This is a genomic window from Micromonospora sp. WMMD1274, assembly GCF_049179035.1.
Lineage (GTDB): Bacteria > Actinomycetota > Actinomycetes > Mycobacteriales > Micromonosporaceae > Micromonospora > Micromonospora tulbaghiae.
In genome coordinates, this window is the sequence record NZ_JBMHMG010000001.1 from 346,029 (window position 1) to 403,699 (window position 57,671).

General features: G+C 64.6%; 39 protein-coding genes and 7 pseudogenes (1 of these 46 only partly in view). 22 read left to right on the plus strand and 24 right to left on the minus strand.

Going from position 1 to position 57,671, the window contains the following annotated elements:
* Positions 1-175: 175 nt before the first annotated feature.
* Together ACN27D_RS01250 and ACN27D_RS01255 are read right to left on the minus strand one after the other, a co-directional pair.
* The gene (locus ACN27D_RS01250) at positions 176-631 is read right to left on the minus strand and encodes a hypothetical protein (RefSeq protein ID WP_421498296.1); all 456 of its coding nucleotides are present in this window, start codon (positions 629-631) and stop codon (positions 176-178) included.
* A 794-nt stretch (positions 632-1,425) separates the two neighbouring features.
* Positions 1,426-1,779: an STAS domain-containing protein gene (locus ACN27D_RS01255; RefSeq protein WP_421498297.1), complete on the minus strand. Its 354-nt coding sequence runs from the start codon at positions 1,777-1,779 to the stop codon at positions 1,426-1,428.
* A 658-nt stretch (positions 1,780-2,437) separates the two neighbouring features.
* Here ACN27D_RS01255 and ACN27D_RS01260 point away from each other — a divergent pair.
* The 4 genes and pseudogenes from ACN27D_RS01260 (at position 2,438) to istB (ending at position 7,576) form a co-directional block, all read left to right on the plus strand.
* Positions 2,438-2,680 (plus strand): hypothetical protein, encoded by a 243-nt coding sequence (locus ACN27D_RS01260; RefSeq protein WP_358178141.1) that lies wholly within the window; start codon positions 2,438-2,440, stop codon positions 2,678-2,680.
* Positions 2,681-4,480: 1,800 nt separating this feature from the next.
* Positions 4,481-5,504, plus strand: a pseudogene (locus ACN27D_RS01265) (IS110 family transposase).
* A gap of 54 nt (positions 5,505-5,558) precedes the next feature.
* Entirely contained in the window at positions 5,559-6,788 is a 1,230-nt protein-coding gene (gene istA / locus ACN27D_RS01270) for an IS21 family transposase (protein WP_252454809.1), read from the plus strand.
* Positions 6,788-7,576 (plus strand): IS21-like element helper ATPase IstB, encoded by a 789-nt coding sequence (gene istB, locus ACN27D_RS01275; protein ID WP_364816650.1) that lies wholly within the window; start codon positions 6,788-6,790, stop codon positions 7,574-7,576. The genes istA and istB overlap by 1 nt, the downstream gene beginning before the upstream one ends.
* An 877-nt stretch (positions 7,577-8,453) precedes the next feature.
* Here the strand turns inward: istB and ACN27D_RS01280 are convergent.
* Positions 8,454-8,600, minus strand: a pseudogene (locus ACN27D_RS01280) (IS256 family transposase); the annotation flags it as partial.
* A 1,012-nt stretch (positions 8,601-9,612) separates the two neighbouring features.
* Positions 9,613-10,368 carry a DUF2637 domain-containing protein gene (locus ACN27D_RS01285; RefSeq protein WP_421498298.1) on the minus strand — a complete coding sequence of 252 codons (756 nt, stop codon included), beginning with the start codon at positions 10,366-10,368 and terminating at the stop codon, positions 9,613-9,615.
* Positions 10,369-11,029: 661 nt separating this feature from the next.
* Here ACN27D_RS01285 and ACN27D_RS01290 point away from each other — a divergent pair.
* Positions 11,030-11,986: a LysR family transcriptional regulator gene (locus ACN27D_RS01290; protein ID WP_421498299.1), complete on the plus strand. Its 957-nt coding sequence runs from the start codon at positions 11,030-11,032 to the stop codon at positions 11,984-11,986.
* Here ACN27D_RS01290 and ACN27D_RS01295 read toward each other — a convergent pair.
* The 5 genes from ACN27D_RS01295 to ACN27D_RS01315 are packed head-to-tail and all read right to left on the minus strand — an operon-like array spanning position 11,981 to position 17,328.
* On the minus strand, positions 11,981-12,943 hold the full coding sequence (locus tag ACN27D_RS01295; protein WP_421498300.1) for an ABC transporter ATP-binding protein: 963 nt from the start codon (positions 12,941-12,943) through the stop codon (positions 11,981-11,983). The genes ACN27D_RS01290 and ACN27D_RS01295 overlap by 6 nt on opposite strands.
* Positions 12,940-13,911, minus strand: coding sequence for an ABC transporter ATP-binding protein (locus ACN27D_RS01300; protein ID WP_421498301.1), 972 nt, complete (start codon positions 13,909-13,911; stop codon positions 12,940-12,942). Before ACN27D_RS01300 ends, ACN27D_RS01295 begins: the two co-directional genes overlap by 4 nt.
* Entirely contained in the window at positions 13,908-14,897 is a 990-nt protein-coding gene (locus tag ACN27D_RS01305) for an ABC transporter permease (protein ID WP_421498302.1), read from the minus strand. Before ACN27D_RS01305 ends, ACN27D_RS01300 begins: the two co-directional genes overlap by 4 nt.
* Positions 14,897-15,829 (minus strand): ABC transporter permease, encoded by a 933-nt coding sequence (locus ACN27D_RS01310; protein WP_421498303.1) that lies wholly within the window; start codon positions 15,827-15,829, stop codon positions 14,897-14,899. The genes ACN27D_RS01305 and ACN27D_RS01310 overlap by 1 nt, the downstream gene beginning before the upstream one ends.
* A complete protein-coding gene (locus ACN27D_RS01315) occupies positions 15,826-17,328 on the minus strand; it encodes an ABC transporter substrate-binding protein (RefSeq protein WP_421498304.1) in 1,503 nt (500 codons plus the stop codon). The genes ACN27D_RS01310 and ACN27D_RS01315 overlap by 4 nt, the downstream gene beginning before the upstream one ends.
* Before the next feature lie 395 nt (positions 17,329-17,723).
* Here ACN27D_RS01315 and ACN27D_RS01320 point away from each other — a divergent pair.
* The 3 genes and pseudogenes from ACN27D_RS01320 to ACN27D_RS01330 all read left to right on the plus strand — a co-directional run.
* Positions 17,724-18,656: pseudogene (locus tag ACN27D_RS01320) on the plus strand (sensor histidine kinase); the annotation flags it as partial.
* A gap of 238 nt (positions 18,657-18,894) precedes the next feature.
* On the plus strand, positions 18,895-19,191 hold the full coding sequence (locus ACN27D_RS01325) for a hypothetical protein (protein ID WP_421498305.1): 297 nt from the start codon (positions 18,895-18,897) through the stop codon (positions 19,189-19,191).
* A 242-nt stretch (positions 19,192-19,433) separates the two neighbouring features.
* Positions 19,434-20,126, plus strand: a complete 693-nt coding sequence (locus tag ACN27D_RS01330; RefSeq protein WP_421501085.1) for a transposase — start codon at positions 19,434-19,436, stop codon at positions 20,124-20,126.
* Between the two features lie 1,973 nt (positions 20,127-22,099).
* Here ACN27D_RS01330 and ACN27D_RS01335 read toward each other — a convergent pair.
* Positions 22,100-22,312 carry a winged helix-turn-helix domain-containing protein gene (locus tag ACN27D_RS01335; RefSeq protein ID WP_244933293.1) on the minus strand — a complete coding sequence of 71 codons (213 nt, stop codon included), beginning with the start codon at positions 22,310-22,312 and terminating at the stop codon, positions 22,100-22,102.
* A gap of 545 nt (positions 22,313-22,857) precedes the next feature.
* On the opposite strand from ACN27D_RS01335, the gene ACN27D_RS01340 reads away from it, so the two are divergent.
* The 3 genes and pseudogenes from ACN27D_RS01340 to ACN27D_RS01350 all read left to right on the plus strand — a co-directional run bounded on the left by ACN27D_RS01340 (position 22,858) and on the right by ACN27D_RS01350 (position 25,406).
* Positions 22,858-23,148 carry a hypothetical protein gene (locus ACN27D_RS01340; RefSeq protein WP_358178010.1) on the plus strand — a complete coding sequence of 97 codons (291 nt, stop codon included), beginning with the start codon at positions 22,858-22,860 and terminating at the stop codon, positions 23,146-23,148.
* A 93-nt stretch (positions 23,149-23,241) separates the two neighbouring features.
* Positions 23,242-25,075: pseudogene (locus ACN27D_RS01345) on the plus strand (IS481 family transposase).
* A gap of 31 nt (positions 25,076-25,106) precedes the next feature.
* The gene (locus ACN27D_RS01350) at positions 25,107-25,406 is read left to right on the plus strand and encodes a DUF3027 domain-containing protein (RefSeq protein WP_421498306.1); all 300 of its coding nucleotides are present in this window, start codon (positions 25,107-25,109) and stop codon (positions 25,404-25,406) included.
* A 90-nt stretch (positions 25,407-25,496) separates the two neighbouring features.
* Here the strand turns inward: ACN27D_RS01350 and aac(3) are convergent, their stop codons facing one another.
* Together aac(3) and ACN27D_RS01360 are read right to left on the minus strand one after the other, a co-directional pair.
* Positions 25,497-26,345, minus strand: a complete 849-nt coding sequence (gene aac(3) / locus ACN27D_RS01355) for an aminoglycoside 3-N-acetyltransferase (RefSeq protein ID WP_358178004.1) — start codon at positions 26,343-26,345, stop codon at positions 25,497-25,499.
* A gap of 438 nt (positions 26,346-26,783) precedes the next feature.
* Positions 26,784-28,379: a serine/threonine-protein kinase gene (locus ACN27D_RS01360; RefSeq protein ID WP_421498307.1), complete on the minus strand. Its 1,596-nt coding sequence runs from the start codon at positions 28,377-28,379 to the stop codon at positions 26,784-26,786.
* Between the two features lie 523 nt (positions 28,380-28,902).
* On the opposite strand from ACN27D_RS01360, the gene ACN27D_RS01365 reads away from it, so the two are divergent.
* From ACN27D_RS01365 to ACN27D_RS01380, 4 genes and pseudogenes are all read left to right on the plus strand, one after another.
* Positions 28,903-29,286 carry a sterol-binding protein gene (locus ACN27D_RS01365; protein ID WP_421498308.1) on the plus strand — a complete coding sequence of 128 codons (384 nt, stop codon included), beginning with the start codon at positions 28,903-28,905 and terminating at the stop codon, positions 29,284-29,286.
* On the plus strand, positions 29,279-31,363 hold the full coding sequence (locus tag ACN27D_RS01370) for a glycogen debranching N-terminal domain-containing protein (protein WP_421498309.1): 2,085 nt from the start codon (positions 29,279-29,281) through the stop codon (positions 31,361-31,363). Before ACN27D_RS01365 ends, ACN27D_RS01370 begins: the two co-directional genes overlap by 8 nt.
* Before the next feature lie 12 nt (positions 31,364-31,375).
* On the plus strand, positions 31,376-31,993 hold the full coding sequence (locus tag ACN27D_RS01375; protein ID WP_358177964.1) for a cysteine hydrolase: 618 nt from the start codon (positions 31,376-31,378) through the stop codon (positions 31,991-31,993).
* A gap of 549 nt (positions 31,994-32,542) precedes the next feature.
* Positions 32,543-33,322 (plus strand): annotated as a pseudogene (locus tag ACN27D_RS01380) (transposase family protein).
* Between the two features lie 85 nt (positions 33,323-33,407).
* On the opposite strand, the gene ACN27D_RS01385 reads toward ACN27D_RS01380, so the two are convergent.
* Both ACN27D_RS01385 and ACN27D_RS01390 read right to left on the minus strand, forming a co-directional pair.
* Positions 33,408-33,971, minus strand: coding sequence for a hypothetical protein (locus ACN27D_RS01385; protein WP_421498310.1), 564 nt, complete (start codon positions 33,969-33,971; stop codon positions 33,408-33,410).
* 743 nt (positions 33,972-34,714) lie between these two features.
* Positions 34,715-35,179, minus strand: a complete 465-nt coding sequence (locus ACN27D_RS01390; protein WP_421498311.1) for a MarR family winged helix-turn-helix transcriptional regulator — start codon at positions 35,177-35,179, stop codon at positions 34,715-34,717.
* 83 nt (positions 35,180-35,262) lie between these two features.
* On the opposite strand from ACN27D_RS01390, the gene ACN27D_RS01395 reads away from it, so the two are divergent.
* A complete protein-coding gene (locus ACN27D_RS01395; RefSeq protein WP_421498312.1) occupies positions 35,263-35,649 on the plus strand; it encodes a hypothetical protein in 387 nt (128 codons plus the stop codon).
* 381 nt (positions 35,650-36,030) lie between these two features.
* On the opposite strand, the gene ACN27D_RS01400 is transcribed toward ACN27D_RS01395, so the two are convergent.
* Positions 36,031-37,671, minus strand: coding sequence for a RecQ family ATP-dependent DNA helicase (locus ACN27D_RS01400; RefSeq protein ID WP_421498313.1), 1,641 nt, complete (start codon positions 37,669-37,671; stop codon positions 36,031-36,033).
* Positions 37,672-38,149: 478 nt separating this feature from the next.
* Here ACN27D_RS01400 and ACN27D_RS01405 point away from each other — a divergent pair, with 478 nt between their 5' ends.
* Positions 38,150-38,968, plus strand: a complete 819-nt coding sequence (locus ACN27D_RS01405; protein ID WP_421501086.1) for a GOLPH3/VPS74 family protein — start codon at positions 38,150-38,152, stop codon at positions 38,966-38,968.
* Here ACN27D_RS01405 and ACN27D_RS01410 read toward each other — a convergent pair.
* On the minus strand, positions 38,938-39,153 hold the full coding sequence (locus ACN27D_RS01410; protein WP_421498314.1) for a hypothetical protein: 216 nt from the start codon (positions 39,151-39,153) through the stop codon (positions 38,938-38,940). The genes ACN27D_RS01405 and ACN27D_RS01410 overlap by 31 nt on opposite strands.
* Positions 39,154-39,532: 379 nt before the next feature.
* Positions 39,533-40,331 (minus strand): annotated as a pseudogene (locus ACN27D_RS01415) (IS5 family transposase).
* Positions 40,332-41,628: 1,297 nt separating this feature from the next.
* Between ACN27D_RS01415 and ACN27D_RS01420 the strand changes: the two are divergent.
* Both ACN27D_RS01420 and ACN27D_RS01425 read left to right on the plus strand, forming a co-directional pair.
* Entirely contained in the window at positions 41,629-42,417 is a 789-nt protein-coding gene (locus tag ACN27D_RS01420; RefSeq protein ID WP_421498315.1) for an IS5 family transposase, read from the plus strand.
* 1,782 nt (positions 42,418-44,199) lie between these two features.
* Positions 44,200-44,592: a hypothetical protein gene (locus ACN27D_RS01425; protein ID WP_358177983.1), complete on the plus strand. Its 393-nt coding sequence runs from the start codon at positions 44,200-44,202 to the stop codon at positions 44,590-44,592.
* Positions 44,593-45,819: 1,227 nt separating this feature from the next.
* Here ACN27D_RS01425 and ACN27D_RS01430 read toward each other — a convergent pair.
* Both ACN27D_RS01430 and ACN27D_RS01435 read right to left on the minus strand, forming a co-directional pair.
* Entirely contained in the window at positions 45,820-46,458 is a 639-nt protein-coding gene (locus tag ACN27D_RS01430; protein ID WP_358177998.1) for a response regulator, read from the minus strand.
* A 19-nt stretch (positions 46,459-46,477) separates the two neighbouring features.
* Positions 46,478-47,782 carry a sensor histidine kinase gene (locus ACN27D_RS01435; protein WP_421498316.1) on the minus strand — a complete coding sequence of 435 codons (1,305 nt, stop codon included), beginning with the start codon at positions 47,780-47,782 and terminating at the stop codon, positions 46,478-46,480.
* A gap of 137 nt (positions 47,783-47,919) precedes the next feature.
* Here ACN27D_RS01435 and ACN27D_RS01440 point away from each other — a divergent pair, with 137 nt between their 5' ends.
* From ACN27D_RS01440 to ACN27D_RS01450, 3 genes and pseudogenes are all read left to right on the plus strand, one after another.
* Entirely contained in the window at positions 47,920-48,750 is an 831-nt protein-coding gene (locus tag ACN27D_RS01440) for a hypothetical protein (protein WP_421498317.1), read from the plus strand.
* 463 nt (positions 48,751-49,213) lie between these two features.
* Positions 49,214-49,992, plus strand: a pseudogene (locus ACN27D_RS01445) (transposase family protein).
* Positions 49,993-51,165: 1,173 nt separating this feature from the next.
* Positions 51,166-52,002 carry a peptidoglycan-binding domain-containing protein gene (locus ACN27D_RS01450; protein WP_421498318.1) on the plus strand — a complete coding sequence of 279 codons (837 nt, stop codon included), beginning with the start codon at positions 51,166-51,168 and terminating at the stop codon, positions 52,000-52,002.
* 479 nt (positions 52,003-52,481) lie between these two features.
* On the opposite strand, the gene pruA is transcribed toward ACN27D_RS01450, so the two are convergent.
* The 5 genes in view from pruA to ACN27D_RS01475 are tightly spaced (at most 38 nt apart) and all read right to left on the minus strand, a layout consistent with a single transcriptional unit that may run on beyond the window.
* Positions 52,482-54,107 (minus strand): L-glutamate gamma-semialdehyde dehydrogenase, encoded by a 1,626-nt coding sequence (gene pruA, locus ACN27D_RS01455; RefSeq protein ID WP_120569272.1) that lies wholly within the window; start codon positions 54,105-54,107, stop codon positions 52,482-52,484.
* An 18-nt stretch (positions 54,108-54,125) separates the two neighbouring features.
* Complete coding sequence (locus ACN27D_RS01460; RefSeq protein WP_120569271.1) at positions 54,126-55,055, minus strand: proline dehydrogenase family protein; 930 nt, start codon at positions 55,053-55,055, stop codon at positions 54,126-54,128.
* A gap of 25 nt (positions 55,056-55,080) precedes the next feature.
* Positions 55,081-56,016, minus strand: coding sequence for a carbon-nitrogen hydrolase family protein (locus ACN27D_RS01465; RefSeq protein WP_421498319.1), 936 nt, complete (start codon positions 56,014-56,016; stop codon positions 55,081-55,083).
* Positions 56,017-56,054: 38 nt separating this feature from the next.
* Positions 56,055-57,293 (minus strand): metal-dependent hydrolase family protein, encoded by a 1,239-nt coding sequence (locus ACN27D_RS01470; protein WP_162959063.1) that lies wholly within the window; start codon positions 57,291-57,293, stop codon positions 56,055-56,057.
* 16 nt (positions 57,294-57,309) lie between these two features.
* Positions 57,310-57,671: the 3' portion of an ABC transporter ATP-binding protein gene (locus ACN27D_RS01475; protein ID WP_244933291.1), read on the minus strand. The gene runs 316 nt beyond the window's last position; 362 of the gene's 678 nt are visible here — the last part of the coding sequence; the start codon falls outside the window, past its right edge; it ends in the stop codon at positions 57,310-57,312.

Sequence of the window (57,671 nt, forward strand, 5' to 3'; positions counted from 1 at the left end):
CGCGGCGTGTCGGGGGTCAGACGCGGTGGGCGCCGACGAGGGTGGCCGTCCGGTCGGCAGAAATCCGGACACTCTCCCCTGCACGGTAGCCGACACGTGACCGCTGCGAAGCTCCTGACCCGCGTCGGCTCCGTGTGGCTTCGGGAGGCCGACCACAATGCTCCTGGTGGACGGTCTACCGTTCCGCGATGAGTTCCAGTCGCTGCAGTGCCCTACGACCGACCCACCCATCCCTGACAGGGAACGCCTCGGAGTTCACGACGGCGTCTCGCAGGGGTATAGCCCAGCGATGTTCGAGAAGAAGTGCGACCACGCCCGTTCCTGCTCGCATCGAGTCACGTAGCTGGGGAATGTCGTCTCCCTCGAAAAGGTAGCCTTTCCCACCGGAGGTGCTCTCTCCCATCACTGCCGATGCGCTAGATTCACGTAATAGCCTGTCCAGCAGTTCTCCGGAGTGAGCGGCTGGCAGAAGGTCCGCGCCGGACTGCCGTTCGATGGTACGGTTCCGTCGCATCAGGACGGTAAGCACGTCGAGCACCCGTATCTGATCATTGGCCCGCAGTTCCTTTAATTTCTTTCCAATTCCAAGGGGAACCTCGTCGCCCTCGAAACCAATCAGCAAAACCTGCACGGGCCCAATCATAACTACCCCCTAATTCTCCTGGACGAGCTCTCGCTGCCCCAGCACACGACCAAACAGTCGCTTCGGCCGCAAAGTATCACGGCCTCATCCGGCGGTAATCCGAACTTACTATCATCACGTACCTGGGCGCGGGCAGCAGCAAAAAGTTAGCCTTTCGTCGGACCACGGAAGATGCTAGATGCTCGCCGGGTGGCTCCGAACAACCTGCTGTCGGCCACCGAGACAGCTAGCGCTACGCGCACCATGATCAGCTGCCGTGCGACGGATCACCCACTCAGCCGGTAGGGGCCGCCAGTGGTTGGCGGGCGTACCCGAGGCCTACGGTCTACGGTAGTCATTCGTCTCGCGCAGGAGGCCTGCAACGCCGTCCCTCCAACAGAACGTCGCCGGTGGCGGCCTGTTACGAGCGCGACGCCGTGTCGCGCGGCGAGGGCTTACGGACAGGACCAATCCCCTGTCCTAGCGGCGAGCAGCACGCGTTCGGCGCCAAATCACCGATGGCGCACGGCTTCAGCCAGGGCGCGCTACCGCGTCTATCACTCGTGCTGGCGCCGGCGGCCGTGGCGCCTCGACCGGATCCACGACATGCCGCCCGGTCGTGATCACAATCGCTGGCGGCGGCAGGACGCCCATCAAGTCCGCCAGCAAGCGCGACGACGCCGCAGTGCGGCAACGCCCCCCCTCGATCCCCCAGGGTCAAGCGGGCGGGAGATGGGCAGCGGCATTCACCACCGCGTCGAGCCACCGCAGCTCCTGAGTCGCTGACGTTGGACAACGAGTGGCTACACGCGCTTCCAGTCACTGCCGGGGCCAGTACATCCGTTCCTTGACTCAGCAGTCAGGATATCGAGCACTCCGGTGACCTGGAGTACCCGGCGCGTCATGCCACAGGCATTTGTCGCCCGGAAAGTGGCCCCTCTGTAGTTTGCGGCGCGGCACGCATCCAGGAGCGCACGGATGCCGCTGGAGTCGCAGAAAACCAACCCGGCGAGATCAATGATCAACAGGTGAGGACGGTACTCGGTGAGGCCATCATCGACGGCAGCCTCCAGCATTTCGACGGTGGCCATGTCAAGCTCCCCCACGAGTGTGAGCCGCACGATGTTGCCCTCGACCCGTCGCGCGATCTTCAACACGCCTCCTAGGATCCCTCCCGGCCGATAGACCGAGCCTAACGAATAGGCCAGCGCCAACCGCCATCTTCCTACCAGCATGAGCAGCGCCATGGGCAGCACTGATCGCGTGGAGTGATCATCTCAGCTACAGAGGGCAGCTCATACCATCTGGGGATAGCGCCTTTCCGCGGCCCGTTTGTCCCGGCTAACCTCAATGAGGCCCCAGCCAGGGGCCGCTGCAGCGGCCTGGTCGTCGCACCGGCACAGGCCGCTATCCCCCCCAACGGGCTTAGGCCCAATCATCGATAGTCTCTATCGGTAGATGCAGGAACGCCCCCTCCTGACCGAGGGGGCGTTCCTGTTGAATATGGCCCTCCCGGAGGCGTCCACGGCTACGGTTGGCTCTTACAGCGGCAGCGCTTAGCGCCCAGAAACGTTCTACTCGAGCACCACCCTCAACCGCACTCACGGGGGCCCGTTGACCACTCCTGATCCGCCGGACGAACGCGACGCGCCGTCTTCGCACGAGCAGCACGCAGTAGTTCCGAAGCCGCCTGACGCCCTCGCCATCGGGCGTCCACAAAGCCGTCGAAGGTGGAAGTGGAATGTGATGGCGACTGCCGTAGTCCTGACGGGCGCAGGCGGAACGGCCTTCACGTTGATGTCTCATGACCGGGACATGGCAGTGGAACGCTGCCAAGCGGCGATTGAAGACAAGCTGCGCTCACCCTCAACAGCCAGGTATGGCGACGCCACTGTCAAAAGCACAGGCGGCGAATTCGGCACCCGCTACAACATCGCCGGCAAGCTGGATGCCCAGAATGGTTTCGGTATCGTGACACGGGGAGAATACCGGTGCGACCTGACCAAGGAACGGAATGGGAACTGGGTCGTCACGGAAGCAGCGGTGGACCTCGACTAGACCCTGCAGCGGTTATCCCACCGCCCGCAGGGGATCCATGAGGTACATAGGCGATGCAAAAATTTCATCGGGGCGGAAGCCCACAGTCATAGGCCACTAATTGATACCGCCGGCTTCCAGGTACGAGAATGCGGTGAGATCTGAACCAACTCTGCTGCTCCCGCCCAAATTCCTACGCGGCCTTGGTTACGACGGCACCGAGAGCGGCTCGAGGACCGAGCGCAGCGCATGGGTGAGAGCTCACGCCTCCGGCCGGATCAGGTAGCTGAAGGCGGAACGCGCGGCTGAGGCCCACGTGGACACGGCAGCCGACGACGGGCTGAGGGAGATCTGGTGCAGCGAAATGAGGAGGTCTCCCCAAGCGCATTGCGAGCGGCGGCGCAAGGCCTATTCATCCACGTTTCTAGCACCTCCATTCGCGCGATGAGATGATTATTCCAGACCGAGCCCCCGTCCAGTTGACGAAAGCTCAGCGGCAGTCACTGCACTTGTGCGGACGTGCCGGCTACATGGACTTGTCGAACAGCCAGCTACACATTTTGATAGCTACCCTACGTATCTGTATATCGGATCGCCATAGGAGCATGCGGTCAGGCAGAGGAAACGTTATCCTGATATGGCCCCCAGGCCCGTAGGGTGGCCTGGGTCAGCTCAGACCCAGGCCACCCATCCGGAAGAACTTCATCCGACGGCGTCGGGAGTGGGCGACGTTCTTATCGGCGCGCCCACCATCACGGTTAACGGCCGGTCAATGAATACGCCGAAACAACTCTTTGCATCGATGAGAACCGGCGAAATGCCCTACCGCCGGCGCCAGAGCTACCACCAAATCCGCATTATTACTCAGATAGTGCTTGCCAGCGCACCGAAGCTGCCGGCTACGGAAGGCAGAAATCGAGTGTTTCTTAGTGTGGCTCTGCAGCACAGATCCGACGCGCTTTCCCAACGTTGTTCGCATGTTCTGGGCGCACGGCTCTAGCAGCCCCCGCGCAGATTGCTCGGCATCTACGATCACATAGATGGCAGACACGCGGACCAAAACCGAGCCTATAGTCGAATGGTATGGAGCTCCTGTTGGTGAAGCCGCGATGGGGGTGCAAGATGGGTAGGCCTCGTCCGTCAATGGAGGAGGGCCCCGGGGGCGGGGTAGCTGTCGCCGGTGAGATGCGCCCCCGAGGTCGGCGGATGCCCGGCCTACAGGCCGGGCATCCGCCGCTCTTCGCACAGTGGCCTCGTCGCATCAACCTAACTGAGGACCGATGCGGCGAGGCCCGTGATTTACAAGAGGGAGACTTCAGACAAGGTCTGCCGTCTTTCACCTGAGCCCACGGTCCGCGTGACTGCCAGCCACTCGGCATCATCTTGCCGAAGCCGTAGACCTTGGCACAAGCTGGAGATGGAGACGTTTTTACATCGCAGGCTTCTGCGCTTCTGCCTCTCCCACCCCTTAGCCGTATCGCCCCGACACGCCGATAGACCACGGGGCTGACACCGACATATTCGTCCGATCGTGGTCGTGTGAAGAGCCGTGTCAGGGCTGACACTAACTCCGCTGCCCTAGTTGCCTTTTGATTGTTCCCGGCCGGGACCTCGGTCGGTCCGGTATGACTTCCTTTCCCTGTCGTTGCGATGATCCGGGGGCGTTGTCGCCGGTCGGGGTGGCGTCGGTGGACCTTTGATAGGGGCACGGCCGCCCGTGGGGTAGATCTCTTCGTACCATGGCTGCCGGCAGTGCGACGCTCAGACCAGCGGCCGACACCACGGGACGATGCGTGAAGGCGAGTCTGGTACGCCACGAATATTGGCCTCTACCTCGGCTTGGACGTCGGCACAGAGGGCCACCACACGATCGAGCTGGCTCCGGAAGGTAGACGGCTACACGACGCGGCCTTGCCGAATACTGAGGGCGACTGCGGCAGTTGTTCGACAAGCTGGCCTGCCAGGGACGGGTGCTGGTGGTGGTCGACCAACCGACCTCGATCGGCGCCCCGCCGGTCGCGGTGGCGCGGGCGGCGGGGGCATCAGGCGGCCTACCTGCCCGGCCTGGCGATGCGGCGCATCACGGACCTGCACCCCGCATCATCGCCGACACCGCCGCACCCTGCCCCACACGCTGCGCCGGGCCGACCCTGCCCGAACTGGAGTCCTCGTCGGGTTCGACGACGACCTCGCCGACGTGTCCAACCGCATCCGTGGCCTGCTCACCCAGATCCATCCCGCCCCGGAACGAGTCCTCGGCCCGGAAGTGCACCAGAAAGCCGTGTTGGAGCTGCGGTCCCGCTGCGGCGGACCGGCCGGCCTCTGAAGGCCGGCCACCGCAGACTGCTGTCCGCCGCCGTCCACGCACGGCGCATGGGTGGACGGCTCGCCGCCCAGATCATGACCGCCCCGACGAGCAGACCGCCACCGCCCCCCGGCACCACCGCGGCGGAGACACGATGTTGCCCCGCCCTCGCCGAACGCCTCCACGACGTCCTGCGACAACGCGTCCAGGTCGCCGGCGAGGTCGAGCAGATCCTTGATGCTCACACCCTCTCGCCCGGCCCTGACCTCGATGCCCGGCTCGGCGCCGTGACCGCCGCCCGGTTCCTGCTCGAATCCGCGACGGCACCGCATTCCCCACCCGGCCACCTCGCCGCCTACGCCAGACTGGCCCCGTCACCCGCACTCCGGCAGCAGCATCCGCGGCGGACACCCACGCACCCGACGCTGCTGCGAGGCCCTACACGCCATGCTCCGCGACAAAATCCCCTACCAACAACGCCCCCAAGCCCCATCCCCGCCAGACCAAACCCATAGGGACACCCCTGTCGGCTCCGCCTGAAAACTGACCCCGTGGTTCCGGCTGAATTTTGACCCCTTCCGGAAGCATCGGGAGGTGCTGAGCGTGGAGGACTGGGCGGAGATCCGTCGGTTGCACCGAGCGGAGCGGATGGCGATCAAGGCCATCTGCCGTCGGCTGGGGGTCTCGCGGAACACGGTGCGTAAGGCCTTGGCCAGTCATGAGCCGCCTCGCTATCAGCGGGCGGCGAAGGGCTCGATCGTGGACGCGGTCGAGCCGCAGATCAGGGCGTTGTTGGCGGAGTTCCCGGATATGCCAACGACGGTGATCATGGAGCGGGTCGGGTGGACCCGCGGCAAGACGGTGTTCGCCGATCGGGTGCAGCAGCTGCGGCCGTTGTTCCGCCGCCCGGATCCGGCGCAGCGGACGGAGTATCTGCCGGGAGAGCTTGCGCAGTGTGATCTGTGGTTCCCGCCGGCGGACGTGCCGTTGGGCTTCGGGCAGGTCGGCCGGCCACCGGTGCTGGTGATGGTGTCCGGGTATTCGCGGTGGCTGTCAGCGGTGATGATCCCGACCAGGCAGTCGCCGGACCTGCTGGCCGGGCACTGGACGCTGATCTCCGGCTGGGGACGGGTGCCCAAGGCGTTGGTGTGGGACAACGAGTCCGCCGTCGGTCAGTGGCGGGCCGGCAGGCCGCAGTTGACCGAGGCGATGAACGCCTTCCGCGGCACCCTCGGCATCAAGGTGATCCAGTGCCGGCCGGCGGACCCGGAAGCCAAGGGCCTGGTCGAGCGGGCCAACGGCTATCTGGAGACCTCGTTCCTGCCCGGACGCCGCTTCGCCTCACCGGGTGACTTCAACGCCCAGCTCACCGACTGGCTGGTGCGGGCGAACAACCGCCAACACCGGATGCTGGGCTGCCGCCCGCTGGACCGGTGGGACGCCGACCGGGCCGCCATGCTGCCACTGCCACCGGTTGCGCCGGTGGTCGGCTGGCGGCAGACCACCCGCCTTCCCCGCGATCACTACGTCCGCTTGGACGGCAACGACTACTCGGTGCACCCATCAGTGGTCGGCCGGCGGGTCGAGGTTACCGCCGACTGCGACCAGGTGACGGTGTCCTGCAACGGCCGGACAGTGGCCCGGCACGACCGCTGCTGGGCCAAGCACCAGAGCATCACCGACCCCGCCCACCGGCAAGCCGCCGCCGACCTGCGCGTCGCTGCCCAACGCACCCCGACGACCGCCGTTGACGCTCAGGTCGAACGCCGGCCGTTGAGCGACTACGACCGCCTGTTCGGCCTCGACGTTGAGGTGGCTGCGTGATGGCCGCCAAGACCAGCCGCAACGTCGCATCCGAGATCGCGTTCCTCACCCGCGCCCTGAAGGCGCCGTCCCTCGCTGCCTCCGTCGAACGCCTGGCGGAGCGGGCCCGGGCCGAGTCGTGGACGCATGAGGAGTTTCTCGCCGCCTGCCTGCAACGTGAAGTCGCCGCCCGCGAAGCCCACGGCGGTGAAGGACGCATCCGGGCCGCGAGGTTCCCGGCCCGCAAGAGCCTGGAGGAGTTCGACTTCGAGCACCAACGGTCCTTGAAGCGGGAAGCGATCGCTCACCTGGGAACCCTCGACTTCGTGGCGTCGAAGGAGAACGTCGTCTTCTTGGGTCCGCCCGGCACCGGCAAGACGCACCTGTCCATCGGCCTGGGGATCCGGGCCTGCCAGGCCGGATACCGGGTCGCGTTCGCCACCGCCGCCCAGTGGGTGTCCCGCCTCGCTGACGCCCACCACGCCGGCCGCCTGCAGGACGAACTGGTCAAGCTCGGCCGGATCCCGCTGCTGATCGTCGACGAGGTCGGCTACATCCCCTTCGAAGCCGAAGCCGCGAACCTGTTCTTCCAGCTGGTGTCTAACCGCTACGAACGAGCCTCGCTGATCGTCACCAGCAACAAGCCCTTCGGCCGCTGGGGCGAGGTCTTCGGCGACGACGTGGTGGCCGCCGCCATGATCGACCGCCTCGTCCACCACGCCGAGGTCATCTCGATGAAGGGCGACAGCTACCGCCTCAAAGACCGCGACCTCGGCCGCGTCCCCGCAGCAACCAAGACCAACGACTGAACATCAACAAACCAGCGAAGGGGTCAAAATTCGGCCGGAACAGAGGGGTCAAAGTTCAGCCGGCGTTGACAACCCCGACCGGGTGAGCGCGGAAGGTTAGGCCTCCTGGATGCAGTGACCGACGGCCCGGACATGCCAGACAGATTGGCCGTCCTGCAGCGGATACGGCTCGGGTGAGGGGTACGCCTTAGGCACACGCCGCCGTCGTCTGGCGTCTGTGGGGCGCCACCTTGGAGCTCAGCCCCAGACGCACAACAGCCCGGGAGCAGGGATCGCTCGCCGGGCTGATGGCACACCCCACCTGTTGGTGGATAGCCAAATGATGAGGCCGTCTCCGGGCCTCGGTCAAGTCGACTCGTACCCCAACGTCGCTTGGCTTCGGCGTTAATCGTGGCGTGGTGTAGCGACGGCCAGCGCGGTCGATCACCGGTGGTTTGCGAAGACATCCGAGGACTCTTCGGCGGCGCGCGCCACACCCTAGGCCTCGCCCATAACGGGCCGTCCTGGGTGGCGTGTCTGTGGCCAATCCGTGCGGGCCGAGCCACGCGGAGGCTGGGCATCTGGTAGCGGGGCTGTTGTCCGACGCGGAATGGAAAACCCGCCAGGCGCTGCGGAGCGGGCAGGTCTCGGTAATCCGCGGCGATGCAGCGGGTGCTGCGCACGGCGGTGTGGGACGCTACGCCGTCCGCGATGACCTGTGTGAGCGATTAATCGAGCAGTTCGGATCCAGACTCGATGCGGGCCCGTGACGAGGACCGGGGTTTTGAAGAACGTGTGCTCGCGACCACAAGAGGAGCGCCAGCCAGCCGGCGCCGTTCTCCACCCGCGCGATGGCCGCCTCTCGCCCACCAGCGCGGACGCTATCGTGTTGGTCCGGCTCGACGGGGATGAGTCGCGCTTTTGCCAGTAGTTCCAGGCCCATGTAGCGGCGTCCTTCGGTCCATTCGTCGGTTTGTTCGGCCAGGACGGCGCCGACGAGGCGGATGATGGCGCGGCCGGTTGGGAAAATCACGAGGTCCTCGCGTGGCGCTCCCCGAGCACGCCCGGCATTGGTTCGATCTGGTGACGACGCCAAGCCCGAGTCCGGTCCTGCTACTAGCGCAGACAAGGCAAGGTGAGGATGGAGTAGCAGGCGCTGTACTTGATGCCGGGTCAAGCCATGGAGCTTGGCTCCGGCACCTCCTCGGGCTTTACCGAGCGCACCCGCTGTGCAGTAGCGCTGCAGACGTGATCAGTTTGCCCTGGCCAAGAACTTCCGTCACCGACGCCGCCACATGGCTTCGCCTTTCTTGGGTGAGGAGGTGACCGGCGTCCGCGAAGGCCCGAAGTTCGAGTCCCAGATTGCGCTTCACCGCCGGGCCGAGTACACGGAACGGAAGAGAAACGTCGTGACGTCCACGATTACGCGTGCTGGAACCGCGATGTGACCCGTTGACGCGCGGGCCGGGGTCCCGATTGAGCGGACATGCCGTGCTACTGACGTCATGCCACCGACAAGGACGCCACCCGGCTCGTGGCCAGGGGAGAGCATGAGGCGACGCAGACTTGCGCTGGCGGAAGGACCGGTGTCGCCGTCCACCTTGGTGCTGCAAAAGCAGGGCGGAGGTTAGCCGAGCAGTCCGCCCGGGGCGCTTGCTCCTGAGGCCCGGTCTTCGCGGCAGGTCGGAAAACCGATCCGATGCCTCTCAGTTAGCCAGCAGCGAACGGCAACGACATCCCCGCATTGAAATTCGTTCCCGGGATAAGAAGCACTGATGGACCGCCGGAGCCGACAACAAACACATGCTTTAACGCTTAGCACAGGTAGCATAGATCCGTTATGCCTGATGGGCCAAACGTCTAGCTGCCCAGCGCACCGCCGCCGGATAGTCCTTGCGCCGGAATCGCTTAGATAGATTGATCTTATAACCGCTTACATCTTTACGTGCAGAAAAGAAAGCAACTGAGCAGGGCCCGTCGTTGCGCCGATCCACCGCCAACGTTCGCCCACCAAACGCGCCTCGCCAGAACTGACCAGGGGACAGTTTCGGCAGCATTCATCGTTCCTTCGTGACAGCAGCGATGCGCTCACCTAGTTCCACCAGGGAGATCGAAGCAACGATGACTAGACCGTCTACCGACAGTGGGAGCAGGTACTGGGACCCATTCGTTTCTCCAAAGCGCGAGGCCACGGCGGCCATATGCCAATATGACACCCAGGCGGCGATCGCCGCGATAAGCGCCGTAGCCGCCCAGCGGGCAAGCCCCAGGCTGCGCCGATGCACAGGTACCCGGGAGATAAGCTCCAGCGTCAGCAGGAGGGCAAGTGGGGACCAGGCAGAAATAAGCTGTGAGATGAGATCGTCGCGAGCGTGCAGGACGTTGCCGGCCACGCTGGCCGCGACGCCGAACGCGAGAACGCTTCGGACACTCCAACGGATCTTCTTGAGTGACGCTAGGTCAACGTCGGCAAGAGCACGACGTTCAGCAGCCTCTTGCAGAGGCCTTGCAGGAACGGGCGCGTGCGCGGCTTCCGAGGTCACCTCGGCAACCTGCTGGGTCGAGGTTCCTCCTGGCGATTCCTGATAGTTGGGCTTTGGTGGCCCATCCTCATCGACCGCCGACGCCCGCCTCCACTCCTCGGCCAACTGGTTGAGCAACTCGTCAGCCTTAGGCGCCCCGATGCGAAACGTCCGCATTAACCGATGTCGGCTCGGGAGACCACCCAACTCCTGGGTGATCTCGCGAGCAGCTGGTAGCAACTCCCGTACATTGCGAGGATTGCGTGCGACGTTCACGGTCGAGGCGGTCATGTGGTAACTCCTAAACGATGAACAAGGACATTACTTCGGCAGAGAGGGTGGATACCTCGCGGGATCGACGGCCTCAAGCCATCGCCGAGTCTGGTCCGAACCTGCGAGGCGCACAAGCGTTCTACCGAATGCGGGCGCCTGACGCGACTCACTTTGGCCATATGCACGCGACTAGTCGCGGTGCGGTCACCGCAAGTCACTCGGAGCGCGTGCACTCAGCCGACGACAGACACCCTGACCTCTCATCGCTACGTGCTTCGCCCACCTCGGCAGGTGATATCTCCATGGTCGCATGTCCCCGCTCGACCGCGCCCTCCCAGCACATCACTGCGGGAACCGAGAAGCTTCTCTCTGGTCCGTGATGAAAAACGGCGCCCATCGACTGAGGCTATCGGAAGGTCCTATCGGAGGATCTCAGCTGGTCATGCGAGGGTGCTGCCATGTTCACCTCCCGGCTGCGAGTCACAGGGCGCGCCAGGCATCAACCCGGGCCCGCGAGGTTCTCGATCCAGACCTTGCCGCCTCCAGGCCGTCAAAGGCGTGTGCCTGCCGAGCCGCCAATCCGGTTAAGACAACGGATCGACGAGCAGCCAACCAAGCAGGCCCATGCCGCAGTGTCAGCCGAGGTTTGCGCTGCGCCGACAGCGACGGCACTGCATCGATGAGGCTTGAACTGCGCCATCTACGCGTCCTTTGCGCCATCGCCGACTTGGGCAGCCTAGGTAAGGCCGCATCAGCTCTCAGGCTCTCTCAGCCGGCTTTGAGCGCACAGTTGCGCCGCATTGAGCGCTTCATGGGCGGCGAGCTGTTCCTGCGTACAAATTCGGGCGTCCGACCAACCTCGTTTGGCATCGAAATCGTGGAGGGGGCGCGCCAAATCCTCACCAGCGTCGACTCCCTGGGCCGCCGCACCGGCCGGCATTCTTGCAGCAAGGCGCTTCGCCTCGGGTCCACAACTACACCGGTTCTAGCCGGGTTGATCGCCAGGATTTCGAGGCAGCAGCCGGGCGTTAGCGTGACCATTCGATCCGAGTACGGAATCGCGGCTCTTCTTGCGATGCTGGAATCAGACAAGTTGGACGTCGCCCTTGTACTGGACTATCCGGGCTTCGAACTGCGCGACTCTGAGATGTTGGATACTCGGCCGTTCGCCGTCGAGCCAGCTTTCGTGGCCTTGCCAGCTGGGCACCGGCTCGCCCACCGAACGGAGGTGCCGTTGCGGGAACTGGCGGGCGAAGCATGGTTCGTTAGTCCCGACGACGGCGCCGGGTGGCCCGGCGTCTTCTATCGCTCGTGCGAACAGGCGGGTTTCCGGCCCGCAGTTACACACGAGTTTCTCGGGGAGAAGAACCTTCAGGACATGATTGCAGCCGGGGTCGGCGTAACGATTTGTCAGCCAACGATGAAGCCCATGTATGGGATGGTCGTCCGCCCTTTGGAAGGGTCGCCAATCCGGGTCCGACAGTTAGTTGTATGGCGGCGCGAAGGTCCGGCGGCCCCGCTGGCCGCACAGTTGCACCGTTATGCACGCGAGGCCTATCAGGACCTGGTCGCGCAAACCCCGCACTACCAAGCGTGGACCGTCCGACAACGAATCTCTCCTGGCTTCACACTATGATCCCGCACCAGTGGATGGGTAGTGGCACGCTACGAGCCTACCGCCGACCGGCTCGAGGCGGGGGCGATCAGTGAAGCACCGGCCTTGCGCTTTGAAACAGCGCGGGCTGAATGCACATCCGGGGGGCGGCGCGGCGGGGCTTGGCGGATCTCCTTGCAGCACGACCCGCTGTCGCGCCCTCTCGGTGGCTGGGTGCGGAAGAGGCGCTGCCGAAAGCAGGGCGCTGGTATAGGGATGCGCAGGGGCTTGGTACACCGATTCCCTTGCACCGATCTCGATGATCCGGCCGAGATACATTACCGCGATGCGCGTGCAGAGCTGACGGACGACGGCAAGGTCATGGGCAATGAAGACGTAGGATAAGCCGAATTCCCGCTGAAGCTCGCTCATCATATTGATAATCTGAGCTTGAACGGAGACATCCAAGGCAGAAACTGGCTCATCGGCAATTAGGAGACGCGGGCGTGTGACCAAAGCCCGAGCAATGCCGATGCGCTGCGCTTGCCCCCCTGAGAACTGGTGTGGGTAGCGGTCAACGTGCTCGGGCGCCAACCCAACACGCTCGAGAATCTGGGCCACCGCACTGCGCTCATCGAGTTCGGGACGCAAGATCCTTAACGGCGTTCTAATGATCTCGCCGACTGTGCGCCGCGGGTTGAGGGAAGAATAGGGGTCCTGGAAGATCATTTGAACGTCGCGCCGCAGCGGGCGCATGGCCCTCCTGCCGATCTTACTAATGTCGCGCCCCTCAAATTTTATGCTGCCTGAAGTGGCGCTCAACAGCCGTGCGAGCAATCTCGCGGTCGTCGACTTTCCGCATCCCGACTCACCGACAAGGCCTAGCGCCTCCCCGGCATCGACACTGAGGTCGAGATCAGCCACAGCGTGTAGGTCGGCTCCCCTGCGCCCCTGAAAGATCTTCGACAGGCTGGCGACCTCCATTAGCGCGTCGCTCATCCCTTCACCTCGAGCAAGTGACATCCGGCCCTGTGCCCGTCTCCGACATTAGCCAGCCGCGGGGACCGTGTGTCACAGGGTAAGCCGGTCGTTCGCTCACCGCATCGGGGGTGGAATCGACAACCAGGTGGCGGGCTCATCAGCGAGGGCGGGCTTCCCGCGACTGGCCTTAGCGCCTCGGCAAGGGGGCGGTCGAGGTGGGGGATGGAGTTGAGCAGAGCGCGGGTGTACGGATGCTTCGGGGTCTCGAATACAGTCGGCGCCGGTCCCTCTTCCACAGCGCGGCCAGCGTACATAATCATAACTTTATCGGCCATTCGGGCTACTACGCCCAAGTCGTGAGTGATCATTAGGACAGCCAAACCGAATTCTTGCTGAATTCCGACGATGAGGTCGAGGATCTGTGCCTGCACAGTGACATCCAGTGCCGTTGTCGGCTCATCTGCGATCAGCACCTCCGGCTCGCACGACAGAGCCATTGCGATCATGACTCGCTGCCGCATACCGCCGGAGAACTGATGCGGGTAATCTGCCTGCCGCCGATGCGGATCGGGAATTCCTACGTGGTCGAGTAACTCCGCAGCCCGTTCTCGTGCGGCGCGTCGGCCGGCGCCGAAGTGTAGCCGATAGGCTTCTGCTATCTGCTCTCCGACCGTGTACGCCGGATGCAACGATGAGAGCGGATCTTGAAATATCATCGCCACCTTCCGCCCGCGCAACTGCCTTATGGTTCTTTGAGATGCGCCGATGATCTCGGTACCTTCTAGGAGGACCGAACCGGCGACAGTCGCGTCGCGGTGCAAGCCCATTATCGCTAGACTCGCAACTGACTTCCCAGAGCCGGATTCACCGACAATTCCAAGCGTTTGGCCGCGGTCGAGCGAGAAAGACAGGCCGTCAACCGCGCAGACGACGCCGTTAATGGTCTGAAACGTCACTCGCAAATCGGTTACTTCCAGCATGCTCATGATTGCCGCACCTTCGGGTCCGCGACGGCATAGAGAACGTCGACAACCACATTGAAACCGGTGATAAGGAACGCAGAAAGCAAGGCCACTCCCATGACCACCGGCTGATCCGCTGTATTGATTGCGTTGATCGTAAGCTGTCCTACGCCGGGCAAGCCGAAGACGCTTTCCGTAATGACCGCGCCTCCCAGAAGCGTCGCCAGGTCCATCCCGAAGATGGTGATCACGGGAGTCAGCGCCGAGCGCATGGCGTGTTTAACGACGACAGTTCGTTCAGGGAGGCCCTTGGCGCGGGCGGTTCGGATGTATGGCTCCGCAAGGGTTTCGAGCATTGATGAGCGCGATAGCCGTGCGTACATCGCTGCGTACAGTAGGGCGAGCACGGCCCATGGCAGTAGTAGATTCTGCGCCCACGCAATCGGGCTTTCCGTCAACTCCACGTAGCTTGGAAATGGTAGCCATCCAGCCAACTGTACTACTAGGTATAGGGCAACTAGGCCGGTAAAGTAGACTGGCAATGACGCTGCTGTCAGCGTGCCAGCCATGAGTGACCGGTCTAAAGCGGTGCCTTTCCGTAGCGCGGAGATCACACCTGCAGTCAAGCCGAGCAGGAGCCACAGTACTGCCGCCCCAGCGGCTATCGATGCAGTTGTGGGCAGCCGGTCCAGAAGGAGCTCCCAAACAGGGCGGTTCATCTGATAGGAAAACCCAAGGCAGGGAAATTCGCATTTCACCGCGAGTTCACCTGTCCCTAATGTTCGTCCGCCTACGATGCCGCCGAGGTAATCCACAAACTGCTGCCAGAGAGGTTTGTCCAGGCCCATCTGATGATGCAGTTGCTCGATGCGTTCCGTGGTACAGCTCTTGCCGCAGGCTTGTAGGGCCGGATCACTGGGCAAGATATAGAAGATGCCAAAGGTGACAACGCAGATGGCCAGCAGCACGAAGAGCAGGCCAGCCAGGCGGCGAAGCGTATAGGAAAGCACTACACTCCTGATTTCGGGTCCGTGGCGTCGCGGAGCGCATCACCGAAGAGGGTGAACCCAAGAACGGTTAGGAACAGGCATATCCCAGGGACGAGGAAGAACATAGGGTCTACCTGATACCAAGACATCGCTTTCTGCATCATTTGGCCCCAGGATGGCGTCGGCGGCTGCACCCCGATGCCTAAGAACGATAGAGCTGCCTCGGTGCCGATGTTGGCAGGAATTGAGAGCGTAGCATATACAAGGATTGGCGATGTGAGGTTGGGGAGAATTTCACGCAACAAGATTGTTCCCCGCAATTGACCGCCCGCCCACGCGGCTTCGACAAACTCTCGATGCCGTAGCGACAGTGTTTGACCCCGGACGATACGGCCGATGTAGGGCCAGCCGAAGAAGCCGATCACGAGGATCAGTGACATCGTTCTGCCCTGGTCCGGAAGCACCGCTACGAGCGCGATCATGAAGATGAGCTGGGGGAAGGAGAGCACGAGGTCCATCAGCCGGCTGATCGCCGTGTCGATCCAGCCGCCGAAGAAGCCGGCAACCATTCCGAGCACGGTCCCGACTATCACGGAGACGGCCGTCGCGAGGACCGCGATCAAGAGGGATATCCGTGCCCCGTAGACGATGCGAGCTAACACATCTCGACCGTTAACCGGTTCGACGCCCAACCAATGATCCTCACTTACTCCGCCTAGCCGGCCTTTGGGAAGGCCGCCTAGCGTCTTGTCAATTTGGCCCTCGTGGAAGTCGTTGGGGCCGCTGCCGATAACGGCGGTGATTAGTGGGGCGAAGACGGCCAGGGCGATGAATAGAGCTATAATCACGACCCCTACCCTGGCGGCGGACTGAGCCCATACACGGACTACGAGTCTTCGCCACGGTCCGACGGGGGAGCCCGCCTCGGTCCGTCCCGGAAGTGGGTCTGTCATGCCACCGAGACCGCCGCGTAGTCGATCTCACCTTGCCAGATTGGATGGCCGAAGACGCCAGTGACCTTGGACCCGTGCAACAGAGGCATCTTGTCCCATACCAGGGGAACAGCAGGCATCAGCTGGATGATTTGCGTGTCGAGTTCACCCCACGCTTTTTGCGCGCTATTCGCGTCGGTCAAGGCCAAGATTTCGTCGACACGCTTGTTTACCGACGGATCGTTCAGTTGGCTGATTACCCTGTTGCCCTTCGGCTGAATGTTGCGGCCGTCGAACTTTTGCGGGATGAATGAAGCGCCGTTCGGCCAGTCCGCGCACCAGCCATCGAAGACCAATTCGTCTGCTGTGGCGGGGGTTCCGGTCGTGGAGTAGAACACCGATGCATCGACAGAATTGATCTTGACTCGAACGCCGATGCGAGCCAGGGAAGATTGGACGGCCTCGGCTTCGGCCCTGCCCGTGTCTGTCGAAGTGGTGGTTAATGTGATTTCGAACCCTTCGGGCTTCCCTGCATCAGCCAGGAGCCGGCGAGCCTTTGTCACATCACCTTCTGGTGGCGCCTGGAAGGCTTCATTCTTCTGACCGGCCGTGAGAGATGGCGGCATGAAGGAAGTTGCGAAGTCGCCGACTCCTTCTCCACCGTGCGCGGTCCTATACGCCTCACGGCTGATCCCATAGGCCACAGCCTGACGTGCCATCAAGTTGTCAAAGGGGGGTTTCGCAGTATTGAACGTGAGCATGCGGGTGCAGATGCTCGGCTCTGCAACGTAGCGATCCTTTACCTTCGGATCGCTGAGGATGCGAGGCATGCTGGCAGCGCTGATTCCGGCCCACGCCACGGCCCGCTGGTCCCGCCCCTGATCCGCTATGAGCCGTTGCTCGATGGTCGCACTCGAAAGCCCCTGCTTCACCTCAATTCGGTCAGGAAGGGCTTTTCGGATCGAGTCTGTGCTCGGGTCCCAATGGGAGTTCCGGACCAGGACGAGTTCCTTACCTCGGTCATACCTTTCAATCTTATATGGCCCAGTAGAGAAAATGGCTGAGTCATACTTCACCCCAGTGTCCTTCTCCTTGCGCACGGGAGCCGACGTGGGCAACGCCAAGATGTAGTCTAGGTCAGCCGTGGGTTTCATCAACTCGAAGACGATGGTTCGATCGTCGGGGGTGAGAATCGATTGCAGCCCTCTCGGATCCTTATATGGTCCGGCGTATTTTTTGCCTCCAACGAGCAGGTCGCGGAGATATCCTGGGCCCTCTTGGAGTTCCGCCGCGAAAATCCGCTCAATACCGTACTTTACGTCTTTGCTAGTGACTACGCTTCCGTCCTCAAATTTGACCCCGGATCGGAGCTTATATGTCCAGGTCCTGTTTCCGTCTGACGGCACCCCTAGCTCTTCGGCTAGGTCGGGCCTAACCTTTGTGCCCTCGGACCCAGACGCGGCCGCATAGGCCGTTAGTGTGCGATATAGCGTTCGCCCGCCGAACAGAACATCCCGCATAGTCCAGTTCTGGGCCGGGTCGAGATTAGCGAAGTCCGCAGAGGCTAGAACGATGAGCGTCCCTCCTCGGCCACCGGTTCGCCCATTTTCCTGGTCGGTGGGGCTGGCTCCGCATCCCCCTAAGATCATGGCCAATGCCGCGCCCGCAGCAGTTATAGATCTTTTCATGTACTATTCTCCGTTCACTTGCAGGAGATTCAAGTTTGTCGTTGATGGGCACAGTTGCGCCGGCGGAGTGGCTGACGCATGAACCGCTGACCCTCATCTTCACCTCTCCCGATATCGGATTGGTTGCGAAGCCTGGATGCTATGACTGCACATAACATCCACCGCTCCTACTTGTGCGCGGCCGACGAGTCCGTCATAATCGCTTGCCCGCGAATTACGTGGATTCCGTACAACGCGATCTGACAGGTTCCCGGGATTTAGAGAGGGTCGCGCTTGCTGTCCGTGCCAAGGGTGTTCGGCGGTGGCGGATGCTCTACCAGGAACTGCCGGATGGCCGAGTGCTGGCGGTGGGGCAGCACATCACCGACGTGGATCGCCCATGAGGCAGCTGATCTGGATCGACCTGCTGGCGGGTGGGGCGGTGCTGCTCAGCCTGGCCTCGGTGGGCGCCGGGATGGTGCGTAGCAGTCTCAAGCCGCTGGTCGAGATCGAGCGGACCGCAGCGGCCATCGCCGGCGGTGATCTGACCGAGTGGTGCCCGACGCGGAGGAGGGACGGCCGGCGCCGACCTCAGAGGGGGCCGGCTGTCCCGAGCGCTGAACGCGATGCTCGCCCAGATCGAGGCGAGGCCGCCTTCACCGCTGGGGCTGCGTCCAAGGAGCGGGTCCGCTCCTCGAAGGAGTGGACGCGGCAGTTCATCGCGGACGCCTCGCACGAGCTGCGGACGCCGCTGACCACGATCCGGGGCTTAGCCGAGCTGTACCGGCAGGGCGCCGGCCGAGAGCCGCAGCAGACCGCCGGCCTGCTGCGCCGTACCGAGGACGAGGCGTCCCCGATGGGATTGCTGGTGGAGGATCTGTTGCTGGCCCGCATGGACCGGGAAAGCCGGATCGCGCTGGTGCCGGTGGAGTTGCCGGCCCTCGCTCCGACGCGGTCCAGGCGGCGGGGGCGATCGACGCCGAGCGCCGCATCGAGCTTCACATCGAGCCTGGCAGCGGGCCGCTGGTCGTACTCGGCGACGACGCCGCCTGCGACAGGTGGTCGGAAACCTGATGCCCAACGCGCTTGCCCACACCCCACCGGACGCCGCGGTAGAGCTACGGCTGCGGGCCGAGCCAGAAAACCAGGCCGTGATTGACGCGGCTGAGAGACACCCGGGCCGTGGGGTCACCTTCCGGGTGAAGTTGGCGCTGCCGCGGAAGTCACCCCAGTCCAGCGAGTGACCTTCCGCTACGTGCCTTCTCGGCCGCCCACCCACCGATTATCAACCATCAGCCGACGACCGGGGAAAGCTGATTGGGACTTGTGGATCGGTTGGGAAGCGGCGTACCTCCCCGATGAGCGGTCGATGATCTCGAGTCAGGCCGACGTTGGCGCCTCGGTCGGGAAGGCAGGCCAATGCTGACCGTAGTCGCCGAGGACGGGACGACGCGCAAGGGCGTCCCGCTGCTGGATGACATCGTGCGAGAGGGCGCCCGGCGAATCTCGCCGCCGCGCTGGAGGCGAAGGTCGACGCGCAACTGGCCGAACTGGCGGTCGAACCTGACCAGCAGGGCTGGCGGCTGGCGGCTGGCGGCTGGCGGCTGGCGGCTGGCGGCTGGCGGCTGGCGGCTGGCGGCTGGCGGCTGGCGGCTGGCGGCTGGCGGCTGGCGGCTGGCGGCTGGCGGCTGGCGGCTGGCGGCTGGCGGTGCGTAACGGCCGCGCCCAGCCGAGGGAAGTGATGACCTCGGCTGGGCGCGGTGCGGGTGCGGTCGCCGCGGGGTCCAGGACAGACGGGTCGACCCGGACCTGGCAGCGGAAGCGGTTCCGGTCGGTGGTCCTGCCGCCGTGGGTGCCGGCAAGAGCCGCGAAGGTAGCGGAAGCTACCTCTGCTCTACCTGGATGATCTGGCGCCCGATGATTTCGTCCCGGCCCTGGACTTGTCCACCTTCGACTACATGTATGGGTGGGCCGGCGGTATCGCCACCAACGTGCGCCTAGAGGAGGACAAGCTGCTCGTGGTCGTCGAGGTCCGCGCCGACGGCTGGAAGGAGATGGTCGCACTGGCTGACGGCTACCGAGAGTCAACCTGCCCGTGGGCTGAGCTGCTGCGCGACTGCGCTCGTCGAGGTGCGCAGGTGCCGGTTCTCGCGGTCAGTGACGGTGCGCCTGGCTTCTGTGCTGCGCTGCAAGAGGTCTTTCCGACACCCGCGGGCAGCGCGACTGGGTGCGCAAGACGGCTAACGTCCTGGCCGCGCTACCCAAGTCCGCTCATCCGGGCGCCAAGGGCCGCCCTGGCTGGGTCTACAACGCCGAGGGCAATCGGCACACCCACGCCGCGGCGAATTCGTTCGCTGACGCCTACTGCCTCAAGTTGCCCAAGCCTGTCGCTAAGCTCATCGAACACCTCGACGAGTTGCGAGTTCTATTCTCTCCCCACCGAGCAGTGGATCCATCTGTGCGCCTCGGACCCGATCGAACCGACCTTCGTCACGGTGCGCCACCGCAACCGGGTCACTCAAGGGCATCGGCAGCCGAGCCGCCGGCCTGGCCATGGCGTTCAGGCTCATCGAGTCCGTGCAGGATCGGCGGCGGGCGGTGAACGCACCACACCTGCTCGCCCTGGCCCCGCCGGCGCCTACCGTCATTAACGGCGAACTCGTCGAGCGTCCGGACAGCGACGTCGCATAGCCCACCCGGGACAAGCCACAGGGAGCGTCAAGCATGACCATCATCGACAAGATCGCGTGGATGCGCCTAGAGAACGGCGCGATCCTCAGCTCTGGTGCCCGCCGGCCCGCGGCCGACCCAGCAGCACTTCGCGCCGTCGCTTCGACGGGCGAGCGCCGTTCCTGTCCCGCAAGCCGGCCGCCCCCGACTTAAGCGCGACTCTTGAGGCAGTCGCCGCCGCGAATCCTCGATATGGAGCAGCACAAATTCCGCAATGGATCGAGCAATCATCAAGTCGCTAGCGGCTTCGCAAACGATGTTCGCCTGGCGGCGACCCCAGTACGATCGATAGATCACCCGCGGCCGCTCCTTCAGCACTCCCTAGGGAGATGCGCTTCGACAAGGGAATTCTCTCCCTTCGAACGAAGCAACCCGCCAGCGGGGGTTTGATACTGCAACCTCCGGAATTCAGCAATGGCGGAGTGTCGTGACGTACGGCTTGCTCCTGATGGCCTCAGTCAGCGTCAAACTGAGAGTGCGCAGGCCGCGAGCAGAGCGCTCCCGGCAAGCATCACAATCTGGGTGCGCTGACTAGCTACCGGCCACCATGCCACGCCTTCAGGAACTGCGATGACCGCTAAACCCCTCCAGCCGCAGGTGAGTCGAGCCGATTGCGCATCTCGATAGGTGATTCGCCACCCGGCGGACGTCAGCTCTATAAGCGCATCGTAAAGGTCAATCGGAAAGAACTGACCGGCGACGGCTTCACCCTGGTTGCGATCGTCACGGGTGTCGGCAGATTGTGGGGCGTTACACCTCGAAGCCAATCGGCCGCGAGGGTTAATCCTGAGCCAGGATGAGCGCGATGAGCCGGGACGGCGGAACACAGCACCCCTCACCTCTCTAACGTTGACTGTGGCGCACTCACACATGATCGGTCTGGTTCTTGCTGGGCCGCCTCGCCGCGCGCATACTGGCCATGCGACGACTTATCTTCGCGACGAAGCGGCGTTGGAGCATCTCTCGAACCTTCTCGTCTGAGCGGTCGAACTACTGCGCCGATCGGCGGGAAGAGTCTCTAGAGTGGATAACCCGGTCGCCTTCAGGCCAGGGACCTCCACCCTTCGCCCCGCGCAGGAGACAAGATGTCAGGGCGTCGAGAGATTATGTGAGCCTAGTTCACTTAGTCAATAGATACTGCGGCAAGTCGGCACATCCTCCCCCTCGCACGTCGGGCGATGGAAAACCGGAGGCTTTGAGGGGCCGAGGCGACAGGTTGGGATGCGCTCAGAGCCCACCCCTGGGCCCCAGCCGGGCGCAAGAGGCTCCAAGCGCGATGCGGGCCTCCTGCTGCACCTTGACGGCCTGTGGCATTCCCAGCTGGGCCACCCGCCCTGGTGGTGCTTCGATTCCTCCCACCCTCTCGGAACCCCGGTGAAGACGGCGTAGCCATGCCGACCGACACGAGCACCGCGGCCGGCGGCCACTCCTCGCGCTCGGCAAGTGCGGCTGCTCCCGGGTGTCTGCCATGCCAGCGAGCCGAACGAACCGCCGCGCACGCCACGCCGACCCGTGGGCCTCGGGCGGGAGAGGGCGTCTCCCAGTCCCTATCCGCAGCCATCTCGCAACCCGAGCGCTACCGGTCGGCGCTCGTTCCACCCAGTACCACACGACTCCAGGTAGGCGCCTAGCGGCCAGGCGAAGATCCCGCCGAGAGCAGTGCAACGGCGCCGAGACAGCGCCGGGCGGCGGCAATGACTTAGGCACGCCTTAAGTGGGAGGGGACACCGTTGACGCTTTGTGCAAATGGCGCAACATGGGCCAGTCCCGACGATGGCGGCTGACCTGGGCTTAGCCACTGCCTGAGATGCAGAACCGGTTGCGCGGGTGCGCTCCCACAACTGGACACATGTTGCGTGTCCGGCAATCTAGCGTAATGTCCGCTCTCTCAAAGTTAGGAGTCCTCGCCTCTGACGTACACCCCCCTTCCAGGCGCGCCATAGACGATTCCCTTGGCATGGAGCACCAAGATGGCTCGTTGCACGGTGGCAATCGAGACGCTGTAGAGCGCTGACAACTGACTGTAGGAGGGGATCTTCGTCTCTGGCGGGTACTCACCGGTGGCGACGCGGGCGGCGATGTCGTCTGCGATCTGGCGGTAGGTCATTCGTTGGGGCATGTCACTCCTGGGTTGGCGCCCCGATGAGATCACGCGCACTAGGTTCACTCAACTCTCCCGTTGACCGCGTGAACTAGGTGCACATACTGTAGCTGTGAGTGGTCGTCAGGTGTACCTGGGTTGGCGCCAAGGGCACAGGCTGCTCAGCCGGGAGTCGAGTCGGCGGCTCGACTCCCGGTCCATGGCTGACACTTGGGGGAATCGTTGGCGCGCGTTTCTAGCGGCTCGTCATCCCTGCGCATCGCGCCTTCATGCCGGGCCCCGCATCCCGGTATTGGCCATGCGCTGGTTCGGGTGGAGGTTCAACTTCGGTGTTCGAGAGCAATCAGCCACGGTCACCCATCCCCTCAGGCAGGTTCCGCGATGTCAAGCGGCATGGCGCGTTGCGCGCGAACAGGCCGCACTGGCTTGCCTTGCGCAGCCAGACAGGCACGGGCGCTGTCCGTTCGTCAGTCAGTGTCCAGCTGGCGAACCAGGGATGCATGGCCCTGCCCAGTCGAACGGGAGCGCTCGTGAGCGCGTATCATGTTGCCTTGACCGTGGAAGCGGAGCAAACGGAAAGATCAGCACCTTTCCCTTGCTTTGTCGTACAATTTCGCGCGGAGCTGACGACATGGTCCAATCGCAGCCACGCAATGAACGTCGTGGTACATCCAGCTGTGACGCAGAACCGGTGTTTGGTGGAGCTGGACGCGGAAACCGCAACCGTTGCCACCGCCCTGTATCTCGCAGAGCGGGCGGTCATTAGCACTGCCGAAGCGAATCTGGGCTGGACCTTAGTGATTGTGCGCGCTGTCGTCCATCCACTGCTTCAACGCGCATAAGCAACGCCGACACGGGAAAATTGTCCGGTCTCGGGACCTGCGTGACACATCGCTGGCACGACCTGGGTAACACTCCGCTGAGTGTTGGTGGAGATGAGCGTGATGGAGCTGCGGTACCGAACGTCCAGGACGTGCTTGCCGGATCCACGGTCACGGACGTCGCCGAACGATTCAGAGTCCCTCGCCAAGCGCGGTGCATCGCTGGCTGGCCTGGTATCAGGACGAGGGCCTGGAAGTGCTTGCCGACCCGGTCCAGCCGTCCGCGTTCCTTGCCTGGCCAGGCTGCTCCTGAGGTGGAGGCGCTGATCTGTGAGCTGCGCCGGAACCATCCCTGTTGGAGTGCCCATCGCCTCGTCTATGAGCTCGGGCGCCGCGACTGTCCCGGATCGATCTCTTCGCGGATTAAGGTGCATCGAGTGTTGATCCGGCACGGCGTGGTAGATCCGATGCCTCGCCGGCGTCGGCGGGAGGACTACCGGCGATGGGACCCTGGCCGGTCGATGGAACTGTGGCAGCTGGACATCGTTGGCGGTATCCGGCTGGCTGACGGTCGTGAGGCGAAGGTCGTCACCGGCGTTGACGATCACTCCCGGTTCCGCGTCATCGCCGCCGTGGTTCGGCGGGCCACCGGCCGGGCCGTCTGTCTCCCTTCGTTGAGGCCCTGTAACGATTCAGGGTTCCCGAGGAGGTGCTCACGGACAACGGCGAGCAGTTCACTGCCCGGTTCGGCCGCGGCGGTGGGGAGGTGATGTTCGACCGGATTCTGCCGGGAGAACGGCATCACCCACAGGCTGACCAAGCCCCGTTCACCCACCACCACTGGCAAGACCGAACGGTTCCACCAAGCCCTGCAACGCGAACTCCTCGACGACATCGACGTCTGGGCCACCCCGGAGGAAGTCCAAGAAGCGATCGACGTATTCCGCACGAACAAAACACCGAACGGCCGCACCAGTCCCTCGGCATGGCGTTCCCGTCCAACCAGTTCACCGCCTCTGCTGCAGACGAGCATCTGCCGATGCAGCTTCCACCGGCGCTGACCACCACGAACCCCGCCCCCCGGGAAGCCACTGCCTGCGCCACCGCCGGCCCATGGGTCAGCCTCCGTCGCAGCCGCGCCAGTGCCAAGCGGCGACGATGTCGGCCTGGCCGTGGAGGTCACCCGGATCGTTCCCGCCTCGGGCAACCTCACCGTCTGCGGGCAACAGTTCTGGCTCAGCCCCACCCGGGCCGGTCTGCCGGTCACGCTCTGGGCCGACACGACCGTCTCCACCTGCTCATCGACGCCGTCCGACTCAAGACCGTCCCGTCCCGGCTCACCCCCGACCACCTGCGTCAGCTCCTCGACGACGACGGCCAACCCGCCGGGCTGCCACCGATCACCACCGGCAGCGTCCAAGCTGGCGCCGCGATTAAGGTGGAACGACTTGTCAACGCGACAGGCCTGATCGGCCTCGCCGGACGGCAACACCCCGTCGGCTACCACTTCGCCGGCCGGCGCATCACGGTCCGCCTCGATCGCGGCCTCATGCAGATCACCGCGGACGGCGCCCTGCTGCGCAGCCTGCCCAACCCGCTGACATCCGCCGAAGCCGCCCGCATCCGCGACGCCCGCCCCGCCGGACCCCCACCACCCCGGCACCATCACCGGTCCGGGTCGAACGCCGTGTCAGCTGCCGAGGATCTCCGGTCATCGCCGGCCAACGCATCCACATCGGCATCGCCCACGCCGGCCGCGCCCTCACCGTCGAAGCCGCCCGACACCACCTTCCGCGTCCACGGCGGCAACCAGCTCCTCACCGAAGTCTCCCGAACCACACCAAGCCCATCGCACGATTCAAGGCCCGTAAACCGGAGCCGCCGGCAACGGCGCGCCACCTCGACGTCCTACCCGTCGGAAAGCCCCTCCTCCGATCGGCTCTCGTAACGCACCCTTATCCCATGGCACCGGGCAAGCCGTGGGCCGGCCACGACGCGGGCCACAACAACCACTGCCACCAGCGTCTAGATCAAACAGCGCGACCGCGACACCGTCGACCCGGCCTACCCAGAGGCCCTGGTACGACGAGCAATGCGGCGGATGCCGATTATGGATCCCCGTCGACGGCGAACTCGGCCACGACTACAGTGCCTGCACGAACCCCGCCTCGAACTTCGACGGACGGGTCCGCTTCGAACACGACGGATTCACCGCCTTCGCCAACCGCGACGACGGCTCCTTCGGAGAACCCAACGCAAGCAAGTTGAAGATCGTCTAGCCGGACGTGTCACCCCACGTCCCGGCTGACCTGTCACGCAACTCCTGAGACCCGACACCGGCACGGAAAGTGTCGGCCTGACACCCGGTGCTATCTCTTCAGCTTGGCCTCGATCCAGTTGATCGCAAAATTGAAGACAGGCCCGGCGTCAAACAGGTAGCTATCCGCGGCGCCGACCCTGCCCTGACGACCGATTCCTGCCGAGAGCATGTCCCGTGCAATGGCCTCGAACGGCTCCACCCCTCGGCGCACCACCGTCGAGTAGTCAAACGCTCCTTCCTCAGAGTCGATATCGCGGAATTGTCGCCACACCCGCTGGCCGTTAACGAGGATCGGTTGTTCGTAGGTCACGAACCGTTTGCTGCGGACGTCGGCCAACGCCTCAGCGTGATGCAACAGCGTCATGGTGTCCAATGGAGCGCCAAGTAACAAGACTCGGCCGCTATGGGCGATCAGCCGTGCTAGCGGGGTGTCGGGTCCGTGAGGATGGTCCCACGGATGCTCTGCCATCAGTTCGGCTGCAGCCGGCCCCAGGGCTGCGAAACTGGCGTCGGGGTGCCGACTTCGGATCGCGCCAGGCCAGCGGCGCAGCGCTTCTGGGAGACGACCATTATTGTAGTCCGCCTCACTGAGGTCCGGGTCGTACGCGGGATGCTCTGCTCGCAGGGCGTCCTGCCAGTCCCGTGGCCAATCGAGGAAGTCATATGGAGGCGCGTTGTTCCAGCCACAGGGCACCATAAGGGTTCCACGGGCTCCCACAACGTCGAGGAGTGCGCCGATGATTGTCTGCGTTCCGCCAGCCACGTACCCGATGGCAGACATGCGGGTGTGGAAAATCACCACGTCTCCGTCTTTGAGACCGAGATCAGCAAGGTCATGCTTGATCCGGCTTCGGGTAACGGGACCGCCGGAGTGATTGAGTAAGCTCATCTCTTCCATAGCTAGCAGGCTCTCCTGAGCCGGGGCGTCAGGCAACCGAGTAATTTTTCTGCCTCGGAGGGTGTCCGACTTGGCGCAGGATTGAGCGAGGCTCTCGAGACTCCCCCGGGGTAAACGGTCGCTCGTCAGGTCCTATACCTAGGGGGTACAAGACAGCGGATGCCGCGTCGGGCAGGGTCGAGGGTCAGGAAAGAAAGACGCCGGCGCGTCGCAACGCCCTCAGGAGATCCTGCCAAGCGTCACCGGTGGTTTGTATTAGGACAGGCACGGGAGACGACCGCGGAACGGCTTCTACATCGGGATGCTTCACCGGAGCTCAACGCTCGGTCGGACCGGATCGACGCCGCAGCTAGGCTTGAAACCAACTCATCATCGGGCACACGCGCCTTCTTCGCAGGGTCCGACCGGCGCCCGACCCGGCGCAAACCGCGCCAAGCCTTAATCGTCATCTTGCTCATCCTCATGCTGACCTTCGCGATGACGCGGTCGCCACTCGGTGCGCTCGCCGTCGCCATCGACGCTGCCCCGGGTCTTGGTGGTCGTCTTGGCCGGCGTCTTCACCGGCGGCGCGGTGGTCGGCGCCGAACCGGCGATGCCGGAGACCTGCACGCCGCAGGTGCTGCCGCCGAGCGTGAACTCCACCGGCAGCGTGTTGCTCCCGGTGTAGCGGCCGGCCAGCGTCAGCTTCGTCGACGCGCCGGGCGCCAGCGCCGGGTCCGTCGCCGGTGCGGCGATCGAGACGGTACGCCCCACCTGACGTGCCGTGGGCTGGGCCGTGGTGACCGTCTGCTTGCCGGGGAACGTGAAGTTCATGGTCCAGTCGCGCAGTTCCCGGTCGCCGGTGTTGGTGAGCGTCAGCTCGGCGGAGAACTCCTTGCCGGTGTCGCGGCGCAGCGAGTAGTCGACAGCGCAGGGGATCGGCTCGGGCAGGCTCATCCGCGCCTCGGTCGGCTCCACCCCACCGCTGGCCGGGCTGCGCGACGTCAGCCCCCACAGCGTGGCGGTCACCGCGACCAGTCCGACGGCGGCCACCCCGGCCTCCACCTTGCGCCGCCGCGCCACCGCCCGCCTCGTGCGGGTACGCACCACCGAGAACGGCAGCGCGTCCGTCTCCGCCGACCACGGCAGGATCGTGGTACCCGCGTTCTCGGCGAGCGCCGGGTCCATCCGGCCGAACGCCGGTGACACCGGCACGATCGCCGCGATACCGGCCGCCTCGGCGAGCGTACGGGCCACCTCGGCGGTCGCCGGGCGGTCCTCGGGACGCTTGGCCAGGCACCGCTGCACCAGCGCGGCCACCGGCCCGGGCAGCCCCGGCACCGCGGGCATCGGGTCCGGGTCGCGGTACATGTGCGCGCGCAGCATCTCGGTGGTGGTGCTGGCCTGCCACGGCAGGCGACCGGTCAGCATCCGGTAGAGCAGCAGCCCCACCGCGTACACGTCGGTGGCCGGCGAGACGTGGCCGTTGTCCAGCCGCTCCGGCGCCAGGTACGCGGGCGTGCCGAGCAGTGCGCCGTCCGGCCCCTTGTCGCTCTCCCCCACCAGCGCCGAGATGCCGAAGTCGACGACCTTCACCCCGGTCGGGGTCAGCATGACGTTGCCCGGTGTGACGTCCCGGTGCACCACGCCGCGGGCGTGCGCGGCGGCGAGCGCCGAGGCGACCTCCGCGCCGATGGTCATGGCCTCCCGCCAGGGAAGCTGCCCGTCGCGGCCGAGCCGCCCGCTGAGCGGACCGCCGTCGACCAGCTCCATGACCACATACGGCACGGTCAGGCCGACCTGCACGGACTCGCCGTAGTCGTACACGTTGGTGATGTTGGGGTGGCACAGCCGCGCCGCGGCCTGCGCCTCCACCCGGATCCGGTGCCGGAACGCCTTGTCACTGGCCAGCCGCGACGCCAGCACCTTGACCGCGACCTGCCGGCCCAGCACCTCGTCGTAGCCGCGCCAGACGACCGACATGCCGCCCGCACCCAGCTGCTCGACCAACCGGTATCGCTCGCCGAGCAACTCCATGTTGTTCAGTCGCCTCATGGCCGGATTCATTGCCCCTGAAGCTGCGAAAGACACCTAGCGGCTTGTATAGCAAGTCGGGATAGCTTCAGCACCTAAGCTGGCCGTTTCGCCGCCGAGCTTGACTCGGCCCAGCGTTCATATGCACGGATTTCAGATGGAATATCCCTTTTTGCCATTTTCGAACAGGCCGCGTCCTGGGCGCGAGCCCGCGATGCGAGCTAGGCCGAACGGAGGCACCTCATAGCGACTGAGCGGCTGGCCGGATGACCCTTAACGCCGGAAGCTTCCAGATTCGGGCGAAAAAGCGCGAGCACAGATGATAGTCGTGGTGTCAGTAGCCAATCGCGTCCAAGAACCTCCTCGCCTTGAAGATCCAACGAGCATCTTTTGGGTACACCGCGTCGGCGGCCTGCCGCCGCCCACAAGAGTCGTGTCAGCGTTACACCTGCGGGAACTTCACGTGCAGCAGGGTTCGGGCAGCACGTGTCCGCTTCGCCGATACGGCCTACGAAGTCCAGGCCGGATCTGACAAGGAGGCCCGATGACGGACGCCACCGGGGATTTCTTCCAGAAACTGGCACACCGGCACCATGACCGCCGACTCCAGGCGATCGACCACGGCAGCGTGCGTTTCGATATCAGCGACAGAGGGCGCGCTCGGCATTGGCTGGTCCGCATCGCAAGAGGACGGATATGGGTGGCGCAGGTAGATTCACCAAGAGGCGGGGACGCAGTTGTCGAAGCAGATAGCAGCGTGTTCGACCGGATCGCACGAGGCGAAGCATATTTTCTAACGACAGTTCTGCGCGGCGAAGCAACAGTCATCGGAAGCCCTCATCTCTTCGCCACGGTCCGCAAGCTCTTTCCACCCCCGCCCTATCGCCATGCCGACGAGATGGAACGCTCAGGAGGCAGCCATGAATGAGGAACGAGTGGGCATCCTGGACGGTAGAGTTTTTATGGTCTGTGACCGCTCGGGTGACATCCTCGAATCAGCCGACGGTTCTCTCGGGCTGTTTGCTCACGACACACGTCTGCTATCTAAGTGGGTGCTGACCGTGGATGGCGAACGCTTAAGCACCCTCGCCATCGACGATGTCCACTACTTCGAGAACCGGTTCTATCTTGTCCCTGGGCGGCAAGACGTCTACGTCAACAGCACGCTCTCGGTGCGGCGCGTACACACTTTGAGCTCCGGCCTCCACGAGGATCTTGAGATCATCAATCACGACGGAGAGCCGGTCGACATAGTCGTAAGAATCGAAGTTGACGCCGACTTCGCTGACCTTTTTGAAGCCAAGGACGGCCTTGTTTCAAAAAGAGGCAGGCACTATCGCCGGATCGAGGACAGCCAGCTGATTCTCGGCTACGAGCGAGATCGTTTCAGGAGGGAGACCGTCATTTCTTCCTCGACACCTGCGGAAATAGGCAGTGCAGGATTGACTCTCCGAGTGCACCTGGAGCCCTACGGCGACTGGAAGACAAGGCTCAGCGCGACGCCTTCGCTTCCTGTACCACAAGGACTAGAGCGGCTTGCGCTCCCGAGAGGCACGGCTTCCGCCGAAGAAAAGGCGCGACAGCTAACAGAGTGGCTCGACATGGCCCCCCGGCTAGAGTCGAGCTGGGAGCCGCTGCGCGCCACATACCGACGCAGCCTGATCGACTTGGCAGCCCTACGTTTCAGTCCATTCCTCGCAGAAGACCGCAGCATGCCGGCTGCTGGGCTGCCTTGGTTCATGGCTCTGTTTGGCCGCGACAGCATTTTCGCTAGCTTGCAGGCGCTGCCATTTGTGTCGGAACTGGCGGCCACCACTCTGCGGGTACTAGCGTTTCGGCAAGGCAGCCGGGTAGACGACTTCCGGGAGGAAGAGCCGGGTCGCATTCTTCATGAAATGCGATATGGCGAGAAGAGCGTATTCGAAGAGAGCCCACATACGCCATACTTCGGCAGCGCCGACGCGACGCCTCTATTTCTCGTGCTACTCGACGAGTACGAGAGATGGACTGGCGACGAGGACCTGGTCCGCTCACTAGAACAGGAAGCGCGGGAAGCAGTAGATTGGATAAACAAGTACGCCGACCGCAGCGGAACCGGGTATGTCTCATTTCAGAGACGCAACACCCTAAACGGTCTAGAGAATCAATGCTGGAAGGACTCCTGGGATGGAGTATCCTTCCGCGACGGACGGCTTCCCGGCTTTCCTCGGGCCACCTGCGAACTCCAGGGCTACGCCTACGATGCCAAGATTCGAACAGCTAGGCTAGCCCGGAACATCTGGGGCGACGCCGCGTTCGCCGCACGCCTGGAGCAAGAAGCTGCCGAATTGAAAGAACGCTTCAACCGTGACTTCTGGGTCGATGAAGGCGAATATATGGCCCTCGCCCTGGATCGCGACGGCCGTCAAGTCGATGCTCTATCGTCGAATATCGGACACCTGCTTTGGAGTGGCATCGTTGACGAATCTAAAGCGGAATGCCTTGTGCGCCACCTTATGTCTCCACGGCTTTTTAGCGGCTGGGGAGTACGCACGCTTGCGGAGGGTGAGGCGCGCTACAATCCCATCGGCTATCATGTAGGGACAATCTGGCCTTTCGATAACTCCATTATCGCCTGGGGCCTTCGACGATACGGTTACCCTGAAGCCGCAGCGAGGATTGCCGCCGGCATCCTCGACGCAGCAGTATTTTACGATGGCCGGCTCCCCGAGGCTTTCGCGGGATATGCCCGATCTGAAACCATGTTTCCGGTCAACTACCCTACAGCCTGCAGCCCTCAAGCTTGGTCTGCCGGAGCTCCCCTCTTGCTGCTGAGGACTATGCTAGGACTTGAGCCACGTGGGGAGGATTTGATCATCCGGCCGGCCCTCCCTTCCAACCTGGGCCACGTGGCTTTGCTTGACATCCCCGGTCGTTGGGGCCACCTCGACGCCTACGGACGAAGCCCCGATGCCACCAAGAGCCACGACCAGCAGACGTCACCGCAGCAACTTTCCTCACCTTGACTGGAGGCATCGATGCGCGACACGGGATTCGGACGAGCCGCCGTTCTTTCCATTCACTGGCAGTATGAGGTGGTGGACCCCGACGGTATTTTCGGGCCCTTCTATGCCGAGCAGGTGGCACGGCATCACGTTCTGCCCAATGCGCGCCTCGTAAACGAAGCTGTCCGCGTCGCCGGAGGGCTAGTCATTTATACGCGTGTCGCGTACCGGCACGATTACCTGGATCTCATTCCAAATACCCCTGCTTTTGAGATGATCAGAGATCAGGAAGCCTTCCTGGAAGGTGCTCCGAATAGTCGGATTGTTGACGAGATCGCTCCACAAGTCAGCGACCTTGTCATCACCCACACGCGACTTACAGGCTTCTTTGGTACCGACCTGGACACGATCTTGCGTGGGGCACATATTGATACCGTGCTGCTTACGGGGGTCGCGACCAACCTGTCCGTCTTGGGAACTGCGTTCGAAGCGATTAACTACGGCTATCGCACCATCACTATTTCTGACGGCTGCGCGGCAGAATCCGATCAAACACATCTCGTGTCGCTGGAGACCTTGGGCCGGCTGGGGCGACTTGCTACCACGCGCGAGATCGTCGATCGCCTTCGACCTAGCAACGCGGACGCCTAGCCCGGCATCTATCACCTTAGCCTGGAGCCGGCGCCGCTTCGCGCGTCGAGGTGGAATGTTGCTGCGAAACTCGCCCATTAACTCCGGGCGCGTCCTCCCCGCACGGCGCTGATGCGCTGGGAGCAAGGCGGTCCGGTGGCGGATCCTCCTGCACCGCATCAGCTGGTCGGCCTACGGTCGGCACACCGGCCCGTCGAACGCGACAAACCCGCGGTTCTCGACGTGGCAGCAGCGGGTGTGGCCGGCCGGAAAACAAGTGGCCGCAGCGCGACGCGGCGCCGCCCACCTCCCAGCGATCACCCGCTACCAAGATAAGCGTGCTCAGTACCGGCCTTACCTTTAACGACTCGGCTGACCGTTACGGACCCACGAACAGGCGTCTCGCAGGGGAACGCGGCACCTTCACAGGCGAGCCCTGGCGAAGCCCGTCCGTGAGGCGCTCGCCCGTGAGGCACGAGCTGCGCCGCGAGAACGGATCGATGTTCGCCCTAAGGGACGTCTCGTGACCTTGACGTCTGTCTGTTGAGGACGGTCGGGCAGGATGCCCGGGTGCAGGTGATCACGGCGGCCCGCCCGGAGTGGATCTTTCCGCTCACCGGGTTGCAGCCCGACCAGTTCCGCAAGCTGGTCCGGCTGGTCGCCGAGCGTGGCGGTGACGGCATCGCTGATGGCCGGCCGGGCCGACAGTGGGCCCCTGGACCTGCCGGATCGGGTGTTGCTGGTGGCGGCCTACTGGCGGACGAACCTGACGATGCGCCAGCTCGGCCCGCTGTTCGGGGTGTCGCACTCCGCCGCCCACCGGGTGATCGACACCCTCGCGCCGCTGCTGGCCCTGGCCCCGGTCCGCAAACGGCCGGTCGCGCAGATCGCGATCGTCGACGGCCCTCTGATCCCCACCCGGGATCACCGCCTGGCCGCCCGGAGCAAGAACTACCGGTACTCGACGAACCTGCAGGTCGCCATCGACGCCAGCACCCGCCTGGTTACCGCCGTCGGCGACCCGCAGCCCGGCAACCGCAACCACACCATCGTCTACCGCACCTCCGGCATCGACCAGAAGCTGCACGGGCGGCCAGTGATGGCCGACGGCGGCTACCGCGGCAACTCCGAGATGATCATGCCGTACCGCAAGCCTCCGACGGCAGCTCACTACCCGCCTGGAAGGAAGCCCTCAACGTCGAACACCGCACCGTCCGAGCAGGCGTAGAACACGCCCTGGCCAGGATGAAGTGCTTCAAGATCCTGCGCGACTACCGCCGCGCCACCCACACATTGACCGACACCGCTTCCGGCATCACCAACCTCCACAACATCATCCTCACCGGCTGACCACCGGTTCGGTACCAGGCAACGCCTTCACCCAGTTACGAGACGTCCCTTAGCCGCGGAATACCACTGCCTCGTTCTGTCTCGGTCAGAGACACATCGCCGCCCGCCATGCCTGATACTTTTCCACCACCGTGGCGACACGTTGCTCAATCTTGGTCGCCTGGCTTCTGCTCACCCTCAGGCTCCGGGCCATCTGTGAAGCCGCCAGAGCCAGCTCTGCATTATAATCAGTGATCGCGGTCGCGAGCTCGTTTGCTTGCTGGTCACTATGCCCCTTTACGGCATTTAGATACTTCTCGCCGTTTCGCGCAGCAAGTTTGATCGAACGGTCGTCGAACTTGCCGATGGATGGTGAAGCGGCAGGCAACTCTGACCCAGCCCAAGCACTATGGGCCATGCCGATGGTCTGACATTCGATCTCGATAGCCGCCGGTCGCGCAATAGGAGACGGGGGCGTTGGACCGGCGACCGCATCGCCTTTGGGGATGTTTTCCCCAGGCGCAATGAAGTGAAGGACTGTCGCAACAAGCATGAGAACGGCGGCAAGGGTGCAGAGGAATGGAAGTGATGCGCTGCGGATAGGAGTCGATCCAGGATCCGGGACAAGCTCAAGGAATTGATCCCGATCGAGTTTCCCGAGATCAGCCATGGGCCACTCCTAATTCTGCTGTACTGTTATTCGATCAGGCACCATACCGGATAGCTTCTCGTTTGCGCCATTGGACATCGCCATAGGCTGCTAGCACCCGCCACTGGCCAGCCAGAAGCCGGATATTGTCAGTACCCGTGAGCCATTTCGACAAGGACAGCGCCCCCCTTTGACGCGCATTTTCGTGAGCACCGGGACAGGGCATCGGGAGGCAAACGCGAGCTGCGGACTCGCGGAGACGCCCGCCTCGGCAGGTTCCTCGCCAATGGAAACCACGCGCAAGCCTACTGTCGGCGGCCCGAGCCAGCGTGCTGACTCGGGCCGCTTCGGCCTGTGTCTGGGCCGATATGATGATACGCGTTAACCGGGTCGCCAGGCGAATGTTATGAAGAAGTACTATGGAAGCTTTCCGCCGCACCCTCGGCGCCACAACGATCGACGCTGCTTGCCCCGCGGCTCGCACCTTGACTACATTTACAAACCTTGGTTGCGCCGAAGGCGAGCAGTGACGGCCCCATACGCCGAGTGAGTACCACCGAGGCCATGAGCGCGGATGCAATCGCAGGATGGCCCAGCTTAGCGTGGGGCCGAAACCAGGTTCACAGCTGGCGGGCGCGACCAGGACCGCCATTGATGGGTGGAGTGCTGACTTAACCATCCGCCATTACGCAAACTCCGGCAGCGATACCGGCAGCACGAGCGCAACCTGACAAGCCCCCTGCCATGGCTCAGTCCCTTCCTGCTCAAACCGCCCGGCTCGCCTGGATTATGCCCAGGAGCGCCTGGTGAAGTTGGCAGCTTTCCCGCTCACCCAGCCAGCCGAACAAGTGTTCGATTATCTCGCCAGCCGCTGCATTCGCGGCCGCGAGCCGCTGCCGCCCCGTTTCGGTGATAGTTACGTGAAACGAGCGCCGGTCATGAGGGTTTCGCGTTCGCTGCGCCAGCTGATCGTGTTCGAGCCGGTCGATGATGCGGACAAGCGTCGACTTGTCCACGCCCACGAGATCGGTGAGTTGACGTTGCGTTAGCCCGCCGTGCACCAAGAACTGCAGGATGCCGAAGTGGCGTACGTCCATCTCGACGGACTGCAAGGCGGATGCGAGGTGGCAGCGGGCCGCACGATGGGCCATCTGAAGCAGCAGTCCTGTAGCAACGTGTCCGGCTGGCAACGGAACAGTAGGCCATGACGGCCGGGCGCTGTCGAGCATCTCGCTAGCCTAGCCGATAAGGTAGTTTCATTTGAGATAGTCTGACTTCGTAGCGACGGTCCACTCAGCTGGAAGGGACTCCTATGCTTGAGATGCTCGCCCCCACCGTCGACGTGCCAGCGCCTGTACTTTGGGCCGCGGTATGCATCGCCTTGCTCGTCATCGAACATGTCTTCTCGCTGGCCACGCCGCCATATGGGCTGCATGCACCCTTCTTCTTCCACCTTGTCTCCTCAGGCTTGTACTCATGGCTCGGTGTACAGGTATGGAACGGAGCCGGCTGGGCATCGATCGTCTTGACGGTTCTGCTGGGAGTGCAAGGAGTGGGGCGGGTTTTCGTATGGCGCGCGGAGGACCGTGCGTATGCGGCGCTCGTCAAGACGATTCTGGCCGCCGGCCAGGCAGTCACCGCGGTGACCCTAGCCTTGCTGTGGATTCCAGAGTCAGCGCGTCAGTATTTGCTTGGGTAGATACGAGCACGCCACTGCAGAATGACCGATTAGGCCATCCATCGCACGCCGCAATCACCGACGGCCGTGCTGGTATGCGCAAAGGCTCGGCGATCATTTGGAGGGTCGTCGGAGGTCCGTCCTCTCCGGCGGCACCCTGCGATGGCCCAAGCGAAGCCTTTCGGCTTCACGGCGGGCTCGATGCCCGTGTGCAACCGCCGACGCGGTCAGGATCAACCAGGCCCTAGCTGGGACGTGTACCAGAAGTGCGGCTACGGCCGGGGTATGGACCAAAGTGGCCTTCTCGTTTGACGGCCGACGGCGAAGGGGCACCGTCGGCCGTCCCGTGCTGCGACAGGCCCGTCGCTGACATCAGCGCTTGGGTACGAGTAAGAAGACTGCCTATCGTCGATCCTTGTGGAGGGTCAGCAGACCCTGAGTTTGCACGACCGATACCGACAGCATCTTGTAGCCGACGTCGTCGAAGAGGACGGTAACGCGGTCTTTTTCGTAACCCAGAACCATACCGAACCCCCATTTTGGGTGCCGAACGGTGCTATGCAGTGGGTACGGCCCATCCTCCGGAAGGATCTCGGAGGTGCCTGCTTGACAGTTGTCGCAGTGTCCGCAGGGGTGATTCGCTTGCTCTCCGAAGTAGCCCAGGAGCGCCTGCATCCGGCATCCCTGGCCCTCGGCAAAGCGGCGCATCATGTCGGTGCGGGAGCGCTGGCCGGCCTGGCGACGGCTGTGCTCCGCCAGCGCCTCCCGCGCCGCCTGCTCCGGCAGCTGAGCACGGGGGGCAACGTGGAGCTGAGCTTTCGAGCCTGTCGCTACGGCGCCCACCTGCTCGAGCAGGCCGACGTAGCTCGCGACCTTGCGCTGGCTCAGGCCGACGCCCTTGGCGAGAGCCGTACGAGTGAGCGGGCCACGATGCAAGGCGACGGCAACTGCTCGCAGCTCTGCCAAATCAGGCGAGCCAGCATTGAAGAAGCGGTGCAGCGCCACATCTTCAGGCCGGTAGAGCAGCAACGCTCGGGCTGCCTCTCCATCGCGGCCGGCCCGTCCAATCTCCTGTAGGTAGCTGTCCGGCGAGTCGGGCAAGGCCATGTGGGCCACCCAGCGGATGTTCTGCTTATCAATGCCCATGCCGAACGCCGAGGTGGCCACCATGATTGGCACACGGTCAGCAAGGAAATCCTCGTGACGACGGTGGCGCACTCCAGCAGCCATCCCGCCGTGATACGCCTGAGCGGAATGACCCGCGCTGGATAGCCTTCGCGTGAGTTCCTCTGCGGCGCGGCGAGTCGGGGTGTAGATGATCCCGGGCGGATCCGCCTCTTTGAGCAGGGTAAGCAACCTCCGCCATCGGTATTCCTCACTGGGGCATTGGACAGCGGCGACGAAAAGGTTTGGACGGTCGAGTCCGGACAGCACGAGCCGCGGTCTACGCATACCGAGCAGCGTGGTGATGTTCTCGCGCACCGGGGGTGAGGCCGTTGCGGTCAGAGCCACCACAGGCGGGCTCCCGAGCCCGCGTATGAGATGTCCGAGAGCCAAGTAGTCCGGCCGGAAGTCGTGCCCCCAGGACGAGATGCAATGCGCCTCGTCAACCGCGACCAAGGCGGGTTTCAAGGCTCGAACCTGAGCAAGCCGGTCCGGTGAGGCGAGCTGTTCCGGCGTAATGAACAGGAACTTGGCCCTCCCCGCGCGCAGCTCCTCCAATGCCGCCACCTGCCTACTTGCGCTCTCCGCTGAGCTGATGCGAACTGCGCGCAACGCGGGGTCGCCCCTGTGGTTGAGATTGCTAATCTGATCTTGCTGCAGAGCCAGCAGCGGCGAAATCACCACCGTAGGACCCCGCAGGAGCGCGGCGGGCACCTGATAGATAGCGGACTTCCCGCCGCCGGTAGGGAGAACGACCAGCACGTCACCACCGGCCAGTAGCGTGCGCATTGCCTGCATCTGAGCGGGACGCAGCTCCTCCCAGCCGAAGTGCCTACGGGCGGCGCGCCGTAGCCGGAAGGAGCGAAAGAGAAGAATCATTGCCGGGCATACTAGCCAACCACCCATACGGGTCCTAATCGCCCCGCATGAGCAGTGGGAGATGGCCCTCAGCGAGCCGGGGCATTGACTTGGCCGCCCTGGCTGAGGCCGGCTCCGCGGCCTCCCTCTCGACCCGGCGGAAGCCGTGGGCTTACGCCTCGCCTGCTGCGGGCGCCACTCGCCCGCAATTTGCCGTCAGGCAGAGTCCTCGCCTGTCCTCAGCAGGCGCCATCTTAAGGCGATACGAATACGCGATAGCGCGAGGCTATCACCGAGATCGGTTCGCGAAGATCAACCGCCTGAGCTGCTGCTATAGCGCTAGCGAAGACGACCTACCGCTGAGTGGTCGCTCGGCGCCTGCCCGTGCTGATCCGAGCAGACTTTCGCGGGAGCCATGCGGACCGCTAGCATCTGATTGAATTTGGCTAGCCATATGAAAGGCTTCCACTCCGAAGCAGAGGCTCAGGCACAGCGAAAGATGGCACCACCCGGCTACGCCAGCGCGTCAACTGCGTTGGATTCCCATTCACAGTTAACGACTCGAGGCGAGGTAGCTCCGACGGTGACGCCACCCAATCAGAAGCTCACGCTGCGAGATCAGCTATTCCTGCTGGGGCACAACGACGACTCAGGGCGCTGCAGACTGCGGGCACCCGCCCTAGCCGTTGGGCTGGCCGGAGCATCGGCAATTCAGCTCTTTCTAGCGGGAAGACTGACAGTTGTTCAGCCGTCGACCGCGGAGGACGCGTCCCTGCTTCTCTACACCCGCTCCGGGGCTTCGATTGCCGACCCGATCTCCTGCCAGGCATTTGCCTCCATAGCAGGGGCCCAAACGCCGCCGCAGCTGAGCTCCTGGCTATGCGATTTTTCCCTAGGCCTCTATGCAAGAGCGCGGGGTCATTTAGCATCAATCGGGGTCCTGCGAGAATCTGTGAAGTCACACTGTGGCGGTGTCTTTCAAACTCGCCGATGGCTGGCTACACACCCTAGGTGGACCGTTGTGACAAGAGCCAGGTTGTGCTATCTAGCACAGGGAAGGGAACTTCCCGATAATTACACGGCCGCACTCGCGGGCTTGGTGGCGGCGCTCGGCCTTGTTACCCACCTCTACCTCGATGACGACGCAGCGTCTCTACCCAAACGCTTGACGTCGGTTGCCGACGGGCATCATCCTGAGGTTCGCGCTATCACGTCCGCGGTGCAGCGAAGCGCCTTCAACCTCGGTCAGTCGGCGCGACGGTTGGCAACGTCCGTGAAAGCCCGCAATCAACCCCGGCTGCCTACCCCTTCCAGATAGGCCAGTTCCAGCCAGCGCGGGAGGCGCTCTGCGTGTGGGGTGGGGGATTGCGCCTGCTCGGGGTCGAGGTAGAGGGCGTAGGCGGGCCAGTGCAGCCGCTCTCGTACGGCGATCATCTGCCGCATGGTGGCGTTGATGTCGGTGTTGAGGTTGTCCCAGGCGAGCACCATCGCTCGTGTAGTCACTGGTTTTTCGGAGTCGAGCAGGCCGATGTCGCCCCGTTCGCCGACGGTGCCTCCTTCAGTCTTCGGGCTCGGTGGGTGATCGTGCGCTGCGTCAGCCGGGGAGGCTAGGCAGGTTAGCGATCGAGACTCGTCTGGACTCCTTGCCCGATACCGGGCCATGTCGGACTAGCTGCTGGCTTTTCTTGGCGCAGCGTCCCAACGGCCTCGTCTCGAAGCGATGCACGTGTTCGCTGCCCCGCTACCGTCTTCCCGGCCAGGCATCTGGCCGCCATGCCGCGATCCTGCGTTCGACGGGCCGATGTGCGGGCCCGCACCGCCCAACCGCCGCAGTCGCGCCTCGTCGATCCGACGACGGGCCCGCCTTGTCTTTTAAGAACTTCTAACTTTGGGTGCGTTGGAGTTGGCGCCAGCAGATGAGGGCGCAGGCGAGGCTGAAGAAGGCTTGGTGGATGTCGTCGCGGATTTCCCAGCGGATGCGTAGGCGGCGGAACCAGTGCAGCCAGGCGATGGTGCGTTCCACGACCCAGCGGCGGGTGCCGAGGCCGGAACCGTAGGTGTGCCGCGTCGGGCGATGACGGGGGTGACGCCGCGGGCGCGGATCTGCCGGCGGTGGCTGTCGTAGTCGTAGCCCCGATCGGCGTAGAGCCGGTCGGGGCGCCGCCGTGGTGGGCCCGGCCGTCCGCCGATGGGCGGGATGGCGTCGAGCAGGGCGGTGGTCTGGGTGGAGTCGTGTCTGTTGCCGCCGGTCAGTGTGACCGCAAGGGGGATCCCGCCGGCGTCGGTGATGACGTGGTGTTGCGAGCCAGGCTTGCGGCGGTCGACCGGGCTCGGACCGGTTTTGGGCCGCCTTTGAGCGCCCTGATGTGGGAGCCGTCGATCACCGCCCTCGACAGGTCCAACTGGCCCGCGCCGCGCAGCCGGGCCAGCAGCAGCTCGTGCAGCCGCTGCCACACCCCCGCCTGGTTCCAATCGCGTAGCCGGCGCCAGCAGGTCATCCCGGAGCCGAACCCCAACTCCTGGGGCAGGTACTCCCACGGAATCGCCGTGTAAAGCACGAACAGAATCCCGCACAGCACCTTGCGGTCATCCAACGGTTTGCGCCCCGGATACCGGCTGCGACGAGGTGGGCGGGGTGGCAGCAGCGGCGCAATCTCGGCCCACAACTCATCCGAAACCATCCACGGCGGCTGCTCACCCCTCCTCACGTCCAGACGAAACGACCCTCACATCCAGTCGGTTACGCCCAACATCATTAAGTTAGGACCTCTAAGACCAAGGCATTTCCATCACCTGCTGCCACCGCTTACGCAACCCGTACACCACGATCCGCGACACCCGCAGTCTGGCTGGACGTCCGGCACCGAGACCCTCGCGGTAACAGCCTCGCTCTGCAGCCTCAAATCCTTCCCCATGCTGCAGTAGTCAAATGTCGAAGCAGCCCAACATCTGCACCTTCGTATCTGAGGCGGCGTGAGCCACAACTGCCGTGGCCGGTACGCCAAGGAGTGCGCCGTGTGTGCGATTCCAAGGACATGATTCCCTGCGGAGGCAGCAACAATACCCAGCCGTCGCTGTTCCTAGCTGAGATCTGACAACACCGCAAGTGCTCCCCGGATTTTGAAGGATCCGGTCGGCTGCCAGCCCTCCAGGTTGAGGAAGGAACACTCGGCCGCAGTAGTCATAATCAACAGAGTTGGCTGCAACCAGTGGCGAACCCTGCACGAGCACGCTTGAGGTCACCCAGATCAGGGACGCGCACTGCACGCGGCTCTTTTCCCATCGGGTGGCAATCCCTCCACTCCCGCTCCTCGATGAATAATCCAGAGAGGCCTCTTCGAATGCTCCCGTCTCCCGCTCAGCGGGGCATTAGCTACCACAATCATTGCAGGTCGGGTTCCTTAAGCGCGGTAGCGGAACCGCACCTGCCGATTATAGCTTAGGGCTATCCATGATAGCGATGTTTTCCTATCTTTCGGCGGGGATACTTACCTGGCCGAGTGGCGTGGGGGGCTACGTGCCACTCGGCGGCTGGCCGGCGGCGCATGCTCCGTCGGCCAGCCGCAGATCATCGAGGCTGCCGTGGGGTTTGATTCCCTGGCACTGCCTTTCATAACGGCACCGCTCATTGATGATGAGACGACAGCACTCCGACAGCCGATCCGGCGCTTGTCGTCCAGAGCAGCTCGACGCATCGTGATGTCGCCCGGCAGGCCCGCGGCTGCTCTTCACCGCTATAGAGCCTGTTTGTGAACCTCGGGGCCGACGGGTGGTATGGGTCGGCGTGCTGGCTGACCGCGTGGCGGCTGTCGATGGGTACGGGCTCTTGATAGGCAAACGGTTCCTACACCAACTGCCCTCAAGAGCCCGTGATGTCATTGAACCCTTCTCCGACTGTCGCGTCCATGCGGACCTCGGGCGCGTCTTGTGTCTGCGGTTGCCTGACCCGGCCGCGGCGCTACCCGTCAGATCTCACCGATGCGCAGTGGGCGGTCCTTGAGCCGTTGTTTGCCGGCGCCGTCGTGGCAACGCTCCACGGGCGGACGGCCGGAGCAGCACAGCCGTCGCCAGATCATCAACGCGTTGTTCTACTTGGTCGACAACGGCATCAAGTGGCGCGCCATGCCAGCGGACTTCCCGCCCTGGCGCACCGTCTACGGCTACTTCATCCGCTGGTCGGACAACCTCACCACCGTCGGGCTCACCCACCGACTACGCGCTTCGCTACGCGCCGCGCTGGGTCGTCGCGCTCAGCCCAGCGCCGGTTGTATCGACGCCCAGTCAGTCCACGAGTCAGCCGAAGGCGTCGTACCGCGCGCCACCAGCGGCTACGACAGCCACAAGCGCGTCAACGGTCGTAAACGCCACATACTAGTCGACACCGTTGGCCTACTCATCGACGTCGTAGCCACCACCGCCAGCACCGCTGACCAACGTGTCGCTCCCGCTCTACTACACACCGCCGCCGACCATGGCATCCGCTACGTCTGGGCCGACCAGGGCTACTACGTAGACAAGCTCATCGCCGCCGCACAACACGTCTGTGACATCACCCCGCAGATCGTGCTGCGCCCCACAAGCGGCACCGGCCGAGGCAAAGGATTCCACGTCCTACCGGCGCCGCTGGGTCGTCGAACGCACCTTCGCCTGGATCAGCCACGCCGCCGCTGCGCCCGCGACTACGAACGCCGACTCGACCACCACGAACCCATGGTCCACTGGGCCGCCATCATCCAGATGACCCGCCACCGAGCCCGACTCCCATAACACGACACCCACACAAGGTTCACAAGAGGCTCTATAGGCTTGAGCGTCTCGCCCTGTCCGAAGCACCACCCCACACAGCCGGCACGGGTAGACTATCCCGCGCGCTTTCCTTGCTTGCTGGAGAAAGATCATGCAGCCCGGGGCCCGCAAGTCAGCCCTCGAAGCAGAGTGCCGATCCCACTGGTCCACACACGACCTGGAGCAGATGTCTTGGACGCATACCGCGCCCATGGTCGCGGGGGCCAAGGCCAGCCACGGAATCGGGGTGCTGACCAACGCCAATGTGGTCCTCGAAGGCCTATGGCATACAGAGCGCAGGATGGCGCGCCCCTATCCGAGTACGAACCATGCCTGCTCAACCGTCCATGCCAGCTCGACAACCACTCCACCGGCTGTCGGAGTGATCATCGCTGCGGTCAGCCAATCTCGCTGCACGTGTAGGCGGTCGGTTGCGCTCCTCGCGGTGAGGTGGAAGCCCGCGTCGAGTGCTGCACCGAGCGCCTCGTCCACAGTGATTGGCCACGCGCCTACGTTGATCCTGTCTTTGGTGAATGGGCCTCGCGGCGGAGGCAAGGCGGGCGACATGCGACCCTCCTGACGACGATGGGCTGAGCGACGCATGATGCCGGTTCGCAAATCGTGTCGCGCCAGCGCAGCGGAGACGGGCAGCCCCTACGTTCCGGCGAACTGCACGGCCAATGATGCCTCCGGCCATTCTAGCCTTCGTCGGTTCGTCAGCCTGGCGCTGATGGGAAGCGGCTACAGAGATCAATCGTAGGAAGGGGGTGTGACCATCAGCAGCTGGAGACACCGTGCGATCTGACGCAGTCGGCGACGTCTCGGCGCCGGGCTACCCGGCTACGGTCCGCCCGCGGGCGCGCCCCCACGCCTGCCGCGTAGCCGCCACCTGGAATTGGCTTCAACTGATCGAGGCGCGCCTGGCGTCCACGGCCTGTCCAAACCCTTCCTTGCCTGCACAACGGCTGTTTGTCGGCCAGACACGCCACTGCCGCATGCACGATCCGACAGTTCGACGCTCGGGTGGGCGGCGATCTGTTCACTGCGGACGCCGCTATGCAGGTAGGCCTCGGCTCGTCACACCCTCAGCCGCCCTTATGAGCTAGCCCTCTAGACAGCAGTGATCGCGACACATGTGCTGGCGCACGCGAAGTAAGAGGGCATGGCATACCGCATGCTCCGAAAGTAGCAGCGTGAGGGGGGAGCACCGCCTTCCCAGCTGTCCGGCCGTCCCCGCTGACTCAGGGAGCACCCGCTGGGTGCGATCAGCACGACAGGAGGTGACGGAGACCCGCGCCGGAGTACAGATGTGAGCGTCATCCATCATGATCGACCAAACATGCGAGCGGACGGTGTCCGCTGCGCAAGGAGTCTCCGGCGGAGGCACCGCCGCCCTCACACGAGCGCCCCGCAAAGGGAGCAGGCCACCAGGAAGAGCAGCGGGGCGATCAGCACATGCGACCGACCACCCCGCCAAACCCGGGTGCGTTTCTCCACCACCACAGACCACGCCCGGAGCCCCTCACCAGAGCGAGGCGACCTATTTTCCCAGGCCCAGCCCTGTTTCGCTAATCCTTCCGACATGCCATCCGGCCATAGCCTGAGGTCGCAGGAGTCAACCGTCAAGCCGCATCGGCGCGGCTAGCATGGCGCTTGCTCCGGAGGAACGGTCGAAGCTATTGAGATACGGTCCGTCCGGGTCATAGCCAGATCCTATGGCGTGGCCAGATGGGAGGTTACGGTGGCGCGTCCTACCGTCCGAGAATGAACTTCCCTTTCCGCTTCCGGCGCCCCGGCCCGCTCCGCATCAGAGTCGGCAGTAAGGGCCGGGTGAACGCAGACGACTACGACGGCTCTTTTCCGGCCCCCGACGGGATTGCTGGTGGCCGCCACGTTCACAAGGGCATCTTCTTTCCGATCACGCTGGAGCAGTTCATCAGGCAGGCTCAGGCAGAGGGGTTCACTGTCAAGGTGTGCCGCGGCAGGTCTGCGACAGTCGAGCGGCGATGGATGGCCGGACATATCACGGTCGTGCCGGGTCGCGGGGTGGTGATGCGGCGGACTCTGTCGACCTGGCAGATCCTTTCGTTGGCCGGTGTGGTGCTGCTGCCGATTGTCTGCTGCCTTCCGGGCTACCTGTTCAGCGTGAGCTACTGACCCCTGACACACCGAAGCGGTCCAAGCCGTGCAAGGCTGCCCTCACCTACGATCGACGCCCATAGACGGATTCGCGACGCCTACCCGCCGGGCTGGCTGCTCGCGGATCGTACGAACACCGAGGAGCGCGACCGGATGAGCGTCGCTTGGTCCAGGATCGGTCACCAGGTGCGTACGGTGCGCCACCAGGCACGATGGCCGTTTGCCTTACCCTGCCGTCGGCTGATTACGGTGGTGACCGCGCTCGGGGTGGCGGTGGTCCTCGGTGGCTTCGGTGCCGCAGCTGGCACGTGGACGGCTTCGCGTACTACGGCCGGCCTACCGCACGACGCGGCACTCGCGGATCTGTCGCAGCAGGCCTCTGGCGGGTCCCCCCTCCCTCAGATCAGACGGCAGACTTCACCCTGGACCGAGCCGAGGATCTACGTGACAACCGCCACGGATGCCGGCTGGGACGCCGAGAAGGCCCGACAACGCTATGCGACCGAATGGCCGGTATCGGATCTTACGATCATCGACGAAGTCGACGTCGTGTGGTTTCCAGGTGATCCGACCAGTACTCGACTACCCAGCCGATACTCGCGGTTTACCGTGCACTCGCGCGGCCTGGTCGTCGTGGTGAGCGGGACGGCTGTCGACGGCGAGACGTTGGTGTACCTGGACGGTGGACGGCCAATACGTCCACTACACGTGCATTCGGACTCGCCGGTGCCGCACTCGGACTGACGATCGGTTGGTCGCTGACCGTAGCGACCACTCGCCAGATGCGATTCACCTGCCCCGCGCACCGTCTCACTGTGGCGGCGCTGACCGGCACGACCCTGCTCGTCTTCACGACCCCGGCCGCCGCCCTATACCTCAACCTCCTCCGTCTGCTTCGCCCACACACCGAGACCACCGGGCCGATACCTACCGTGCACACCGCCCTTCTGCACGGGCCGTACTGGGCCAACGCACCAGCCTGGCTCATCCCGACCCTGACTTTCGGGGGCGCGCTGCTTGCCGTCGTCACAGTGAGCCTCACCATCTGGCGACGGCCCTCCGCTCTGCCTCAGCTAAGAGTTCCTTAACTTCCTCCCTCCCATCGGCCAGTTGCGCGAGGCGAACGTGATGATCGCCGGGTGTTCCTCCCACTCCTCGCGAGAACCGTGATCCACCTCGGAACGGACCATAGCGTTCTGCGAGGTCCGCCGTATGCGACGCTGCCCTGGCCCCGCTCCGAGGCTTTCATCGAGCCTGGCCCCGGAGGTCCCACCGGTCCTCCCTGACTCGGTCGGCCAGATCGAGCTTTGTCCGGGTTGGGCGGCCTACCTCGGTGTACTTGCGCTTGACCCGCTCCAGGTACTCTCGTGCGGTCCCGTACGCGACGCCCGCCCGCCGCGCCGCGGCGGCCAGCGTGGCCCCCGACGCATACGCGGTAAGCACGGCCCGCTCCTGCGGCGACAACTTCGGCCGGTCGGTCCGGGCGTCCCGGCTGAGCACGAACGCGAGTTCCGGGCTGATCGCCGATCCACCGGCCGCCACCTCGCGGACCGCGTCGACCAGCACGTCGAGGGCGTGGTTCTTGGTCAGGTAGCCGGCGGCGCCGGCGCCGATTGTGGCAAGCACGTTGTCAGCATCGGGGACGGTCGAGACCACCAGCACCCTCGCGCCGCCCGCCCGAACGCGGGCCACGTTGTCGGCCGGGACCGTGTGATCGCGCAGGTTGAGGTCGAGCAGCACGACGTCCGGCGGGGTGCCTTCGTCGAGGGCGTCGAGGTACTCCTCGACTGTGGCAGCGGTGGACACCAGGAGGATGTCCTCCATTGGCGCGAGCCAGGTGCGCAGTCCGTCAAGCAACATGCGGTCGTCGTCGATCGCGGCCACGGTGATCAATCCCGCCTCCTTAGCTGCCGGTCGGCGTCGACGCGCCGGCCGGCCAGGTCATTTCCACGGTGGTGCCCAGTCCGGCGCCGCTGTCGACCCGCACCTCGCCGCCGACCTCACCGATCCGCTCACGCACTGATCGGGACAGTCCCAGCCTCGGGCGGACCCGGTCCGGGTCGAAGCCCCTTCCCCGGTCGGCAACCGTGACCCGCAACGATGCCGGGTCGCGCTCATCGTCATCGGCCGTGAGCCCCACCACCGTCACCCAGGCGGTGGAAGTTCCGCTGTGCCGGATCACGTTGTTGAGCGCCTCCCGGACTGCGCCAGCGATCGCGCGCACCACGTCCGGCGGAACGTCCTCGGGAACATCCGTGATGTGACGATGCACCGTCAGCCCGGTCGGCGCCAGTTCTCGGGCGAGCCCAGCGAGCTCCCCGACCAACCGCAGCCCGACGGTCGACCCGGCGGACGTGATGAGACCGCGCAGGTGCTCCGCGTCGGCAGCGAGCCGCTGCCGCACCGCCGGGTCTCCGGCGTCAACCGCTCCCCGGACTAGACCATCTATTATGGGTAGGACCGTGTCGTGCAACGTGCGGTGCTGTTGGGCTAACTCGGCGACGTGTGCGGTGTGCGCCGCAAGCCGCAGCCGGGCCTCGGTAAGCGCCGCCTCCGCGTCCGCCGCCCGTATCTCGGCGGCATCCGCCTGTACGGCCGCGGACCGCGCTCGCTGCTCCGCGTGGCGCAACGCCCGGACCACTAGGCCCGCAGCCACCGGCATGCCGACGAGGATCAGCAGGTTCGCTGCGGCGCCGGACAGCGCCACCAGGCCGAGCGATACAGTGCCGTGCACCCCAAGCAGGTACGCAATCGCCAGCGCGGTGTACCAGGCGGCGGCGCGTCGGGCCGAAAGCGCAAAGGCGACGGTCAATCCGGCGCCGATCGCGGCCGGCAGCGCCGGATGGCTGAACCCGGTACCCGCCCCGGGACGGGTAAGCAGGCCACCGGCCAGGAGTGCCATCACCGCCACCGCCGCGTCCAGTACCGCGACCGTAGGGGGCACCGCCCGCTGACGCCACACCGCGGCAAGCACCCCGACTACAGCCAGCGTCTGTGCCGCATACACGGTTGACGCGCCGAGCATTGAGTGCAACCCTGCCGTACCGCCGGTCAGGACCGCGACAGGCCAAGCGGCGACCTGGCAGAGCCGCACCGCGACGAGCAGCCCGACCAGGCCGACGGCAAGCGGCGGCTGCTCGGCCGCTGGCGGCGGCGCTCCGGACATGGATCGGACGGCGGATGCGGCGGCGGTGGCCGTGACGGTCATGGCACCAGCATGCCGAACCCGGTTCGGAACATGTCGGCAGGAGTGCTGACAACAGTTCGTCGGTCATGCGTTGACCTACGCGTGAGCGGCATGATTGGGCGGCTTCACCGACTCTCGTAATACCGGAAGGGACCCCGATGGAACAGGTTCAGACCAGACGGACGCCGCAGCAGCGGCTGGTGCCCGCGCTGGCCGGAATCGCGCTGCTGATCCCGGTGGCGGGCTGCGGAAACTCGACCGTGCCGGTGCGCGAACCGTCGAGCCCCGGCGTGACGGTCGCTACTAGCCCCGCGAACCCGCCAGCCGGGTCTGCGGCGGATCCGAGCCACGGCGAACGGGTGGAGGTAGATGGCCGGATCGTGCTCGGCGTTGCACCGGGGCTGGGCTTTCCCTCCGGCAGCAAGGTCGATACCGCTTTCGGCGCCCCGGGTGCCGCGACGGTCATCCTAACCGCGCCGCCGCCGGAGCAGGCGCTCTCTCACTACCGGAAGGCGGGCCCGACGTCGGGTTACCCCGTGCGCACCGACACGGGCGAGACGCTGCACCTCGTCGGGCGTGGATGGGTCGTGACGGTCATCGCCACCTCCCGAGACACCACCATCACGTTCGCCCACGACCAGCCAGCCGAGACCTCGGCCGCGCCACCACCAGAGGAGGGCACGGCGCTGACGGGCCGGGACCTGGGTGTGACGAATCTGCCGTTTAACTTCCGCTTCCCACCAGGCAGCCGGCTACGCGACCTGTCCGACAGCAAGACCGGTGCACGTTTCACCCTGGTCGCGCCGGCGCCTGAGCGGGTGCTCGCTTTCTACCGGGCCTACTTGCCCACGGGGTTCTTCGAGGTCACGGCAGACCGGACCGTCGGCGGCATCACCACGATCACCTTCGACAAGGACGACGGCGAGTGGACCGGCACCATCGAGGCGACCAGTGAACGAGTCACCGTCACCACCGCCCGTCATCGCTGAACGTTCTTCCGGCGCTCGGATGTGCAGGTTGTCAGCCTTCCCAGCGTGACGACAAACAGGGGCAATCACCAACCTGGTGGACGCAGCCTGTTAGCTGGCGCTCGATACGCCGGTGGACGGAGAGCTTGGTGCTGAACCCGATCGCCAATCTCGCCGTCATCACATCGGGATGGCGGCGGCAAATGATCGGATCACGTCGGCCATGGTGACCGCCCGGTCGGCCTCCGAAGACACACCCGCAATTGTCTCGGGGGCCGACCTGTCACCGGCCCCATACTGGCCGCCTGCACCACCGTTGAGGCAAAAGCCTTCACTGGCCGGCACCGGGTGGCCCAGCGAGATTCCGGGCCAGGTCAACTCCAGATCGAGCGCGTCCGCCCTCGCCAGGCAGGCGTAGCACCTAATGGCCGGGCTAAGGGACGTCTCGTTACTCGGTGGTCAGTCCATGGTGGATCATGTCGAGGTGCAGGTGATCTCGGCGGCTCGCCAGGAGTGGATCTTCCTGTTCACCGGGCTGCAGCCCGCCCAGTTCCGCAGGCTGGTCCGGCTGGTCGCCGAACGTGGCGGTGACGCAATCGCTGACGGTCGTCCTGGCCGGCAGTGGTCTCTCGACCTCGCCGACCGGGTGTTGTTGGTCGCGGCGTACTGGCGCACGACCTGACGATGCGCCAGATCGGCCCACTGTTCGGGGTGTCGCACTCCGCCGCCCACCGGGTCATCGACACCCTCGGCCCCCTGCTCGCTCTGGCACCGGGACGCCGACGTCGGGTCGACCAGATCACCATCGTCGACGGCACCCTCACCCCGACCCGGGACCACCGCCTGGCCGCCCCGAGCAAGAACTACCGCTACAGCACCAATCTGCAGGTCGCCATCGACGCCCACACCCGCCTCGTCGTCGCCCTCGGCGACCCGCAACCCGGCAACCGCAACGACACCATCGTCTACCGCACCAGCGGCATCCAGCAGAAACTCGACGGGCGGCCGGTCATGGCCGACGGCGCCTACCGCGCCAACCCCGACGTGATCATCCCGTACCGCAAACCCGCCGACGGCAACGAGCTACCCGCGTGGAAGGCGGACCTGAACAAGGAACACCGCACCGTCCGCACGCAGGTAGAACACACCCTCGCCCGCATGAAGACCTTCAAGATCCTGCGCGACTACCGCCACGCCGCCCACACATTGACCGACACCGCCTCCGGCATCGCCCACCTGCACAACATCATCCTCGCGGGGTGACACCAGCAGCGTTGCCGGGCAACGCCTTCACGGAGTTACGAGACGTCCTTCAGGCGGAACAGGAACTGGAACCCGGCGGTCCGCTTGCCACAGGAGCCCGGTCCGCCAGTTAAGGCGGCGCCAGCCGACACCATTAAATCGCACGCACTGACTGCAGCACTTGATCACCTCTGTACCTTCCACCGATCGACCAGAGCCGGCAGCTCCCGCCGCGGGCAGTCGTAGAAGTTTCGCATTTCGCCGAGGTGGCGGCCAGCCGGACTATCCTCCCCAGATCGCCGCGCCCCCGGCTCAGCCGCCTCTCGCATCACCTTGACCAGGTCGTTCTGCTCCGACATCAGGGACGCCAGGCGCCTTCGCGAAAGCGGAAGTGTTCTCGGCGACTGCCGGGGGCGGGCACCTTTTCGATCAATCCGACGGAGGTTAGCGACTTCAATGCGGCGAGGCGCTGCCAAGATCCTTGGGCCTAAAACGATGCTGGCGGATCCGCCAGCATCCGCTGTCCTGCTCGGCATGGCCCGATAGACCGTGGGGGCGCCGGGATGATGGGCGATGTCGGCAGGCAGAGGAAGGGAACCGTACACGCAGTCACACCGCAGCACCGATGGTCACCGCTGCGTCGTTTGGCGCGGTATCGCCGCTCTTTGGATAGCGGGAAGTAACCGGGCAGCCATGCCTCCAGGCGCAGGGAAGCTTCGGGCGCTCACTGACCTCCCGCCGGACCGATCGGGCTGGACGACCATCAGTCTTGCCAAGTCGGCGCGAATCTAAGATCACACTCGCCTATGCCGCCATCGAATTATCCGGTTATGCGAAGGTCCAGTACCGTCGACGAAGCGCGCTGCGGGCGGCTCCCCGAAGGGCCGCCCGCGATCAGGCGCGCAGCGCGACGCCGGCTGGACAGACTTGGTCGCCGACGTACCGAGGTGTGACGAGACGGCGCCCGGGTCCGTCTCCAGCTCTGCATCGGATGAGCCAGACCGGTAACCGGTGAGGGCAACTGGCACGCGGGTGACCTGCCGGAGACCCTGAGCAGGCCGCCGTGAAGATCGACCGATGGGCCGCCACCGCCGTGCCGAACGGCCACTGATCCGCTGCTGATGCCCTTGAAGCGTGGAACTTGACCAGCCGGTTCGTGCAGCAGACCTAGCAGACGAGCAATAAGGAGACGCTGTGACAACTGCACCTCCCAACCTCCTTGCGGTCCGCAAGCTGTTGCTGGCCCACCTCGACGTCGACAAGACCCGGGCTCGCGCCGACGACCTGGAATCGGCAGAGGTCGGCATCGTAGGCGACCCCGCCCACCGAGGCGGCTACCACTGCGGCTCAGATCGGGTCATCACTAACGACTACTCCGTCGTGGAGTCGTCTCGGGACCGCACAGGGCTGACCCGCTACGCGTCTGCGCTCGACGTTGGACAGTTCAAGGTCCGCTCTGGCGGCGCGACCCACAACCTGCGCACCTTCTCTACCTGGATTGTCACGCAATGCGCCGCGAACACGGCCGACACCCGCGATATCCGGGAAGTCATCTACTCCCCCGACGGACGCACAGTCCGCCGCTGGGACCGGCTAGGCAAGCGCAGCAGCGGCGACAACAGCCACGTGTTCCACACCCACTTCAGCTTCTTTCGCGACGCGATCAAGGCCGGCCGCGACCAGACTCGACTATTCCGCCGCTACCTCACCGAGATCAGGCTCATCGAAGGGAGCATTCAGATGTTCTGCAAACACGGCGACCGAGGCGAGAACGTCCGCGCTCTTCAGTACGCCCTCCACAACATCGGCTTCCCGCCGGGCACGATCGACGGCGCCTACGGCGATGCTACCGCCGCGGCTCTGAAGCAGGCCGAAGCATCCATCGGCGTGACCTCAGACGGCATGACCTACGACGCCGATTCCTACACCCGCGTCCAAGCCCTCTTCGTCAAACGGTTCTCCGGACAAAACGCACAGCAGGACGCCAATCCCACCCTTATCACCACCCCGCCAACCCAACCTCGCCGATAGCCATCCGCACCCTGGAAGACGTCCAGAGAGCGCGGCCGGGCCAGGTCACTAGCTTGCGCGGCGCGCGCTTGCCGTCATTACTCATCGGACCGCGTGACCCGCGTCAACTTCGAAAGCGGGTGTGAACTGCGCCCTATCCGCGACCGCGCGCGACACCCGGGTTCCGCTGGCGGTCGCGGGCGATCGGAAACGCCCTCGCCAACAGGCGGGGGCGTTTCCCTTCCAGGGCTGGTGACGGCGAGTAGCGGTAGTGTTAGCCCGGGCCGAAAACATTGTCGGTGGCCGGGCCCATGCCGTCCGCCGTCGTCCTCATGCGCCGGTACGAACGGCGCGCGGCTGATTACCGCCGCGCCCGAGCGTGGTCGACCGCCAGTCTGGGGCATCGCCCAGATCGGGCACGGCATCCGTGCCGGGCATCACAAGGGGGTCTCGTCAAGTCGGAGCGTCAATCGCTCGAGCCGATGTGGCTGGCGCGCTTGTCAGCCCATGTGCGGGTATCGATAGTCTTTTGCAGGCACAAACGTCTCCTTGATCGAGCGCACGCTGGTCCAGCGCAGAAGATTCTGAGGGGACCCCGCCTTATCGTTTGTTCCGCTAGCTCGCCCGCCTCCGAACGGCTGCTGGCCGACCACGGCTCCGGTGGGCTTGTCGTTGATGTAGAAATTCCCAGCAGCGAACTCGAGTGCCTGTGTGGTCCGCGCGATGGCAGTTCGATCCTGCGCGATGATCGCGCCGGTAAGCGCATACTGACTTGCAGAATTGATGTGGTCGAGTAGGCCGTCATACGTGTCGTCCTCGTACACGTGTACCGCCAGGATCGGTCCGAAATACTCTGTGGTGAAGATGTCGTCGGTCGGGTCGGCGCATTCGATGACGGTGGGCCGGACGAACCAGCCATGGCTGTCATCGCAGGAGCCACCCGCGATGATCTCAGTCGATTCGGTGACTCGTGCCCGCTCGATCGCCTTCTGCTGCCGGGCGAAGGCGGGCCCATCGATGACTGCGCCCATGAAGTTGGATAGGTCGGTGACGTCGCCCATTGTGAGCGAGTCCACCTCGGAGGCAAAGTCGGTTCGCATCCGCGTCCACAGCGAGCGCGGGACGTACGCCCGCGAGGCGGCCGAGCACTTCTGCCCCTGGTACTCGAAAGCTCCGCGGATTAGCGCGGTCCGGAGCACGTCCGGGTCCGCAGAGGGGTGGGCCACGACGAAGTCTTTGCCGCCGGTCTCACCGACAAGGCGCGGATAGCTGCGATAGGTGTCGATCCGCTCCCCCACTCGCCGCCACAGCCGCTGAAAAGTACCGGTGGAGCCGGTGAAGTGGATGCCGGCGAGATCCGGGTCGGTGAGCGCCACATCGGTGACGGCAAGACCGTTCCCGGTCACCATGTTGATGACGCCGGGCGGCAGACCTGCCGCCTCCAGCAGGCGCATCGTCCACCATGCGCTGAGCTGCTGCGTGGGAGACGGCTTCCACACCACAGTGTTGCCCATTAACGCGGGCGCAGTCGGCAGGTTGGCGGCGATCGCGGTGAAGTTGAACGGAGTGATGGCATAGACAAAGCCCTCGAGGGAGCGGTATCCGGCGCGGTTCCATACGCCGGGCGCTGAGGCGGGCTGCTCAGCGAGGACCTGTCGGGCGAAGTGCACGTTGAAGCGCCAGAAGTCGATCAGTTCACATGCTGAGTCGATCTCCGCTTGAAACGCCGTCTTCGACTGTCCCAGCATCGTGGCGGCATTCAGGGTTTCCCGCCACGGCCCGGCGAGCATATCCGCGGCCTTGAGGAATACCGCGGCGCGGTCCTCGAACGACAGGCGGCGCCACTGTGGAGCCGCTGCCTTCGCGGCGGCTACGGCCGCCCTCGCGTCATCGTGACTGGCGTTGCCGAGAGTGCCAAGAATATGGCGTCGATGGTGCGGCTGCACTACGTCGAACCGATCACCGGAGCCCATCCGGCGACGTCCGCCGATGGTCATGTCGAGTTCCCAGCGGTCGCCGGCAAATTGGGTCAGCCTCTCGGCGAGGCGGGCCCACTCGGGACTGTGCGGAGCGTAGGACAGATTATGTTCGTTTACCGGTGCCGGGGTGCTGGCGATGGCGTCCATGGGGCGCTCTCCTGGTGGTCAGTTGCGGCTGGTGAGGGCGCGGAGGAAGAACAGTAGGTTCGCCGGACGCTCGGCGAGACGCCGCATCAGATATCCGTACCACTCTTCGCCGTAGGGCACGTACACACGAACCTGGTGGCCCTGGTCGGCGAGCCGCTGCTGCTCCCTCGGTCTGACGCCGAAGAGCATCTGGATCTCGTATCCCCTAGTCCCGCTGGCCCTGCTTGCACCGAGTTGGATACCGGCGGTGATGAGGTCGGGGTCGTGCGTCGCAAGCATCGGGTGCCCGGGTCCGGCCATGAGGATTTCCGCGCAGCGCAGGTACGCCTGGGTCACCTCGGCTCGGGATTGGTAGGCGACGCTTGCCGGCTCCCGGTAGGCACCTTTGCACAGCCGAACCCGTGAACCCGGGGTTGCGAGGTCACGGCAGTCCCCCTCGGTGCGGCGTAGGTACGCTTGGACAACGGCTCCGGTCTGCGGGAAGTCGCGCCTGAGCTGCGCGATGATCCCGAGCGTGGAGTCGGTGGTGGTGTGGTCTTCCATGTCGACGGTGACCGTTGTCCCGGCCATTTGCGCGGCGTCGCAGATCCGTGCCGCGTTGTCTAGGGCTACGGCCTCGCCGTCGACGGGCAACGCCTGTCCCAGTGCGGAAAGTTTGATAGAAACCTCCGTCTGGTCGGTGAGCCCGGCTGCGGCGAGGGAATCGAGGAGTCGCACATACTGGCCGGCAACGCGGACGGCGTGGGTCCGGTCGGTGGTGTCCTCGCCCAGGTAGTCGAGGGTGGCCATGCAGCCAGCAGCTCGGATTCTTCTGGATATGCGCACCGCCGCCGGGATGTCCTCTCCGGCGACAAAGCGCTCGACCAGCGACCTGGCCATCGGTGTGGCTTCGATCGCGCGTCGTGCCCGACGGTTGGCCGCGGTCTTCAGGATGGCCTGGCGGAGCAACAGGCGTGCCCTTCCGTGAGGAGTGTCAGTTGACTGAGCCGGGCGGGACAGCCGCCGGGCGGTCTGTGGGGGCGTAGAGGTCGGTCGAGACGATCGGGCCGTAGAGGTCTGGGCGCCGGTCCTGAAGAAGATTCAGGCCGAAGAAGCCCTCGGTGCGGCTGCTGAGCGTCGCGGCGTCGAGGTCGGCGGTGTGCGTGACGACGCCCTCTTCGTCGGTCAGCATCGCCACGACCTTGCCGAACGGGTCAACGATCTGGCTGTGGCCCCAGTAGTCGAGGCCTGCGCTATACGCGCCCTTCTCGCAGTGGTTGGACACGACAAGCCACATCTGGTTGAAGAACGCGTTCGCCTGCGCGCAGAGGTCCATCGCAAATCCGTGATAATCGTCGGCCGGATCGTGTCCCTTCATCGGCCAAGCAGTGGACATGAGCGCCAGTGTCGCGCCCTGGAGCGCGAAGACCCGCAGCAGTTCCGGGAAGGCCAAGTCGTAGCAGATCAGGCTAGCGGCGCGGCCGAACGGCAGGTCGAACACCGGGGTGGATTGGCCGGCGTTGAGGTAGGGAAACTCGAACGTGTTGTGGGTCTTGCGGTAGACGCCGACGACGCCGTCGGGGCCGATGAGCGCGGTGGAGTTGAGGATCACGTTGCCGTGTGCGGCACGCTCAGCGAGACCGAGCTGGATGAACATGCCGTGCTCGGCGGCCTTGACTCGAAGGGCTTCGGTGGCGGGTCCGGGCACTGGTTCCGACTCGCGGAAGTAGTATTGCTTTTGCGCGGCGGCGCCCTTATCGCCGAGGCCGAACGCGAAGTCTGCGTAGCCCTGCAACCCGATTTCCGGCAGCACCAGCACGTCGACGCCCTTCGCGGCCGCCTCGTCGATCATCTCCAGGAACTTCGCCAGGTTGCGCGCCTTATCGTGCTCGATTTGCACGTTCGCCGCGGCCAGGGTCACGGGGGCCATGTGTTCCTCCTCTGTTGTGGTGGACTGATGATCTGTTGTCACGTGAGCTCGTACTTGACGAGGTCGCCGGCCTTGATGACCACGGGTACGGCGGTGGGCGCGGCGAACACGGCGATGTTCTCCCAGGGGTGGCCGTCGACGATGATCAGGTCGGCGAGCTTGCCGGTCTCGATGGTGCCGAGTCGGTCAGCCAGGCCGAAGAGCTCCGCATTGACGCGGGTCGTCGCAATCAGGACTTCCGCCGCCGGCATAATCTCCGCCTTCAGCGACAACTCCCGGTGCTTGTGCTCGAACATCGGGCCGAGCAGGTCCGATCCGCTGGCGATGCGAACTCCGCTGCGGTAGGCGTACTCCAGGGAACGGAGACCTTGCTCGTGTGCCATCCGGATCTTTTCCAGCGGCTCGGGTGCGACGCCGTGCTCGGCGCCTTGGCGATGCAGCAGCTCGTAGGTGGATAACGTGGGCACGAGGTAGGTTCCCTCTGCGGCCAGCAGCTCGGCGGTCTTCTCATCCATGAGGTTGCCGTGCTCAATCGATCGGACGCCGGCCTTCACACAGTTGCGGATCGCCGCGGAGGAATAGGCGTGCGCGAGGACGTACTTGCCGGCCGCAGTGGCGGTCTCCACCGCCATTCGTAGTTCCTCCGGGCTGTACTGGATCGTGTCGAGTTCGTCAGCTGGCGACATCGCGCCACCGCTGGCCATGACCTTGATCTGGTCGGCGCCAGTGCGGATGTTCTCTCGAACAGCCTTGCGGATCTCCTCGGGCCCGTCCGCTACGACGGCGCTCATGCCCACCTGCGAGCAGCATTCGACGGCTTTGCCGCGTTCAGTAGGGCGCCGCCAGTCGGCGTGGCCGCCGGTCATCGACAGCGCCGCGTTCGACACCAGCAGGCGGGGACCGAGGATGTCGCCTTGGTTAACGGCCTGACGGAAGCCCGCGTCGCAACCACCCGCGTCACGCACGGTGGTGTACCCCTGCAGAAGGGTGCGGGTCAGGACGCGGCCCATCTTCAGTGCCGCATGGCTGGTCTGGTAGTTGCGGTGCTGCTCGAGGATGTTCACGTCGATAGCGCCGATGTGCACGTGCGCGTCCATCAAGCCAGGCATTAGCGTCCGGCCTCCGCAGTCGATCACCTGGTCAGCTTTTCGCGGTACCTTCCCGCCGACGCCTACCTCCACGATGACTTCGCCGTCGACCACGACGGTTGCGCCCTCGACCGGTTCGGCGCCGGTGGCGTCGAACACCGTGGCATTGGTCAGTGCGATGGTGCTCAAGGAAAACCTCCGTCTTTCAGTGATGAACGCCAAACGCGTCGGCGACGAGCTGGTCGACATGCGCTTTGCTGTCGGTGTCGACGATCCGGTCGACGGCACCGACGCGCAGCAGCACGAGTTCGTCGGCAACGCCCGCAGCGCGGGTGACGCTCTGCTCCACAAGGAGCACTCCCATGCCGCGCGAACACAGCTCGGCGATATAGCCGTAAATCTCTTCGATCACGACCGGCGCCAGGCCGAGGCCGGGCTCATCGAGCAGCAGGTACTTCGGATCACGCAGCAGTGCCCGGCCGAGGGCGACCATCTGCTGCTGACCACCTGAGAGCAGGGACACCCTCTGGTATAGACGGTCACGTAACATCGGAAATAGATCCAGCA

What these genes read in the sequence shown, in the direction of transcription:
- ACN27D_RS01400 (WP_421498313.1), bottom strand. Translation starts at nt 37,671, where the DNA reads ATGATTCTTCTCTTTCGCTCCTTCCGGCTACGGCGCGCCGCCCGTAGG.
- ACN27D_RS01390 (WP_421498311.1), bottom strand. Translation starts at nt 35,179, where the DNA reads ATGCTCGACAGCGCCCGGCCGTCATGGCCTACTGTTCCGTTGCCAGCC.
- istB (WP_364816650.1), top strand. Translation starts at nt 6,788, where the DNA reads ATGGCCGCCAAGACCAGCCGCAACGTCGCATCCGAGATCGCGTTCCTC.
- ACN27D_RS01260 (WP_358178141.1), top strand. Translation starts at nt 2,438, where the DNA reads ATGGCAGTGGAACGCTGCCAAGCGGCGATTGAAGACAAGCTGCGCTCA.
- pruA (WP_120569272.1), bottom strand. Translation starts at nt 54,107, where the DNA reads ATGGACGCCATCGCCAGCACCCCGGCACCGGTAAACGAACATAATCTG.
- ACN27D_RS01365 (WP_421498308.1), top strand. Translation starts at nt 28,903, where the DNA reads ATGACGGACGCCACCGGGGATTTCTTCCAGAAACTGGCACACCGGCAC.
- ACN27D_RS01300 (WP_421498301.1), bottom strand. Translation starts at nt 13,911, where the DNA reads ATGAGCATGCTGGAAGTAACCGATTTGCGAGTGACGTTTCAGACCATT.
- ACN27D_RS01405 (WP_421501086.1), top strand. Translation starts at nt 38,150, where the DNA reads ATGGCACCACCCGGCTACGCCAGCGCGTCAACTGCGTTGGATTCCCAT.
- ACN27D_RS01435 (WP_421498316.1), bottom strand. Translation starts at nt 47,782, where the DNA reads ATGACCGTCACGGCCACCGCCGCCGCATCCGCCGTCCGATCCATGTCC.
- ACN27D_RS01330 (WP_421501085.1), top strand. Translation starts at nt 19,434, where the DNA reads ATGTATGGGTGGGCCGGCGGTATCGCCACCAACGTGCGCCTAGAGGAG.
- ACN27D_RS01440 (WP_421498317.1), top strand. Translation starts at nt 47,920, where the DNA reads ATGGAACAGGTTCAGACCAGACGGACGCCGCAGCAGCGGCTGGTGCCC.
- ACN27D_RS01465 (WP_421498319.1), bottom strand. Translation starts at nt 56,016, where the DNA reads ATGGCCCCCGTGACCCTGGCCGCGGCGAACGTGCAAATCGAGCACGAT.
- ACN27D_RS01420 (WP_421498315.1), top strand. Translation starts at nt 41,629, where the DNA reads ATGCGCAGTGGGCGGTCCTTGAGCCGTTGTTTGCCGGCGCCGTCGTGG.
- ACN27D_RS01295 (WP_421498300.1), bottom strand. Translation starts at nt 12,943, where the DNA reads ATGAGCGACGCGCTAATGGAGGTCGCCAGCCTGTCGAAGATCTTTCAG.
- ACN27D_RS01360 (WP_421498307.1), bottom strand. Translation starts at nt 28,379, where the DNA reads ATGAGGCGACTGAACAACATGGAGTTGCTCGGCGAGCGATACCGGTTG.
- ACN27D_RS01285 (WP_421498298.1), bottom strand. Translation starts at nt 10,368, where the DNA reads ATGACCGCCTCGACCGTGAACGTCGCACGCAATCCTCGCAATGTACGG.
- ACN27D_RS01425 (WP_358177983.1), top strand. Translation starts at nt 44,200, where the DNA reads ATGAACTTCCCTTTCCGCTTCCGGCGCCCCGGCCCGCTCCGCATCAGA.
- ACN27D_RS01290 (WP_421498299.1), top strand. Translation starts at nt 11,030, where the DNA reads ATGAGGCTTGAACTGCGCCATCTACGCGTCCTTTGCGCCATCGCCGAC.
- ACN27D_RS01385 (WP_421498310.1), bottom strand. Translation starts at nt 33,971, where the DNA reads ATGGCTGATCTCGGGAAACTCGATCGGGATCAATTCCTTGAGCTTGTC.
- ACN27D_RS01370 (WP_421498309.1), top strand. Translation starts at nt 29,279, where the DNA reads ATGAATGAGGAACGAGTGGGCATCCTGGACGGTAGAGTTTTTATGGTC.
- ACN27D_RS01395 (WP_421498312.1), top strand. Translation starts at nt 35,263, where the DNA reads ATGCTTGAGATGCTCGCCCCCACCGTCGACGTGCCAGCGCCTGTACTT.
- ACN27D_RS01375 (WP_358177964.1), top strand. Translation starts at nt 31,376, where the DNA reads ATGCGCGACACGGGATTCGGACGAGCCGCCGTTCTTTCCATTCACTGG.
- ACN27D_RS01310 (WP_421498303.1), bottom strand. Translation starts at nt 15,829, where the DNA reads ATGACAGACCCACTTCCGGGACGGACCGAGGCGGGCTCCCCCGTCGGA.
- ACN27D_RS01325 (WP_421498305.1), top strand. Translation starts at nt 18,895, where the DNA reads ATGCTGACCGTAGTCGCCGAGGACGGGACGACGCGCAAGGGCGTCCCG.
- ACN27D_RS01335 (WP_244933293.1), bottom strand. Translation starts at nt 22,312, where the DNA reads ATGACCTACCGCCAGATCGCAGACGACATCGCCGCCCGCGTCGCCACC.
- ACN27D_RS01315 (WP_421498304.1), bottom strand. Translation starts at nt 17,328, where the DNA reads ATGCGGGATGTTCTGTTCGGCGGGCGAACGCTATATCGCACACTAACG.